The organism is Epilithonimonas sp. KH_059 (genome assembly GCF_057838485.1).
Genome location: NZ_CM174468.1, coordinates 519,042 through 576,712, shown reverse-complemented (window position 1 = coordinate 576,712; position 57,671 = coordinate 519,042). Strand labels below are relative to the sequence as shown.

Sequence of the window (57,671 nt, the reverse complement as noted above, 5' to 3'; positions counted from 1 at the left end):
GAATTCTGCAACAATTCCAGATTTCGATTTGAGTGTTTTTTTAAGGGAGATTTTCTCGCGTGAGAAAAAGGGAGAATCCTTCAGCTGAGAGAGAGAAACTCTTTTTTTTGCCTCCGCAATTTCTGTTTTTTTTCGTTCGACAATTTGTTCAAGTAGGGTCATGGTACTCTGATTTAATTTAAAAGATTCTTGAAACTCTGAAGCGCTTTGCCTCCTTCTAAACTATCCTTTGCTAAGCTGAGACAGGTTTCATAATCCCCATATTTGTGCGTGTTTTTTAAGGCCATTGCAGCATTGGCAAGCACCACGGCATTTTGCTCATAACTGCCACTGCCTTCTAGAATGTTTTTGAAAAGTTCAGCGGCCTCTTTCTTGGTGTGGCCTCCAAAAAGGGTCTCGGGTTTTAGGGTTGTAAAAGAAAACTCCTCAGCGCTTAAAATAGACTCCCCAGATCTGTCAAACAGTTTGGTGTCGGAGGTGAGAGAAATCTCATCGTACCCATCGAGAGCATGAACCAAAAGAAAATTCAGCTTTTTTTTCTGCAATAGATATTGATAGAGCCTTGCAATTTCTAGACTGTATACGCCAATGAGGGTATGTTTTGGCTGCGCAGGATTGACCAGGGGACCTAACACATTGAAAAAGGTTCTTAGTCCAAGTCCTTTCCGTAAGGGAGCCACTTTTTTGAGTGTAGGATGAAAGAGTGGAGCATGAATAAAGCAAATGTTTGCTCTGTTTAAATCTGCGTTTAGCCCCTCAGAATCGCTTTTAAATTGGTAGCCCAGTTCTTCGAGAACATTGGAAGAACCCGAAACTGTAGAAACTCCGTAGTTCCCATGCTTGGCCACTTTTTGTCCCGTACCTGCCACGACAAAACTCGCAAGGGTAGAAATGTTGAACGTGTTTTTTCCATCACCGCCTGTTCCTACAATGTCGACCAAATCGTCGGATTCGAGCTCGATTGGTACAGAGAGTAGGAGCAGCGCTTCACGGAAACCTTCAAGTTCTTCAAGCGTGATCGATCGCATTAAAAAAATCGTAACAAAAGCCGTGACTTCGTTTTCATTGAACTTGTTGAGGGAGATTTCAAGGAGAATCGATTTTGCTTCCGCTTTGGAGAGCGTATTGTGATTGAGTAAGTATTGTAATATCTGTTTCATGGGTTGAGACTAAAAGTTAGGGTAAAGGATAAGCCTAGTTCGTAAGGAAATTCTCTAGAATCTTCCTTCCGTCAGGGGTTAATATGCTCTCAGGATGGTATTGAACGGCATGCAGATCGTACGTTTTGTGTTTTAAGCTCATTGGGATTCCGCTGCTGTCCACACTTGTGATTTCAAGTTCTTCCGGGAGATTCTTGGGATCGACAGCCCAAGAATGGTAGCGTCCTACGGAAATCGATTTGGGAAGTCCGCTAAGTAGCCGATGCTCTTTGATCTGAATAACTTCCGTAGAAACGCCATGAAATATCTCAGTGAGATTAACTAAGTGACCGCCGAAGGCCTCAGCAATTGCCTGCTGCCCTAAACATACTCCGAGAATGGATTTTGAAGGAGCATAGGTTTTTATCACATCAATCAAATTCCCTGCTTCCTTCGGTACGCCCGGTCCAGGAGAAAGAATGATTTTATCGTATTTCTCAAGGTCTTCTAAGGGAATTTGGTCGTTTCTAAAAACCTCCACTTTCTTACGCGAGATTTGTTCAAGCATTTGAACCAAATTATAGGTAAAACTGTCGTAATTGTCTATCACTACTATTCTCATGTCTTTTTCTTTTAAACTAGTTTTTCTGCCTTTGTAAGAGCCTTTTTCAAGGCTCCTAGTTTGCTATTTACTTCCTGTAGTTCATCCTGGGCGCTTGATTTCGCCACGATTCCTGCTCCTGCCTGATAAATAAGGGTGTTGTTCTGACTCAAAAAACTTCGAATCATAATGGCCTGATTGCAGCTGCCATCAAATCCGATGAACCCAATGCATCCACCATAGAAACTTCGGGCTGTTTTTTCGTAGCGATCAATCAGTTGCATGGCTCGGTATTTTGGAGCTCCACTTAGGGTGCCCTGTGGAAATGTGGTGGCCACCATTTCGTAGGGATTTTGATCTTTTGAGAGTTCTGCGGTGACTTCAGAAACCATGTGAATCACATGCGAAAAAAATTGGATTTCTTTCAGTTTTGTGACCGTGGTGTTTTTTCCAAGAATGCTTAAATCGTTTCGAGCTAAATCCACTAACATGGTGTGTTCTGCATTTTCTTTGGTGTCTTTTAGAAGTCGCTCTGCAGCTTCTAGATCCTCTTTCATTGTTCCTGTTCGTTTGAAGGTGCCAGCAATCGGGTGAATGGTTGCCTTGTGGTCCTTGATAATGAGTTGGCTCTCTGGACTCGAGCCCATGAGTTTATAATCCCCATAATCAAAGTAAAATAAATAAGGAGAGGGGTTTATGCTGCGCAAAGCGCGGTACACATTGAATTCATCTCCCTGAAATTTTTGTGTAAATCGTCTGCTTAATACCAATTGAAACACGTCGCCTTTGTAACAATGGTCTTTAGCCGTTTCCACTAAAGAGAGGTACTCCTTATCGGTTAGACTGGACTGCTCCTCACCGCTTTTCTCAAAAGGGAAAACCGGTGCGTTTTTTTGCTGGATTAAATTTTCGAGTAAGGACAATTCTGACTTTAATCCTTCCATTTTATTCTCAATTAAAAACATTTCGTCCGTGTGATGGTTAATTGCAATCACGTATTGGTACAAACGGTAGCGAAGAAGTGGAATGCTATTCTGAGCTTCTCTCGGTTTAAACGAAATCGATTCAAAGAAAGGGATGGCATCGTACGAGGTGTAGCCAAAGAAACCCTGTGCTGATTTGCCAATGTCTAGATTGGGCTCTTCGTACTGAAAGACTTTTGAAAAGGCTTGGAGAATATCGGTTAGAGGCTCAGACTCTATGGAAAGGACCTGAGGACTTTGAAGGGGGAGTTTTACATGGGCCTCTTGACTGTTTTTAATTTCAATTCCTGCAATGGCATTTACAGCGAGAAAGGAAAAATTATTTTCTGCATTTTGGTTTCCTGCACTTTCCAAAAGGACCGTGTCTCGAAATTGGTCGCGAAGACGTAGATAAATTCCAATGGGGGTGTAAAGATCGCCTAGTTGGGATTTTACATGGGTTTGAAGGTTTGTTTTCTGAGTGAATTTCATTGGGTTTTGGGGGATTAGGCATAAAAAAAAAGACTTTCACATTACGTCAAAGTCTTCTTAGTATTTTGGATTAACTGTAGTTTTTACACAAAAGAATAAGGCTCAAGACTTTGAAAGTTTTGAGGCCACCACCAGTTTGTATTTTTGTTGCTATTCATTGGAGCAAATATAGAGAGGAATTTTGAATCTCCAAGAAAAAGTGAAAAAAAAATTCAAATGACGTAGGATTTTGCAAGAAGAAGAGAAATATTCAGGTGGATTATTTTTATGTAACTTATTGAAAATGGGTAGAGTAGAGTTTGTTCACAGATTTAGTGAGGAATTTAATTTTTTCATTGGATGGAGAGGCACATAGAGCTCGTTTAAGCAGAGTTTTGAAACGATGTCGAATTTTATGCAGCCTGCCCGCAAGGAAAATGAGCAGGGTATGCGATTGTCAAAATCAAAATACCTACTGCTTTAAATTGTATTAAAATTTTCCCGTAACCTATAAGAGATAGGTACTGGAATCTGTAGACCTTCGTAGTAATTCAAATTTCATGTTATGGAACCAACCAACAAACACACACAAAAAAGCAAAAACTCTCCGCCCTCCGGTTACTTAATTGCCCTTGCCATTATTGTGGGACTCATTCTGTTCTACTTCGTCCTCAGTGCCATATTTCCAGAACTGTTTGAAGATTTAAGCCAAGGAAAAGACGTGGCACTTCTTTCGAGTCAAGTCTTCTTTTCTTCGATTTAGCCCATCGGTAGTTTATTAACCGTTTACAATTTCCCCTCCGTTTGGATGAAGCACTTGACCCGTCATGTAGGAGGAGGCCTCAGAGGCTAAGAATAAGAAACAATTGGCCACTTCGCTTGGTTGACCTGCCCTTTGCATAGGCGTGTCACTTCCAAATTCAGAGATTTCCTTTTTAGAAAAGGTAGAGGCAATTAGGGGAGTCCAAATAGGACCCGGAGCTACTGCATTGACTCGAATGCCTTTACTTACTAAATTAGCAGAAAGACTGCGGGTAAACGATAAAACGGCACCTTTGGTCGCAGCATAATCCATTAAATGATCGCTTCCCCGATAGGCTGTGACCGAGGTAGTGTTGATAATGCAACTTCCTTTTTTCAGGGCAGGAAGCGCATATTTTGTGATCCAAAACACAGAGAAAACATTGGAGTGAAAAGTCTTAAGAAGCTGCTCACTAGAAATGTCTTCTAGACTATTTGCTTCCCAATGATTGCCTGCATTGTTAATTAGAATGTCTATTTTACCAAAAGTGTCTAAAGTTTTTGAAATCACCTTTTTACAATGCGCCTCACGTCCTAGATCTCCTTTGATTAGGATGCATTTTTGATTTAATTTTTTAATTTCTTTTTGCGTTTCTTTCGCATCGCTCGTTTCGGAGAGATAAGCAATTGCAATGTCGGCACCTTGCTGAGCAAACAGAAGGGCAGTGGCTTTGCCAATGCCGCTATCTGCCCCAGTGATGAGAGCGACTTTGCCTTTTAGACTTTTCGCCGTGTTCTCTAGGGGTTTTGATTTTGCTTTGGGTTGTAATTTACTTTCTTTTCCAGGCTTTGCCTGTTTTTGTAGGGGGCGTATTTTACGGCTTTCTTTCTTTTGCATACTCTTAAAGCTTTGAATTAAACAGATTTTAGTAGGTGTTAAACCAAAAAAAGTAGGCTAAACCTACTTTTTGTTTTATTTGTTTCTTCCACGAGTAAAGAGCCAGAATAATAGAGCGATGACTCCCACTACCACAAGGATTCCCCACCACAAGCCCGCTTTGAAAACGGTTTCCACGGCAGCGCAGCTGCTTAAGGAAAGAAGAAGTACAGAAAAGAAACTAAAGAGTTTTAAATTTTTCATAGTGCGTTAAATTGGTTATACTACAAATTTAAAATTTCCCTGTAGAATTTTCTTACAGTCTGAGAATGGAAAGGTTACAAAATTACAAGTACAATAAGGAGCAAGAGTTTTGCACGATCGAGGAGGTCCGTTTGGAAAGCAAAATATCAGCTTACTCTGGTCGAGCGGAGTCAAGAAGGGATACTTTAATGCAGAGGGTGGTGATAGTGTTTTGTGGCAATTTTGCCAAAAAAAAGAAAAATGAAGCTATGAAAATCGTACTAAGAATTCAATTCTTAGAAAGAATTGAAGAGTACATTTTCCCATTCCAAGAGTGTAGGATAGGATAAAGCGTGTCTTTTCTCAAAAGCGGATTTAAAAAGAAACTATGCTTTTGACTTCGCCATTTTCCTAAAAATTTGTGAATATTTAAGCGTGAATGCCGATGGACTGTAAGTTTTTATCCTACGAATAGTGCGTTGGTCAGAAATTATTTTATATTTGCAAGTCTAATTAACCTTTAAATTAAACCCATTATGAAAGAACTGATTGCAAAAATCAACGAAGAATTTGAGGCTTTTACAAAAGAGGCTGAACAACAAGCTGAGAAAGGAAACAAAGCAGCGGGAACTAGAGCTAGAAAATCCGCTTTAGAACTAAGCAAATTATTCAAAGATTTTAGAAAAGTTTCTGTAGAAGAATCTAAGAAATAAATCTAGATTTGGATATATTAATTTACAGACTTCTGAGGATTTTCAGAAGTCTTTTTGTTTTGAAAAACTCGCAGATTCTACCACGAGGGTGTTTTTTCGAAAAAAAAGCGAGGTTATTCGGATTTCGATAGTTCAAAAAGAGTGATCTCTGGATTGATTCCTACTCTTCCAGGATAGCCAATTACACCAAACCCTCGGTTCACATACAAGTACTTACTTCCTACTTGGTAAAGGTCTGCCCATTTTTTATAACGGAACTGGACAGGAGACCATTTGAGGTTCTTTAAGTCCAGACCAAATTGCATTCCGTGGGTATGACCCGAAAGGGTTAATTGTACATTGGAGGGGTGGGACTGCACCACATGATCAAAGTGTGTGGGATCGTGACTCATAAGTATTTTAAAGCTTTCAAAAGGCACTCCTTTTGCAGCTAAATCTAAATCTCCTAATTGAGGAAAAGGCTTTTCACCCCAGTTTTCGACACCCAGTAAATAGAGGGAAGAGTCTCCTCTTTTAATTTCTCGATTTTCATTGCGCAAAAGAACAAGTCCTGCTTCCTGCTGGTCTTGGATCAGACGCTCAAGATTTTCTTTTTCCTCCTGTTTTGAGTTCCACTGATGGTATTGTCCATAGTCGTGATTTCCTAAAACAGAATAGAGTCCATCCGTCGCACGAAGCGATTGGAATAGGACTTTGAAGGGTTCAAATTCACTTGCTAAATTGTTAACCGCGTCTCCGGTGAAGAGAATAAGATCGGGCTTTTGAGCATTGATGAGTTCAAAAGCGGGTCTTAATTTATCAGGATTTAAAAAACTTCCAGAATGCAAATCGGAGATTTGCACAATGCGATACCCCTGAAATTCTTTCGGTAGATTTTTAAATTTCAATTTCACTTTTCTCACGCGGTGTCGGTACTTTCCATTGATTACTCCATCGAGGAAGAGCAAGCTAAGGGCAGCCGCACTGGCGATTCCTATATAACTAAGGAGCTTTCGTCTTTCGGGATAAAAGAGCTCAGCGGAAGGGTGAAGTGAGCGATAGGAAAATTCTCCGAGTCTCAGTACATCGTCAATAAGTAGATAGACTGCAATTAAGAGTTTAGGCAGCAGCATGGCTAGAAAGAGCGTGACTATTATTTGAAGCTGAAGCGTACTTAGGCTCTTTTGAGAAAAAAGGAAATATTGATAAAATAAATATAGGTATACACTGAGGGACACTCCAATGTAGAGGCCACGGACAAGCGAACTATTAGTTACCGTTCTGACCGCTTGGTAGAGATAGATCTCTAGAACAAAGAAGAGTATTGTAAAAAGTAATAAAAATCGTTGCATGGGCTTTAAGTATATAAAATCGAAAAACACAGACTAGGAATGAAAGTCTGTGTTTGTATGTGGTAAGTCTTCAATAGAATGACCCTATGGCAATTTGTAGACAATTGCATTGATGTTCATTCCCGCTCCTACGGAAGCGAAAAGTAGATAAGAATTTTCTTTTAGTTCGTGCCCCTTGAAGTTTCCTTTTCGAATTAAATCGAGCATAGTAGGAACTGTCGCGACGGAAGAATTTCCGAATTCTTGAATGGTCATGGGAGCGACACTTTCTTCGTATTTCGAATGCCCATAAAGCTTAAACAAGCGAGCAATAATGGCATGGTCCATTTTGGCATTGGCCTGATGAAGAAGAATTTTGTCAATGTCTTCGATGCTTAATCCGGCCTCGTCAATGGTGTTTTTCATCGCAGCAGGCACTTGGGTAAGTGCAAACTCGTAGATTTTACGACCGCGCATGCGGATGTATTTTTTGTTTTGATCGGCCTCTGGGTTAAGACTGTGAGAGTTCTCTAAATACTCAATTTCTTCTCCGTTAAAACAAAGTGTATTGGAATTGATGATTCCAACGGTTTCGTCCTCGGTAGCAGTCACGACTACGGCGCCGGCGCCATCCGCGAAAATCATTTTGTTGCGATCGTAAGGATCGGTCACGCGGCTAAGCGTTTCAGATCCGACCACAAGAATGTTTTTGGCTTTTCCAGATTTAATTAGAATGTCTGCTAAATTTAAAGCCTCAATCCATCCTGGACATCCGAAAATCATATCGTAATTGATGCATTTCGGATTTTGGATTCCTAATTTGTTCTTTATAATGGCGGAAAGCGAGGGCATAAAGCTTTGTTGGCCATGAAGATCCACGTCTCCAAAGTTCGTCGCACTTATGACGTAATCAAGGGTTTCCTTGTCAATTTTAGAATCGTCAATGGCAATCTGGGCTGCCCTAGCGGCTATGTCTGAATTAACCTCGTTATCTTCTATATAGCGCCTTCTTTCAATTTCAGTAATCTCAACGAATTTAGAAATAATCTCCTCGTTGGGTTTGGTAATGGGCTCGTAATTATCGTCGTAAAAGGCAGAGTCTTTAAAGTGACTGCCGTCAATCACACGACTAGGAAGGTAACTTCCTGTACCTACAATTAAGGTGTTTGGCATAAGGCTATACGGTTAGTTAATTCTCAATGGTGCAAAGTTAAGAATTAATACGCAATCCGAGTGCGAATCAAAATTATTATTAAATTTGCAGTGCGCTAAGCTTCGATATGAAAAAAAAACCTGCTCTTTACGGACTCATTTTTGCCCTAGCCTCCTTTGCGGTGGCTTTTGGAATTTATTTTTTCTTTTTGGCAAAAACCAATACCTATCTGGTCGACAATCCTACGCCCGACACCTTTTATTTTAAAATTAATGGGTCGGAGGAAAAGATTCTTACCTCCGGACAGTTTTTGAATGTTGAGCTTAAAAAGGGTACCAACCGAATTGAGGTGAAAAATCATGAAAAGAAGCTCATGTATGATTCCACTTTTACGGTGAATAAAGTGCGCGGACTGGTGAATATTACGCATAGCGATTATTACATCCATCGTCAGTACTATGGCTACAACTTAAATAAAGATTCTCTCATTGCGGCTCTTCCTCAAACGCAAATTGATGGAAAACTGTTTTACGGAGGCGCTAAAAAATTTAGTTCCCTGTACAGCGAAGATTTTTATTACAACATTGATGAGGAGTATGACGATGTGATTAAAAATATAGACAAAGTGGAAAGCCGCGTAAAAATCTTCCGAAAACAAGACTTCTTAAATTACTATAAGAACTATTACAATTTTTAAATTTTGAAAAACGTTACCCCCTACCACTCTCAAGAGAGTAAGAAAAACCAAGTGGAGGACATGTTTGATAACATTGCTCCCAAATACGACCTTTTGAACCATGTTTTGTCAATGAAAATTGATGTTTTATGGCGTGAAAAGTTAGTCAAGTGGATGCGTCAGGACCAGCCGAAAGAGGTGCTTGATGTGGCCACTGGAACTGGGGATTTAGCCATTGCGGTCCACAAAGGCACGAAAGCACAAATCGTAGGCATGGACCTCTCTCAACAAATGCTTAATGTAGGGATTGAAAAAATCAAAAAAGTAGGATTGGATTCGCAGATCTCCATGCAGAAAGGGGATGCAGAAGACCTCGCATTTGAGGACAATCGTTTTGATGCGCTTAGTGTGGCTTTTGGTGTTCGTAACTTTGAGAATTTACCAAAGGGGCTCTCCGAAATGCGACGTGTCATTAAGCCGGGAAGCAGTGCTTACATACTTGAATTCTCGAAAGTAGAAGGAATTTTAGGTCCTATCTACATGTTTTATTTCAAAAACATTCTTCCGCTAATTGGCCGCCTTGTCTCTAAGGACAACCGCGCCTATACGTACCTTCCCGATTCCGTGAATGCATTTCCCTACGGAGAGAATATGAAAACGGTTCTTCTTGAAGCGGGGTATTCTAAAGTGGAATATAAGACTCTCTCGCTAGGAATTGCAACGATTTACAAAGCGACAAAATAGCCCTAAAGAGTGCGATTTAAGGAGGCGAATTTTTAATTCGTAAGGCCTTGATTTGATATAGCTTATAGGAGGAAATCTCAAGGTTTCCTCCTAATTGTTTTAAATCCGATTAAAATAGCCTGCTCATTATGACTAATTCCTATTAATTTTTTATATTTTTGCAATAGTTAGAATTGATACCTGAAAATGCTCAAAGATTTAGAAAGCAATTTTTCGCTGTTGGAAAAAAAGATTCTGATGCTCAAAAAAGACTATCAGACCCTAAGTGAACACCATGTGACACTTTCTAAAGAGTACGAGGATTTGAAGCTACGTTTCGAGTCGGAACGAAAAGTAAATCAGGAATTAGCAGAAGAATATAAAAAGATAAAACTTCATTCCGCAATCTCAGGCAACCCCGAACACAATCGTTTGATGAAAAATCACATCAATCGCCTTGTGAAAGAAGTGGACCAGTGTATTGCACAACTTCAAAATAGCGGTTTATAATGGAAGTAAGACGAATTACGATCAATATTGCCGGGAGAACTTACCCCCTAAATGTGCCTTCTTCTGAGGAGGAAACACTAAGACGGGTAGGTAAACAGATTGAGACGATGATTAAAGATTTTGAAGCCAGTTTTGATGTGCGTGATAAGCAAGATGCTCTTGCCATGTGCGCACTAAAGATGGGAACCAACGCCGAAGTTTTTCAACAGAGTAACGAAAGAAATATAGCAAGTTCGACACAGAAAGTAAAAGAGATGTGCGATTTGCTTGACGAAAAGGAAATGTAGATTTTTCATTTCCAAATAGACTGCCTACAATAGTTCTAACACATTTAAGGTAAACTCAACGCTAAATAAATACCGGGCGAATGTTTACGGAATGGCGCGCCGCCCCCTGGGCGGATTACAGACCGTAAAAAACAGTCCAAATCGTGTTGATTAGGAGTTTACTCTCAATCCGTGGACTATTGTAGGTTTTTTTGGTTTTAAGAACATTATAATTTTAAAAATACTATGGATATACTAACATTGGGAATTGGCCTAGTTTGTCTGGTGATGGGAGCGGTTGTGGGAATTTTATTCTCAAAAAGCGCCTTGAACTCGAAAGCTAAGTTCATTATAGAGGATGCAAGGAAAAATGCAGAGAATCTTCTCGAGAAGGCAAAGGTGCAGGCGGAGTCCGTGAAGAAAGAAAAGCAACTTCAAGCCAAAGAAAAATTTCTAGAACTTAAGTCTCAACACGACCAAGACATTCAGGGGCGTGAAAAAAAGATGCAAGAGATTGAAAAGAGAATCAAAGACAAAGAAGGAAAGCTAAACGATGATTTACACAAAACAGGTAAATTAGAAAAAGACTTAGACCGTCAAATCAATGACTACTCGAAAAAAACCGAAGTACTTGATCGCAAGCAACAGGAGCTAGACGCCATCACTGCGCAAAAAGTGGAGATCTTAGAGAGAATCTCTGGCTTTAGTGCAGAAGATGCAAAAACAGAACTTGTAGAGGCCTTGAAAGCAGAAGCGAAGACCAAAGCGCGCGCACACGTGCAAGGAATTATGGAGGAGGCGCAGTTAAATGCGAAAAACGAAGCGAGAAAGATCGTGATTCAAACCATTCAAAGAATTGGTACGGAGCAGGCTATTGAAAACTCGGTGTCTGTATTCAACATTGAATCGGATGAAATTAAAGGACGTATCATCGGTAGAGAAGGGCGTAACATTAGAGCTTTAGAAGCAGCCACAGGAGTGGAGATTATTGTAGACGATACCCCAGAGGCTATTCTACTTTCATGTTTCGATCCTGTAAGAAGAGAAGTTGCGAAATTGTCCTTACATAGGCTTGTGACGGACGGAAGAATCCACCCGGCCAGAATTGAGGAGGTCGTAGAGAAAACCAAAAAACAAATCGAGGAAGAAATCATTGAGATTGGTAAGCGTACCATTATGGAGCTTGGAATCCATGGTCTTCATCCTGAACTTGTGAAAATAATTGGACGTATGAAGTATCGTTCTTCTTACGGTCAGAACCTTCTTCAGCACTCGCGTGAAGTAGCCAATATTGCAGCTACCATGGCGGCGGAACTAGGATTAAATGTGAAACTAGCGAAACGTGCCGGTTTGCTGCATGACATCGGGAAAGTTCCAGAACAAGAATCCGAACTTCCTCACGCACTATTAGGAATGCAATGGGCAGAGAAATACGGAGAGAATGCAGAGGTTGTAAACGCAATTGGAGCTCACCACGATGAAATCGAGATGGTCTCTCTACTTTCCCCAATCATTCAGGTAGCTGACGCGATCTCAGGAGCAAGACCAGGAGCAAGACGTCAGGTTCTAGAATCTTATATCCAACGATTAAAAGATCTAGAAGCGGCTGCACTTAGTTTTGATGGTGTATCGAGCGCCTATGCGATTCAAGCGGGTCGTGAACTTAGAGTGATGGTAGAAAGTGGAAAGGTAAACGACGAGGTGGCTTCTCAGCTTTCTTACGATATCTCAGAGAAAATCCAAAACGAACTGACCTATCCAGGCCAGGTGCGGGTTACTGTGATTCGGGAAACCCGAGCTGTAAACATCGCAAGATAAAGTTTAAAGAAAAACATTACAGAAGGCCACTTGATCTTATGATCAAGTGGCTTTTTTGTAGGTTCTCCAAAGGAAAAGAAAGGAGCCTTCTTTTTGCAAAACGTTATCGTATCTTTGAGCTATGAAGACCGTCTATTATTTAAAAACGTGCAGTACAAACAAGCGCATTATGTCAGCGCTCGATTTAAAGGATTGGAAGCTTAGGGAAATTAAGTCCGAGCCGATCACCAAACAAGAACTAGAAGAACTTAAAAAGAAAGTAGGATCTTACGAGGCTTTGTTTAGTAGGAAATCCACTCAAATTAAAGCTCGAGGGCTCGACCTTAGTACTTTAAAAGAAAAGGACTTTAAAGAGCTTCTATTGGATCACTATAGTTTTTTAAAGCGTCCCGTGTTTGATTCGGACTCACAGGTATTTGTAGGGACGGACAAAGCTAATTTAGAAGCTTTAAATACTTATTTTGAAAAAGAGTAAGGTAAGTTTAATCCTAAATAGGTCAAAATGACTGATTTAAAATCGATGATGTTTAAGTTTTGAGTCAAAATGGCATTAAATTAGCGTAAAAACGGCGATTTTGCCTCCAAATACGAAAGGGCCTTTTATTTGTGTGTATTCGGAAAGAAATAACCCATAAAACAAAATAAAATGTCAAACATTACTAAACCTCATTTTTTATTCGACGATTTTTTCACCAAAGATTGGTTTGAGAGCGAACGTAGCGTGAAGAGAGCGTCCTCTATGCCGAAAGTAAATATTTTGGAAAGCGATACTCAGTACACCATTCAATTGGCTGCACCCGGTCTTAAGAAAGAAGATTTTAAACTTGATTTTAAGCAGGGACAGTTGTCCATTGAAAGAGAAGTGGAAGAAACTGAAAATTTAAGCAAAGAGCGTTACACACTCCAAGAGTTTACTTACGCATCCTTTAAACGGAGTTTCACACTTCCTAAATCCACCACGAAAGAGGATATTCAGGCTTCTTATGAAAATGGGATACTATCTATTGCCATTGAAAAGAAACAGCCTGCAAAAATTGAGGCTTCTCAAATCGAAATTAAATAAAGCCAAATCATTTTTCATATTAAATTAAATCAATAATTGAAAAGCTCGGATCTCTGTAAAGGGATCCGAGCTTTGTTTCGTATGTGTAGAGCTTTTAAACGAATGGAGTTTTAACCACTTTCGCGCTTACCGATTTGTTTCGAATTTGAATAAAGATTTCAGAATCGACTTTGGAATGGGCAATCTCTACATAAGCCAGTCCAATTCCTACTTTTTTCATAGGAGACATCGTACCTGAGGTTACTTTACCAATGGTATTCCCATCCTTGTCAACCACAGGGTAGTCATGTCTTGGGATCGCTTTTTCTTGCATTTCAAAACCAACGAGTTTGCGAGTAACTCCACTAGCTTTAAGTTCTGCAATTTTGTCTTTTGCCACGAAATCTCCTTTGCCTAGTTTTGTAATCCAACCTAGACCGGCTTCTAATGGGGAAGTGGTATCGTCAATGTCGTTTCCGTAAAGGCAAAACCCTTTTTCTAGTCTTAGGGTATCTCTAGCACCTAGACCGCAAGGTAGGATTCCAAATTCGCTTCCTGCTTCGCTTAAAGCGGTCCATAGAGCAACTGCGTCTTCGTTTTGGAAATAAAGTTCATACCCACCGCTTCCGGTGTAGCCTGTATTCGAAATAATGACGTCTTTTATGCCCGCTACTTCTCCCTCAGTAAAACTATAGTAAGGTAGCGCAGAGAGATCTACGGCCGTTACTTTCTGTAACGTCTCTTTTGCTTTAGGTCCTTGGATGGCGATGAGTGCCATCTGGTCTGAAGCATTGGTAAGAGTCGCTTCAAACTGATTGTGCGATTGAATGTGCTGAAAGTCTTTTTCAATATTGGAAGCGTTCACCACCACAAAGTACTTTTCGTCGTTCATTTTATAGACAATCAAATCGTCTATAATTCCACCTTCTGCATTCGGAAGACAGGTGTACTGCGCTTTTCCGTTTTCAATAAGGTCTAGATTGTTCGTGGTTACTTTTTGAAGTAGGTCTTTCGCCTCTTTTCCTTCCACGAAAAATTGACCCATGTGAGAAACATCAAACAGTCCCACACTTTCTCTTACAGCAAAGTGTTCTTGGGTAAGACCCGAATATTGCACAGGCATTTCAAATCCAGCAAAGGGAACCATTTTCGCACCAATCGAAACATGGGTGTCAAATAGGGGAGTTCTTTTCATTTTTAGTATTTGATTTTAGATATTTTCTTTAGAAAGCTGCTTTTTTTAAGCAAGATGTTCCTTGTATTCGTTTAGAATGATTTTAAACCAAGGCGTAAAATGATCGGGATGATCCTGAAGCTCCTGGTCTAACTCTTCCATACTTATATAGCGAACAGAGTCTACTTCTTCTTTATTTAACTTAAATTCACCCTCGTATGTGCCTGAGAAAACATGGTCCAGTTCATGCTCAGTGAGATCTCCACCTACATTCTCCTTGTATAAGAAGTGAAACTTGGGCTCAATAGGAACTTCAATTCCTAGTTCTTCCACGAGTCTTCTTTTTGCCGCCTCTTCATAGGTTTCTCCTACGCGAGGGTGCGAGCAGCACGCATTGGTCCATTGACCAGGCGAATGGTATTTGGTAAGTGCTCTTTTTTGAAGCAGCATCCGGTTTTGATCGTCAAATAAAAACACAGAAAAAGCACGATGCAAAATGCCCTGCTCATGGGCTTTTAATTTTTCCATCTGGCCAATAACCTCATCCTCGGGCGTGACGAGTACAACGAATTCTTCCATACCGTACAAATTTACACAAATTTTTCTGCTTGCCCTAGTTTGAAAGTGGGCAAAGAACCATAAGTGAGAGACAAATAAAGGAAACAGTGCCCTTCAGAATCGAGATTTATTGAGCTCCTTAGAGGGGTAGGGAAAACTTATTGGAATTGAGGGGCATTCGATTTTCTCGCCCCGTGTGATTTTTGTAATTTTGCCCCCTTAAAGCCTGGTTGTTATGAATCTCAATTTTAAAGCAGATATAAGCCCAAGTCTAGTGGAGGGAGTAAAAAATTACTTAATCGATATTGACGGGACCATTACCGAGGATATCCCAAACGAGCAACCCGAACGAATGACCACGTGTGAGCCCTTTCCCGATGCACTTGAGCAGATTAACCGTTGGTACGAAGAGGGGCATCAAATATGTTTTTTTACCTCTCGAGCTGAGGACCAAAAAGAAATAACAAAAGAGTGGCTCGATCGCCATGGGTTTAAGTACCATTCGATCCTTTGTGGGAAACCTCGAGGTGGCAATTACCATTGGGTAGACAACCATATTGTTCGCGCGACACGCTACGAAGGCAAATTCACAGATTTTGTTGAAAAGGAAGTGAAAATTCAAGTATTTAAAGACTAGAAATTAATGAAGATATTAGCAAACGACGGACTTGATCCGTCTGGGGTTCAGGCCCTAGAGGCCAAAGGATTTACAGTCCTAACCCAAAAAGTAGAACAAGAAAAGCTGATCGAATATATCAACGAAAACGAAATTAAAGTTCTTCTGGTTCGAAGTGCCACCAAAGTAAGACAACCGCTAATCGATCAGTGCGAGGGCTTAGAAATCATTGGACGAGGGGGAGTTGGAATGGACAATATCGATGTGGATTATGCGCGTTCTAAGAACATTCATGTGATCAATACGCCCGCGGCCTCTTCTGCTTCCGTAGCAGAACTCGTTTTTGCCCATTTATTTTCCGGTGCACGTTTCCTAGAAGACAGCAACCGTCAAATGCCTGTGTACGGAGATACCAAATTTGCAGAGCTAAAGAAAGCGTACGCGAAAGGGATTGAACTAAGAGGAAAAACCATTGGAATTATCGGCATGGGCCGAATTGGACAAGAAGTTGCAAAGATTGCACTAGGAATGGGTATGCGCGTGGTCGCAGCCGACAACAATGTAGGCCGCGCTTCAATCAAAGTGAAGTTCTACAACAACCAATACATTAATGTGGACATTGAAACCGAACCTTTAGAATCGGTTCTTGAACATTCGGATTTCATTACCTTCCATGTACCTTCTCAGAAAGAAGGCTATATGATTGGAGCGAATGAATTTGCCAAAATGAAGACTGGAGTGGCCATTGTCAATTGTTCCAGAGGGGGTATTATTGATGAGAACGCCTTAATCGAAGCTTTGAATACAGGAAAAGTCCTGTTTGCAGGTTTGGACGTATTTGAAAACGAACCTACACCCTCTAAAGAAATCCTATCGCACCCGAAGATTTCTTTAACGCCCCATACAGGAGCCTCTACCTTAGAAGCTCAAGATCGAATCGGCCTTTCTTTGGCAGAGCAAATCTGGAGCATCTTACAAACGGAAGGATAGACTGCGCTCGGCGTTTTTGCATTCCAAGAGTCTGATGCATCAAGCTCGGATTCATTTGCAAAATGTAGAGTACTAGAAATACAGCTTCTATTAAAATATCGAAACCGCCTAAATTTAGGCGGTTTTGCTATTTTTAATTTAGATTCTAGATTAAGCTTTTTGTCTTAATAGATCTCTAATCTCGGTAAGAAGTTCCTCTTGCGTAGGACCTGCAGGAGCAGGCGCTTCTTCTGGTTTTTGCAGTTTGTTTGCCCCTTTGATGAGCCAGAAAAGAACCATCGCGATACATAAGAAGCTGATGATAGCCGATAGGAAGTTCCCATAGGTTACGCCATTCCAGGTAAGCTTCGCAATGTCTTCAGCTCCTGCCGCTTTAAGCGCGGGATTAAGGAGTAGTGGAGTGATTACGTCCTCTACAAGAGAAGAAACGATCTTTCCAAATGCCGCTCCAATGATGACCCCAACGGCCAAGTCAATTACATTTCCTTTGAATGCAAAAGCTTTAAATTCTTGTACAAATCCCATAGTTTATTTCTTTTTTAATTGTGTTACATCTACAAAAGTAAAAAAATAATTGACTTATTTCTCTTTTGTTTTCATTTCTTATGAAAAGTTCATAACCCCTAGAGTCTGATTTAAGGATTCCATAGGAGGAAATTGAGCACCTGATCTCGTTGGCGAGGAGAAGAATCAATCAAATCGTCAAACGTTTGGTAGGGGTATGGGAAGGTGAGATGGAACTGATCTTTTTTCAGGGTGTCTGTAATCTTGGCCACAGGACTAAACACGGAATTTGGCATTTGCTTCCAAACGTTAACCACCAGCTCTGAATAGGTCTTAACCTGCGATTCGGTTAGGGTGGATTTGTTTAGAAGAACCTGGGCAATATGCGGATACATTCGAAGGGCCTTTTGTTTGGCAAGATCGGGTGTTTTTTGCCGATCTAGCTCTTTAAGATACGCCGTTTTTAGACCTTGGAGCTCTTTTTGGAGTTCGATAGAAAGAGAAATGCTTTTGCGAAGGGGCAAATACTCAGTCGCAAGTAGAGCTTCCCATCTTTGCAAATAAGAATTTCTAAGGTTTTCACTGTTAGTAGTTTGCGCCTCCATTGGGAAGGGCAGTAAAAAGCAAAGTCCGAATAAAAATAGAGTCAATGTTCGCATTGGATAAAAATAGAATTTTTTTTTGTATTTTTTCGCCGTTTTTTAATTTATGATATACACTCTACTTACCCCCACCTTTTTTGAAAAGGCAATTGTCTGGACCAACGATGTAATTTGGTCTTACGCTTTCATTCTATTATGCATTGGCACAGGACTTTATTTTAGCATTCGAACGGGTTTCGTTCAGGTTCGATTTCTGCGAGATATGATTGGTCAATTGTTTAAAGAAAATTCGAACGATAAAGGGGTCTCTCCTTTTCAAGCGTTTACCATCGCCATTGCAGGTCGAGTCGGAACCGGAAACATTGCAGGGGTCGCGACAGCGATTGCGATGGGAGGTCCAGGCGCCGTGTTTTGGATGTGGATGATTGCGTTTTTAGGAGGTGCAACCGCCTTTGTGGAAGCCGTTCTAGGACAAATCTATAAAGAAGAAAAAAATGGAAACTATCGAGGGGGACCGGCTTTCTATATTGAAAAGGGAATCGGTAAAAAATGGTATGCTGCGCTTTTTGCCATCAGTACCATTTTTGCGTGCGCATTTTTCCTTCCCGGGGTTCAATCCAATAGTATCGCAGAGAGTATGTCTAGCGCCTTTGGCATTGATAAATTTTGGGTTGGGCTAGCGGTTGTTTTTGGACTCGTTTTAATTGTGATTGGAGATGTGAAACGGATTGGAAAGTTTGCAGAAATCACAGTGCCTTTTATGGCAGGGGCTTATATCCTAATGGCAGTTGTCATAATTGGACTCAATTTTGAAAGAATTCCAGAGGTTTTTAACCTTATTTTAAGTTCTGCTTTTGGAACCGAGGCTACCTTTGGTGGGATTGTAGGATCTGCCGTGGTTTGGGGAGTAAAAAGAGGACTCTATTCCAATGAAGCAGGGCAAGGAACCGCGCCGCACGCGGCTGCGAGCGCTGCCACCTCCCATCCTGCCAAACAAGGAATCCTTCAAGCTTTTTCTGTTTACATCGATACATTATTCGTTTGCACGGCCACTGCTTTTATTATCCTCTTTTCAGGACTTTACAATGTAGGTGATGATGCAGGTGGTTTTTTAGTGAATAACCTTCCAGGCGTGGAAGAAGGACCGCTCTTTACGCAGGCTGCGATTGCTTCTTATTTTCCAAGTATAGGCCATGCATTTGTGGCGATTGCTCTTTTGTTTTTCGCATTCACCACGGTGCTTGCTTATTACTTTATTGCAGAATCCAACCTTTATTATCTTCGGAAAAAGAAAATGAGCAAACCGCTCTTATGGGCACTTCGGATTTTATTCTTCGGGAGTGTTTTCTATGGATCAGTCACAAGTGGAGGTACAGCTTGGGGGCTCGGCGATATTGGCGTGGGAATCATGGCTTGGTTAAATATTATAGCGATTCTTATTCTTCAGAAAAAAGCTTTTGTGACCCTTAAGGATTATGAAAAACAGAAAAAAGAAGGAAAAGATCCTGTCTTTGATCCAAGGAAACTTGGAATCAAAAATACCACAGAATGGTAAAAAATCTTTCCTTTTAAGCTTAAAAAACTCCAGCCTTGCTGGAGTTTTTTGTTGTGTATAGAATAATGAGTTTGATTAATTGATCTCAACTCCATTGTCTACTTCAATTTCTGGCTTTACAAAGGTAAGCTTGCCGTCTGGTTTTTGCGTAAGTAAAAGCATTCCTTGGCTTTCAATCCCGCGAATCTTACGAGGCGCAAGATTAAGTAGGATACTTACTTGTTTTCCGACGCATTCTTCGGGTGTAAAGCTTTCTGCAACCCCAGAAACCACAGTGCGGATATCCACTCCTGTATCAACCTTGAATTTTAATAGTTTGTCTGCTTTCTCCACTTTTTCTGCCTCCAAAATGGTAGCTGTACGAATGTCCATTTTGACAAAATCGTCGTAGGTGATTTCTTCTTTCATAGCATTTGCATTAGGGTTGGTTTTGTTATTGTTTGTTTTCGTGTTTTGAAGCTTCTGCATTTGCGCTTCAATCGCCTCGTCTTCTATTTTTGAGAAGAGTAATTGAGGCTCTCCAATTTCATGGCCTGTTTCTAGCAAAATAGAAGGAAGCTCTTGCCAAGGCATCTTCTCTAAATTAAACTGAGCAAGAAGGTTCTTCGAAGCGAAGGGAAGGAACGGCTCGCAAAGGTGGGCAAGCGCCGCTGCAATTTGGCTCGAAACAAATAGCGTTTGCGCTGTTTTCTTTTCGTCCGTTTTAATGGTTTTCCACGGTTCGTTCGTTTGAAGATACTGATTTCCGTAGCGAGCAAGATTCATAAGGGCGCTAAGCGCATTACGGAACTCGTAATTTTCTAAGAAATTCGAGATTTCAGCTTTTGCTTTTTCAATTTCTTGTAGTTCCTCACTCTTTGGTTCGTAGGCAGGGATTTTACCACCATAATATTTATGGTTGAGAACTGCAACGCGGTTTATGAAATTTCCAAAGATTCCCACAAGCTCAGAATTGTTTTTCGTTTGAAATTCTTTCCACGTGAAGTTGTTGTCCTTGGTTTCTGGAGCCGACGAAAGTAGGGCGTAACGTAGAGCATCCTGCTGATCTTTAAAATCTACAAGATATTCATGAGCCCAAACCGCCCAGTTTCTAGAAGTTGAAATTTTTTCGTTTTCCAGATTAAGGAATTCAAAAGCAGGAACATTGGTCGGAAGAATGTAATCTCCGTGCGCTTTAAGCATTGAAGGGAAAATGATGCAGTGGAAAACTATATTGTCTTTTCCAATAAAATGCACTAAATCACTCTTCTCACTTTGCCAGTAGTCTTTCCAGTTTTTACCGGTTTGCTCTGCCCATTCTTGAGTGAATGAAATATATCCAATCGGAGCATCAAACCATACATAAAGAACTTTCCCTTCCGCTCCTTCTAAAGGAACAGGGACTCCCCAATCTAAATCTCGGGTCATCGCTCTTGGCCTTAGCCCTTGGTCGAGCCAAGATTTTACTTGACCGTACACATTCGGTTTCCAATCGGACTTATGTCCTTTTAAAATCCACTCTTCTAAAAAGTCTTGGTATTCTTCTAGAGGAAGATACCAGTTTTTCGTTTCTCTTAAAATAGGGATTTCCCCAGAGAGCATTGATTTTGGATTTAGAAGTTCACGAGGAGAAAGGGTGGTACCGCATTTTTCACATTGATCTCCATAAGCACCTTCTTGGCCACAGTTGGGACATGTGCCTACGATATAGCGATCGGCTAGAAATTCTCCCGCCTGAACATCGTAGTACTGCTCGGAGGTTTCTTCCTCAAACTTATCCTTATTATATAGTGTCGTGAAAAAATCTTGACTTACTTCGATGTGTTTCTTAGACGTCGTTCTAGAGTAGTAATCAAATGAAATTCCTATTTGCTCCAAAGAGTTTTTCAAAATCTCATGGTATTTGTCCACGACGTCTTGAGGCGTGATGCCTTCTTTTTTTGCGCGAATTGTAATCGGGATTCCGTGCTCGTCACTTCCTCCGATAAAAGCCACGTCTCTTCCTTGGTTTCTTTGGAATCTAGCGTAGACATCAGCGGGTATATAAACACCTGCCAAATGTCCAATATGCAGAGGTCCATTGGCATAGGGGAGCGCAGCAGTAATAAGTTTTCTTTGCGACATGAGATTTTCGTATTTAAGGCAAAGATACGGTATCTTAAGACGTTTTTAAAATTTACAAATAGAAGAGTCTTAAATTTTTTTTAACACAATGTTCTAAAATTTCCTACGTCACGTTAATTTTTGGTTAAATATTTGTTTAATAATTTAGGTGCTATGAAATCTTTTGCTAAAAATAGTATATTTTGTAAAATGTTAATTATCAGACTAATAATTTAAATTTTTAGCAAAAAACAAATATTTTTTTTTTATTTTCTATCTTAATGTTTTGTTAATGTTATTTTGATTAAATTAGACCACTGTTTCCTATGTATTCAGTTTTCGTACCCTTACTTAATTGTGCATTGCGAAATGAAAAAACAAAAGAATATTAATCCTTAAACTTTATATTTGTGAGAAACTATAGTACAGTTTTGAAAATTGCGCCTGCATTTTTGCTTGCGGGTGCAATGCTACAAGGACAAACAACAGACACTTTACAGTCCGACCGTGAGACTGCCATCGAGGAGGTTGTTTTGATTGGTTACGGACAAAGAAAAAAATCAGATCTAACTGGATCGATTGTGTCTGTATCTGAGAAAGATTTCAATGGAGGAGCTACTTCACCAGAACAATTAATTCAAGGAAAAGCACCCGGTGTGGCTATTACTGGAAACAGTGGAGCCCCAGGAGCTGGTTCTACCATTCGAATTCGAGGAGGAGCTTCTTTGAACGCTAACAGTTCACCTCTTATTGTAATTGACGGAGTCCCACAGGACTTTAATGGCGTATCCGGTGCCTCGGATCCCCTTTCTTTAATTAACCCGAATGATATCGAAACCTTCGATATCTTAAAAGATGCTTCTGCTGCTGCCATTTATGGAAACAGAGCCTCAAACGGGGTTATTTTAATTACTACTAAGAAAGGTAGAGGAGGAGCTTTACGTATCAATTTCTCCACCGTAGCCTCTGTGTCAACTAAAATGGGAAATGCAGATGTATTAAGCGCTGATGAATACCGCGGGTTTGTAAACCAAGTCGGATCGGATGCAGCGAAAGCACTTCTTGGAACGGCAAACACAAACTGGCAAGATTTAATTTACCAGTCTGCATGGGGAACCGACAATAACCTCGCCATCACGGGGGGTATTAAAGGTCTTCCTTACCGTTTGTCTATCGGGTACAATGAGCAGAACGGGATTGTAAAAACCAATGAATTTAGAAGAACATCCGTAGGGTTAAATTTAAACCCAAAATTCTTTGACAATCACTTAACCGTGAATGCAAGTATTAAAGGATCCTTCACTGACAACCGTTTTCCTAATGGAGGAGCGATTAACAACGCAATTAATTATGACCCAACGCAGTCTGTTTACATGGACGATCCTCGTTTTGGAGGCTATTTCGAATGGCTTAATGCAGATGGTGGACTTAACACCGTATCGAATAGTAACCCTGTGAGTTTATTGAACGCGACTACAAACAAAGGATCTGTGTATCGCTTTATGCCTAGTATTCAATTAGACTACAAATTCCACTTCCTTCCTGATTTGCGTTGGAATGTGAATTTAGCCTATGATTATTCGAAAGGATATGGAACCAACCGTACTATAGGATTAAGTGGCGCAGGTCGTGGATTCGACAGTGTTGGCCCTTACGAACAAGAAAAGAAAAACAAATTACTCGAAACGTATTTGAATTACGTTAAAACCATTTCTTCTATCGATACCAACATCGATATTATGGCGGGTTATTCCTACCAAGATTTCTACAAAGAAAATCCTGCAGGTGTTTCCGTAAGAACCAATGTGCAGACGGGAGTAGCGGAACTCACTCCATTTAGAGAGTATGCAGACCAATTAACTTTACTTTCCTTCTTTGGTCGTGCGATCTTTACGATCTCTGATAAGTATATCTTAACCGGATCCATTCGTCGTGATGCCTCTTCTCGTTTCTACAACGGAACGACTGACAATTTATGGGGGAATTTCCCAGCGGCTGCATTTGCTTGGAAAATTAACGAAGAGAATTTCCTTAATCAGTCGAACGTCGTTTCTAATTTGAAATTAAGATTAGGATACGGGGTGACAGGTCAGCAGGAAGTAGGAGGTTCGTATCCAGCTTTCGCTCGTTACAACTTAAGTAACGATACGGCTGAGTATTTGTTCGGAGATACCTTCTATCCAATGTACCGTCCACAACAATACAATCCGTATTTAACTTGGGAAAAAACTCTAACTAAGAACATTGGTCTTGATTTCGGATTCTTCAATAACCGTATTAGCGGTTCCGTTGATGTATTCCAGAAAGAAACAGAAGACTTAATTGCTTATGTTCCTGAGGCTGCTGGTGGACTTAGTAACTACAACACCAAAAACGTTGGGGATATGACCAACGAAGGGGTGGAAGTAATTTTAAACTTCACTCCAGTGAAAACAGAGAAAGTAACTTGGGATGTAAGTTTAAACGCAACACATTACACTTCTGAGATTACAAGTCTTTCTGACCAAGTGGCTGCGGATTTTAAAATCCAAGTGGGAGGACTTTCGGGAGGAGTTGGAAACAATATTCAGGCGCACAGTGTAGGTCGCGCTCCTTATTCTTTCTACGTGTTCAAACAACTTTACGACAACCAAGGAAAACCAGTTCCGGGAGCCTATGTGGATATCAACCAAGATGGAGTGATCAACGATAGTGATAAGTATTTTTACAAATCCACTACGCCAGATGCTCAGTTTGGATTCTCCACAAGACTTGCCGTTGGAAACTGGGATTTAAGCACTTCGCTTCGCGCCGTGATTGGAAATTACGTATATAACAACGCAGCCTCAAATAGTTCCATGGCTTCTCTTAGAACCAATGGCTATTTACAAAACGTTTATAGCTCTACTGTTGAATACCAATTCCCTCAAATAAACCTTTGGTCAGATACATTCGTAGAGGATGCTTCTTTCTTAAGAATGGACAACCTTACTTTAGGGTATAACTTTGGAGAGGTATTCGGAAGCCGTAGTAGCTTAAGAGTATACGGTATGGCGCAGAATGTCTTTGTGATTTCTGATTATACAGGAGTGGATCCTGAGATTTTCGGAAACATTGACAACGGATTCTACCAAAGACCAAAAGTGTATTCACTAGGACTTAATTTTCAATTTTAATTAATTTAAAGACAGATGAAACTTTTTAATATAAAAGCCAAACATATCGTCGTAGGAGCTCTAGGTCTATTTCTAGCCTTTTCTACAGTATCTTGTGTGAAAGATTTGGAAAGGGAACCGATCACAGATCCTTCTTCTACGAACTTATATACAGACTTTAGCAATTACCCAAGTCTACTTGCAAAACTTTATGGCGGTCTTGCCTTAGGGGGACAAGAAGGAGGCGATGGGAATTCAGACATTGGCGGGATCGACGGAGGATTCTCCAGTTATATGCGTCAAATGTTCTACCACCAAGTACTTCCTACGGACGAAGCGAAAATCGCTTGGCCAGATGGAACCCTGCCTCAGATGAATATGCAGACTTGGACAGCATCCAATGAATTCGTTGCTGCACTTTACTACCGTATCTATGGTGAGATTGCATTCACCAATGAATTTATTCGTAACACTACGGATGAAAAATTAGCTGCCAACGGAATTACCGGTACGGATTTAGACGAAGCAAAAACGATGCGTGCAGAGGCTCGTTTTTTAAGAGCTCAGTCTTATTATCACGCACTAGACCTTTATGGAAACGTTCCTTTTGTAGATGAAAACTACGTGTCAGGCGGCGCTGAAAAACCAGCAAGAATTGAAAGAGCCGCTTTATTTGACTGGGTAGAGAGTGAACTTCTAGCCGTTCAAGAGGAGCTTAAGGATCCAAGAACCAACGCATACGGACGCGTGGACAAAGCGGCAGCGTGGGCTGTTCTTGCAAGACTTTACTTAAATGCGGAAGTTTATAAAGGAACTAAGCGTTATGATGATGTGATTACCTATACCGACAAGATTATTAATGCGGGATATTCTTTAAAGAAAGACCTTTTAGGCGGTGTGGATTATGGATATCAAAATCTCTTTATGGCGGATAATCACCTAAACAACCCAGAAGTTATTTTTGCGATTAATTACGATGGAAACAAAACTAGATCTTTTGGTGGAACAACTTTCTTAGTGCATGCGGCGATTGGAGGATCGATGCCTGCTTCTGACTTCGGTGTGAACGGAGGTTGGGGTGGACTTCGCGTCACCAAACAATTTGTAGGATTATTCCCAGAGGATGGATCGGACAAAAGAGGCCGTTTCTACACAGATGGACAATCGCTTGACATTTCTGAGATTAGTGATTTTAAACAAGGTTACGCCTTTATCAAATACAAAAACATCAATTACTCTGATGGTTCTGCGGGGTCGGATACAGCAGGTGATTTTGTGGATACCGATCTACCTCTTTACCGTCTTGGAGATGTGTACTTAATGTACGCAGAAGCCACTGTAAGAGGAGGAAATGGAAACATGGCAACTGCCCTAGGATATGTAAACCAGCTTCGTAAAAGAGCAGGAGTGAACCCTGCGGTAAGTCTTAGCTTAGATTTCTTACTAGCAGAACGTGCACGTGAACTTTCTTGGGAAATGACGCGTAGAACAGACCTTATCCGTTTTGGTAAATTCACGGGATCTAGTATGCTTTGGCAATGGAAAGGAGGCTCAAAAGAAGGAGCTTCCGTAGCGGAATATAGAAATTTGTATCCGATTCCAACCAATGATGTGATTGCGAACTCGAACCTTATTCAAAATCCAGGTTATTAATTCCAGCCCAAATATAATTACAATGAAAAAACAATCAATTATACAAAGAGGGTTACTCGCATTTGTGATGCTGTTAGGCCTAATGGCTTGCCAGGATAGAGAGGAACTCATTATTAGCAATGAAACGCCTGCCATTATTATGGACCTTAGTTCTGAATCTTTATTTTTAGATCAGAACTTTCCAGACAATCCGTCGCTAAACGTTTCTTGGCAACAAGCGAAGTATACGCAGCCTACAGAAGTAAAATACAAAATTGAAGCTTCGACGAGGGAGAGTTTTGAAGAGCCTTATACACTTGGAACTGTGAGCGGTTCGATTAGAACCGTCACTTACACAGTGGCTGAGATGAACAAAGCGGCTCAAACCCTAGGGATTCCAGCAGGGGAAGAAGCTCCACTTTACTTACGAGTGTCTTCTTACATTGGCGATGAAGGGGAATACCTTTCTGTGCTTTCCAACGTGACGCATTTAAATATTACTCCGTATAGCCTAGTGTATCCAACCTTCTACTTAGTAGGGGATGTGTCTTACGTAGGATGGAATGCAGGAGATGCACAAGAGCTTTACAAATCGGAAAGCAAATCTGTGATCTATACTTATATGGAGAATGGTAAAACCTTCCGATTCCTAGGACAGAAAGACTGGGACCCTATCAATTACAGTATTGATATGGCAGGTACGAAGGATGGATTCCGTTACTTTAAACAAGTATCTGGTAATATTGCTCAAGACGGAGAAGAAAACATGAAATTTTCAGAGGAAACTGGAATCTACAAAGTAGAAATCGACGCTGCCTCTGGAGTTCAGTCTCTGACGATTGAAGCTTCCGCAGTGAAAGGATTCGATTTCCCAGAAATTTACGTAGTAGGTAGCTTAAATGGATGGACTGCAGAATCGGCACTTCCTATGGCAAAGGTTTCGGATGGAGTTTATTCGATTGATGTTACGCTTGCGGACAACGAAGAATTTAAGTTCCTCGGCCAACAATCTTGGGGTGACTTAGAGTGGGCAAACATCCTTCAGGACAATGCAGGAGACTCAGGATTCTTAGGACCTAAAGGAGACAATGGAAATATCCAATACTCTGGAGGTGGTGCAGAATACACAATCACTGTAAACCTGAAAGCAGGTACCTATAAAATTGTTGCTAAATAATAAATTGAGAAGAACAATATGAAAACGATACTTAAATTTTTAGTTCTCGCTTTGGTATTTCCAATCGTCTTTCAGGCGTGTCGGGATGATGAGTTCACCGTGGGGGAAAAAGAGCCTAGCTTTGAGCTTTACAATACAACCCTAGCGAGCAGTGTTTTGTACCCTACTATGGAGAATAATGCTTTCCGTTTGGTTTGGGACAACAATTTAGGCGGTGGAAATAACTACGTAGTAGAGGTTTCTAGTCTAGAGGATTTTTCTACAAAAGTAGAATTAGGAAGTTCGGATACAACCAGTTTAACTACCACAATCGGAGCGCTAAACGAAGCTGCGATTGCAGCGGGTTTACATCCTTACGATAGTCAGAAACTTTACTTTAGAGTGGTTTCTGGATCGAATGTATCCAATGTAATTTCTACGGATATAACGACGTATCCATCTTCGAAGCCCGTAATTACAAGTCCAAGTGCAGGTGCTGAATTTGTACTCAGTATGAGTGCTCCAGACGAAGCGGCTACAACCGTGACTTGGAGTGATTATACCTACGGTACCCAAGTGGACTACCTAGTAGAAGTCGCTGTTGCAGGTTCTACGGACTATGTAGCGGCTGGAACAGTATCTGATGCCACCAGCTTAGAGTTTACCAACAAGAGCTTCAATGATGCTGTAATGACGTTAGGACTTGCACCCGATGTAGCTGCAAAAGTTGATCTTCGTGTATCTGCAAGCACAAGCTCTGTAGGAGGAACTTTACTTGCGGTCTCTACTCCAATTGAGATTAGCGTGACGCCTTACGTAGCCTACAAAGATTTATTCTTCGTGGGAGAAGCTGTAGAGGCAGGATGGAGCACAAACAATAACAACCATCCACTTTACAGGGATTCAGAGAACGTAAATAAATTTTATTACACAGGTTATTTTAATGCAGGAGGATTTAAAGTTCTTGAGCAGTTAGGAGATAATACCTGGAATCCACAGTGGGGAGTTACCGATGGAGTTGTTCATGCGAGCAATCCAGACGGTTCCAATGAGCCAGGCACTTTCAATATTCCTTCGGCTGGATACTATACGTTTGAGCTTGATATTCTTGCGAAAACCTATAAAATTGCTCCTTATACTGGTGAGCAGAAAATCTATCCAATCATGGGAATTATTGGAAACAGTACTCCGCTACTTTGGGACGCCCAAACCGACATGGTTCATTCTACCTTTGATGTTCACCAGTGGAGCCTTACCGATGTAAGTCTAACCGCAGGTGAAATCAAATTTAGAGCAAACGATGCGTGGGATGATAGTTGGGGAAGTACGAGCCCAATATCAGGCAAAGGACTTTATGGAGGACCAAACATTCCAGTGAGTGAAGCCGGTATCTATGACATCTTTTTCAATGATTTAGATGGCCGCTATATCCTTATCAAAAAATAGAAGAGAAATCTTTCTGTTAAAAAAGAAAAACTGTTGCTTTTGGCAGCAGTTTTTTTTATCTTTCATGTTCATTAAAAAAATCTATAATGCATAAATTAAATCTGAGCATCGTGGCTTTGCTTCTTGGAGGTATATCCCTTAATGCTCAAACACTTAAATCACCAAATGGAGAGTTTGAAATGAATTTCAAGCTTAAGGAAGGTGTGCCTTATTACCATTTAAAATACAAAGGGGAGACGGTCGTTGAAGATTCAAAATTAGGACTCAGACTTTTCGATGACAAAGGAATTGAATTTGCAAGTGCAATTGATAAGAATTCTTCTAGTCCCACGGACCTTCTAAGTGGCTTTGAGAAGACGGCAGAAAAAACGGATTCGAAGAACGAAGTATGGAAGCCTATTCTTGGAGAGAAAAAGGAGTATGTGAACCATTACAATGAACTTGCCGTTACGCTAGATCAGCCTGCAAACAAACGCCACATCGTGGTAAAGTTTAGACTTTTTAACGACGGACTCGGTTTCCGTTATGAGTTTCCAGAACAGGAAAATCTAAATTATTTCCGTTTAAAAGAGGAGGACAGTGAATTCGACCTGCCTTGGGACACCAAAACGTGGTGGATTACGGGAGATTACGATTCTCAAGAATACAAATACATGACCACCAAACTCTCAGAGATTCCAGCTCGTTGGGCGACTTCTTTTGATAGCAATGCGTCACAAAAATCGGTGGAAAACTCGGTTCAGTCTCCGGTCATGTTGAAAAAAGAAGGAAAAAATCCACTTTATTTAAACATTGCAGAAGCTGCGGTGATTAACTATGCCGCTTCCCATTTAGAAGTAGACGCAAATGAATTTAAATTCAAAACTCATTTAACTCCAGATGCGCAAGGCGTGAAAGGGTATTTACAGACCCCAGCTGTTTCCCCGTGGAGAACGGTGATTGTCTCGGATAAAGCAGAAGAGGTTTTAGAATCGAAAATGCTTTTCAATTTAAACGAACCTACCTCTTATACCGATACCTCTTATATCAAACCTACGAAGTACATGGGTGTATGGTGGGAAATGATTATTGGAAAGTCCAACTGGGCGTATTCCACGGCTAAAAATGTTCATTTAGGCAAAACCGATTTCTCTAAATTGACGCCGAATGGCAACCATGCAGCTAACACCACGAAAGTGAAAGAGTACATTGATTTTGCGTCTAAGCATGGATTTGATGCTCTTTTGATTGAAGGTTGGAACGAAGGATGGGAAGATTGGTTTGGAAATTCCAAAGAATATGTTTTTGATTTCATTACTCCTTATCCTGATTTTGACATTGATGAGCTCAATTCGTATGCCCATAAAAAAGGCATGAAGCTTATGATGCACCATGAAACCTCAGGTTCCGCTACGAATTATGAACGTTGGGCAGACAAGGCCTTCGCCCTTATGAACAAATACGATTATCCTTCTGTGAAAACAGGGTACGTGGGAGATATTATTCCACGTGGAGAGCATCATTATTCTCAATGGACCAACAACCATTACATTCGAATTGCTGAGAAGGCAAACGAATATAAAATCATGGTGAATTCACACGAAAGTGTACGCCCTTCGGGACAAAGCCGTACCTATCCGAACTGGGTGGCTGCTGAGGCCGCTCGAGGAACTGAGTATGAGGCTTTCGGTGGAAACGATCCTGAGCATCAAACCATTTTGCCGTTCACTCGTTTCATGGGAGGGCCGATGGATTACACGCCTGGAATCTTCCAAACACAACTTAATTACTATTTTCCAAACGATACTCGTTTTGTAAAAACCACGTTGGCTAAGCAATTAGCACTTTATGTGGTGATGTATTCTCCCCTACAAATGGCAGCGGATTTACCGGAAAATTATGAAAGACACCTCGATGCATTCCAGTTTATAAAAGATGTAGCTGCGGATTGGGACGATACGAAAATTCTATCGGCCGAGCCGGGAGATTATATCCATACAGCTAGAAAAACCAAAGGAAAAGACCAGTGGTTTGTTGGAGGGGTAACCGACGAAAACGCAAGAACCTTCACAGTGGATTTCTCTTTTCTTCCTAAGAACAAGAAATACGAAGCGGTTATCTACAAGGACGGAAAAGACGCGGATTACATTACGAATCCCCAAAGCTATGAGATTGTGAAAAAAACAGTCACTAGCAAGACCAAACTTCCTATTCATTTGGTAAGAAGTGGCGGATATGCCATTTCTGTGAATCCAATTAAATAAATTCCATTTTGCAATGAAAGGCGCCCTAAGTAGCGTCTTTCATTTTTTAATTCCAATTTAGATTATGAAAAAATTATCCTTACTTTTTCTTTTGCTTTCCTTCAGCCTCACCCTGGCTCAACTCAAAAAAGTGGAACCCGCTTTTTGGTGGAAAGGCATGGAAAACACAGACCTGCAGATTTTACTTTATGGCCCTTCCATAGCAAATCAAACCCTTGAACTTTCAGGCGGTTTAAAACCAAAAGCGGTTGAGAAAGTCGAAAACCCTAACTACCTATTTGTCACAATTGATACAAAAGAGGTTAAAGGAGAGGACTTTAAGATTACCTTGAAAGAAAACGGGAAAGTAAAAAGTACGTACAATTACGAACTGAAGACCCGAAAAGAAGGCTCAAAAATGCGCAAATCCTATACCTCTGCAGATGTGATGTATTTGATTATGCCGGATCGATTCGCAAATGGCGATCCTTCCAACGATTCGCAAAAGGATTTGATTGAAAAAAGCAATCGCAATTCTCCTGGCGGACGTCACGGTGGGGATTTAAAAGGCATTCTAAACCAACTTGATTATTTAGAAAACCTAGGCGTGACAGCCCTTTGGCTCACGCCTGTGAATCAGGACAATGAGAAAGGGTATTCTTACCATGGATACGCTCAAACGGATCTTTATAAGATTGACGCTCGCTACGGGAGTAACGAGGAGTACAAAAAACTCTCTCAGGAACTTAACAAACGCGGGATGATGCTCATTCAGGATTACGTGACCAACCACTGGGGAATTTCTCATTGGATGATTCAAGACCTACCGGAACAAACTTGGATTCATCAGTTTAAAGACGGAGGAGGACGCTATGGATTTAAGCGTTCCAACTACCGAATTACCTCTCAAATGGATGGGAACGCATCGGAAGTGGACCGCAATGGGGCTCTCAACGGGTGGTTTGATACCACAATGCCCGATTTAAATCAAGCAAACCCCCGATTGCTAACTTATTTGACGCAGAATGCCATTTGGTGGATCGAATATGCAGAACTAGGAGGACTTCGAGTGGATACCTATCCCTACAATAACAAAGAAGCGATGGCGAACTGGGCAAAAGCTCTCACGGACGAATATCCAAACCTTAACATTGTAGGAGAGGCCTGGATGCAATCGCCAGCGCACATTGCGTATTGGCAGAAGGATTCCAAAGTAGGGGAAATTGACCAGTACAATTCCTATTTACCCTCCGTAATGGATTTCTCTCTTTATACGGAACTGCCTTCTGCACTAAAAGGACCGGAGTCTTGGGACAAAGGAATGATGCAGATTTACAATTCTTTAAGCAATGATTTTCTTTATCCAGATGTAAATAACCTTTTGGTCTTTTTTGAAAACCACGATACGGAAAGGCTTAATGAAATGTTCGGTGGAGATCCCGCGTATTATAAACTTGCCTTAAGTCTCATTTCAACCATTCGAGGAATTCCTCAAATTTACTACGGTTCTGAAATAGGGATGCGCGGAGAAAAATCGAAAGGAGATGCGGACATTCGTCGTGATTTCCCTGGTGGATGGGCGAGCGATAAGCAAAATGCCTTTACTGAATCAACACAGACGCCCGAGCAAAAGGAATACTACGCATTTACCAAAAAGCTTCTCAATTGGCGTAAATCCGCCGAGGTGATTCATTCGGGAAAAACCACGCACTATATGCCTACCGACCAAGTGTATGTCTATTTCCGTTATACGGATAACAAGAAAGTAATGGTGGTATTAAATAACAACGAAAAACCTGTTGATTTATCCTTAGTACGCTTCAAGGAAAGTCTTGAGGGGATTTCTAGTGGAAAGGATGTCATGTCTGAAAAAACCTTCTCCATTTCTCCTGATCAAAACCTTACGGCACCTGCTAAAAACGCGCTTATCTTAGAACTAAACTAGACCCTATGAAATCCTTTTGTTTTATACTAAGCCTTTTTCTAAGTCCTTTACTAAGCTCAACGCTTAGCGCTCAGTCTTCTTTAAGTAAGGAAACTCAAAATGAAAATGAAGTGGGAGTCCGTATGGACCGCTTTCATAAAATGGCGGCAGAGGCTAATTTCGAGGAGTACTTTAAACTCTTTGCTAAGGACTCAGAGTTTATCGGAACGGATGCCCTAGAAACCTGGAACAAAGAGGAATTTATGGCCTATGCGAAGCCTTATTTTGATAAGGGCAGAGGATGGAGCTATTTGCCCCTTAAACGAACGATACACCTAAGTGAAGATTCTAGGTGGGCTTGGTTTAGTGAACTGCTCGATAGTCAATACGGGCTCTGCCGAGGTTCAGGTGTCTTGGAATTGCAGGAGGGGGAGTGGAAACTTCGTCAGTACGTGCTTAGTTTGACTGTGCCCAATTCCGTCGCCGGCCAAGTGGTGCAAATAAAATCTTCAGAAGAAGCGCTTCAAAAGGAAAAACTTAAGTAAATTTGACTTCCTTAGTCAATGATAATAATTAGTCTTTTATGTCCAATTCTATAAAACCAAACTTATCCCTTGCTCAGATTATTAACATGAGTATGGGATTTTTAGGAATCCAAATGGCCTTCGGCCTTCAAAATGGAAATGCCAGTCGTATTCTTCAAAGCTTTGGTGCGGATGTGCACCATTTGTCTTGGTTCTGGCTAGTCGCTCCGATTACGGGATTAATTGTTCAACCCATCATTGGGCATATGGGCGACCATACGTGGAGCGATAAATGGGGCAGACGCAAGCCTTATTTCTTAATAGGTGCCATTTTGACTGCAGTAGGACTTGTCTTATTGCCTAATTCCGCTTCTGTAGGGGTGTTTTTAGCAGCAGGAGTCCTGCTTTTTGCAGTTCTCTTCCTCGCGCTAATGGATGCATCCATTAACGTGGCGATGGAACCCTTTAGAGCTTTGGTTGGAGATATGCTTCCCAAGCACCAAGGAACCATTGGCTTTTCGGTTCAAACCATTTTGATCGGAATTGGTGCGGTCATTGGGTCTAACATGCCCCTCTGGTTAACCAAACTAGGGGTTTCCAATGTCGCTGCAGAAGGATTTGTTCCCAATTCTGTAATCTATTCTTTTTATGTAGGAGCGGTCATTCTGATTCTTACTATTCTGTATACCATTTTTACCACAAAAGAATACTCCCCGAAGGAGTTGGCTTCGTTTTCAAAAGAAGTTGAGGTATCGCAGGAAAAACCTAAATTTTCTGACATAGCGAAGGATTTCACAAAGATTCCTCCTCTGATGAGAAAACTTGGACTCGTTCAGTTCTTTTCCTGGTTTGCACTCTTTACTATGTGGGTTTATACCACAAGCTCCATTGCCACTCATCATTTTGGACTTGCCCCTTCGGATGCCTCGTCAGCCGAGTTTAATGAGGCTGGGAATTTAGTAGGGGTACTCTTTGGGTATTACAATCTATTTGCCATTGGATTTGCTTTCCTTCTGACTCCACTAGCTAGAAAAATTGGGAAGAAGCAAACCCACGCCCTTGCCCTATTTTTTGGAGGACTAGGACTTATCTCCATGTATTTCATTAAAGATCCAGGGTATTTGTGGATTTCTATGATTGGGATTGGGTTTGCCTGGGCTAGTATTTTGGCTATGCCTTATTCGATGCTTATTCATGCCATTCCGCAGCATAAAATGGGTGTGTATATGGGAATCTTCAATTTTTTCATTGTCCTTCCTCAGATCGTAAATGGAATTATTGGCGGACCGATTGTGAGCTCCTTTTTCGGAAACCATGCCATGGGCTATCTAATCATGGGGGGGATTGCGATGCTCGTTGCTGCCGCATGTTCCTTAAGCTTAAAAGGAGTCGGAAAAGAAGGGGAAATCGAGAATCCGGTAGAGCTATCCTAAGAGAAAAACCTACTATTTTTTTTGAACTCATAAGATTTGTTAAAGTCGGTCATTCCTTTGTTTTTGAGGAGAAACCGTCGTAACTTTCGTAAGTTCCTTCGTGGGAAAAAGGCTTTTTTAAAGGGCTCCCAGAGGAATGCAGCAAAAGTTTAAAAAATAAAAGGAAAGGTATGAGTTTATTAAGTGGAAAAGTAGCGCTTGTGACGGGCGCAGCCTCTGGAATTGGAAAGGCAATTGCAGAAATTTACGCCAAAAACGGTGCGAAAGTAGTGGTCTCCGACATTGATCCCAAAAGTGGAGAGGCATTTGTCGAAGAATTAAAAGCCAAAGGGGCTGAGGCCCTATTTGTAAAGGCCAACACAGCGGACGCGGGTGAGGTTGAGCAGCTCGTTGAAAAGACAGTGGAGCATTTTGGTCGTCTTGACATTGCTTGCAACAATGCAGGTATCGGTGGCGAATTGAACCCTACAGGGGATTTGAGTTTAGAGGGTTGGAAAAAAGTCATTGACATTAATCTAAACGGTGTGTTCTACGGAACCAAATTCCAAATTAATCAGATGCTAAAAAACGGAGGAGGAGCCATTGTAAACATGGGATCCATCCATAGCATTACCGGTGTTTTGGGGTCGAGCGCCTATGCAGCAGCTAAGCACGGCGTCTTAGGTCTTACCCGAACCGCGGGTTCCGAGTATGCCTCCAAAAACATTCGAATTAATGCAGTCGGGCCAGGGTACATTGACACTCCGCTTTTGGATTCTTTAGATCCACAAACCAAAGCCTTGCTCGTAGAGAAGCATCCCCTAGGTCGATTAGGGAATGCGGAGGAAGTGGCTCAATTTGTACTGTTTTTAAGTTCAGATCTTGCCACGAACATCAATGCAGGGTATTATGCCATTGACGGCGGGTATACCGCTCTTTAAAGCTTAAATCACATTCTCCAAATAGGCTATTGCCTTCTGCGGAGAATGTGATTTTTCGATACTTCTATATCTATAAAGAAATTCACTGGTATTTTTCAATAAACTCCTTTAAGGTCGGGAGTTCACTTTTTTCAATCGGTTTTCTCGAAGTAAGTAGCGTGATTACATCGTGGGCTTTAAGTAGGTCTAGGAAGGGAAGAGAATTAGGATTCGCTTCTAGCTCCTCACGGTATAGCATCGAGAACTCTTCATAAGTAACTTCCTCCTTATGGTAGGACTGCCTTAAGGCTGTCGTAGGAGAAATTTCCTTCGCCCAATAATCGATTTGAGCATCGGATTTCTTGAGGCCTCGCGGCCACAATCGATCAGCCAGCACCCGAAACTCCTCCTGCGGTTCGATATCGTCATAGGTTCGTTTGGTTCTTATTTTCATTTTTTCTTACCCTTAGCGGTTTTCTTTACGAAAGTTACGATTTTGATTTTAAAAGGGGGGATTACGACCGTGCTTTCTTATCGTAGGTCAATGCACCGCAGGGATCTAATGCGCATCTTTGCAGTACCAAATTAACCTATATACATACATTATGAAATCAACAATTTTTAAAGCAGACTCTAGAGGAATGGCTGACCACGGATGGCTTAAGAGTTTTCATACGTTCAGTTTTGCGAATTACTACAACCCAGAGAGAATGAGTTTTGGCGCATTGCGCGTACTCAATGACGATACCGTAACTCCAGGGATGGGTTTTGGAACTCACCCGCACCGCGATATGGAAATTATTTCCATTCCTTTAGAAGGAGATCTTGAGCACAAAGACTCCATGGGAACTACAGCGGTCATCCGCAAAGGCGAAATCCAAGTGATGAGCGCCGGAACGGGAGTGATGCACAGTGAGTACAATAAGAATGCGAACGAACCTGTGAAATTCCTTCAAATTTGGATCGTACCTAATAAGATGGGGGTGACTCCTCGTTACGATCAAATCGACATTGAAAAGAATGCAACTCCAAATGAATTTCAACAAATTCTTTCTCCAAGTCCAGAGGATCCAGGGGTTTGGATTCACCAAGATGCTTGGTTTAATCTTGCAAAATTTTCAACCGGAACGTCTAGAAAGTACACCATAAACAAAGAAGGAAACGGTGTTTTTGTCTTTGTTCTAAAAGGAAGTGCGAAAATCGGAGATATTGAACTCTCAGAAAGAGATGCCGTAGGACTAGAATCTTTAAGTGATTTTGAATTGGAAGCGCTAGCGGATTCAGAAATCCTACTTATGGAAGTGCCTATGCAGTTCTAGAAGAGTTGAAACCTGTACAGAAGGGACCAATCACCAAAGTCGTCCCCTTTGAAGCCAAATCACAAATTAGTTAATAAAGAAGGAAAAGCCGTCTCGATTAAGTATCGAGACGGCTTTTTACCTTCTTCCAATTCAACCTTAAGCTTTCTTTTTAGGAAGAAGCTTTTTTCCTACTGCTAAAAGAATAACCATAAGAAGTCCTGCGATAATGCCTAATATAAGTTGTTTAATCATCCCTGGGATTTCTGGGAAGCTGTTGTGGATGAATTCCACATTGTGATCGAAAATCCCTCCCGAGACAAGCAGTAGGGCAATCGTTCCAATGATTCCAAGGGCTTTAATGACGATGGGCAAAGCTTTGACTAAAATTTCTCCAAGGGTTCTAAAGATTCCGTCGCCCTCTGATCTTTTAATAAGCTTGTAGCCCACATCGTCCATTCTTACAATCACAGCGACAATTCCATAGACGCCAAGGGTTGCTATGATGGCCACGACTGAGACCGTGATAATTTGAATCATTAAAGACTGATGCAAAACCGTTCCCAGTGCAATGATGACAATTTCAATGGAGAGGATAAAGTCTGTAGACACCGCAGATTTGATTTTTGCTTTCTCGTTCTCTGAATCGCTCGTGTTTTGTTCTTCTATGACCTCTTCTCCTTTTTTAGATCGGTGAAAAAGAAACTCTACAATTTTCTCCATTCCTTCGTAGGCGAGATAAAGTCCTCCAAAAATGAGGATGATGGTGATAGCAGGAGGGTAAAGCGCTTGAAGGACAAAAGCAATGGGAACAATTATGAGTTTGTTCACAAAGGATCCTTTCATAATGGAAAGCAGTACAGGTACCTCCCGTGAGGAGAGGAATCCCGTTGCTTTTTCTGCATTGACCGCTAAGTCATCGCCAAGGATTCCTGCAGTTTGTTTGGTTGCGACTTTAGATGCGACGGCAACGTCGTCCATTAACGCTGCGATGTCGTCAAGTATTGCGAAAAATCCAGATGCCATAAATTTTTAATATATGCAAAAATAACTTTTTCTTGGGAAATTAATTTACAAAACCTCGCAAAACACTTCTAAAATCCATGGTTCAAAATTCTAAGTGGATTAATTGCCGTAATTATTTTTTAATGAGCCTAAAAACCCTTATTTTCGCAGAAGTAAAATTTAAGAGTTTTGAATCAGTCTCCATGCCATTTTCAGTCGGTGAAATTCCATACGAATGAGTCATGCACATGTGCTGAGTAAAAGTTGACGCCGATGGTCTTAGGATAGTCGGCTTTTTTATTTAAGGTACCTGAGCGGAGAACAGGTTCAAGAATCCTGATTTTAGTTGAATTTAGTAACTTTAATGCGTCCTTTCAAAAAAGCAAAGGCGAGAAAATGAGCATTTAATATGAGCAATACGTACAAATCCGCAGGTGTAGATAAAGAGGAAGGGTATAAAACAGTAGATAAGATTAAGTCTGCCGTTGCAAGTACCCACAATAAAAATGTCCTCAACAATTTAGGAAGCTTTGGAGCGTTTTATGAAATTGGCGGGTATAAAAATCCAGTCTTAGTTTCGGGTACCGACGGAGTCGGAACCAAACTAAAAGTGGCCTTAGATACAAAACAGTACAGTTCCATTGGTATTGATTGTTTCGCGATGTGTGCAAACGATATTGTATGCCACGGAGCGAAACCTTTGTTTTTTCTCGATTACCTCGCTTGTGGGAAGCTCGACTCGGAGGTCGCAGCAGAAATTGTCATGGGAATGGTCAATGCTTGCAAAGACAATGAATGTTCCCTAATTGGTGGAGAAACCGCAGAAATGCCAGGTATGTACCAAGTAGGAGACTACGATGTGGCAGGATTCTGTGTAGGGATTGTGGAAAAAGATGAAATCATTGACGGCTCCGCTATTAAGCGTGGGGATAAAATTATTGCCTTGCCGAGTTCAGGATTTCATAGCAATGGATTTTCACTCGTTCGAAAAGTATTCCCAGACTTCCATGAAACCTTTGAAGGGAAGCCTTTGCATGAGACACTTCTAGTTCCAACCAAACTTTATTACCAATCCATCAAGACCCTTCGCTCTGAACTTGCTTTAAATGGAATCGCTCACATTACCGGTGGGGGACTTATTGAAAACGTACCTCGCATTATTCCAGAAGGATTGTGCGCTCGCATTGAGGAGAATTTGATCCAAGTGCCAAGCGTAATGCTAGAGTTAGAAAAGCGAGGCGGAATTGAGCGCCTAGAAATGCACGGTACCTTTAATATGGGAGTGGGCATGGTAGTGGTAGTGGATCCTAGTTTAGAATCAAAGGTACTTGAACTTCTTCCAGATTCTTACACAATTGGAGACATTACAGAAGGTGCAGAAAAAATTGATTTGGTTTTTGGAAACCAAAAGGCATAATGAAAAATATAATTGTTTTGGTCTCTGGAGGAGGAACCAATTTAGAGCAAATTCTTAAATGCATTGAAGAGGGTGGAATCACGGGCGCAAGAGTGAGTCGTGTGATTGCGGACCGGGACTGCTACGCCTTAAAAAGAGCGGAAAAATGGGGGATTGAATCCTTTATCGTACCGCGAGGAAAAGAATTGAGCGACCAAGTGAGCGAACTCATTCCTGTAAAGACAGATCTTATTGTACTGGCAGGGTTCTTGTCCATACTGAACAAGGAATTTTGCGAGCGTTTTGAAGGTCGAATCATCAATCTTCATCCCTCTCTTTTGCCTAGGCATGGAGGCGCAGGTATGTGGGGGCCAAAAGTACATCAGTCCGTTATAGAATCTGGCGACAAAGAAAGCGGGGCCTCGGTTCATTACGTGAGTCCAGAAGTCGATCTTGGAGAAGTCATTCTACAAGAAGCCTTTTCTCTGGAAGAGGGTGAGACTCCCGAATCTTTGGCTGAGAAAGTACATGCAGTTGAATACCGGATCTTTCCTTTGGCCATTCAAAAGGTTTTAAACCAAGAACGAAAGTAAAAAAGAGAAACTATCTTATTAAAAGTAAATATTGAATCGAATGAAAAAACGCGCGTTATTAAGCGTCTCAGACAAAGGGGGACTCGTAGAGCTTGCTCAATTTCTAGAGGCGAACCAGTACGAACTTATTTCCACGGGAGGAACTTTTAAATTTTTAAGTGAGGCAGGACTTCATCCGATCGGCATTGAAGAGGTGACCGATTTCCCTGAAATGCTAGACGGAAGAGTTAAAACTCTGCATCCTAAAGTTCACGGAGGCCTACTCGCGGTTCGTGGCAACAAAGAACATATGCAAACGGTGATCGACCATGAAATTGGTCTGATCGACCTCGTGGTTGTGAATTTGTATCCGTTTTTTCAAAATGTAAACAAAGATATTTCTCTTGCAGAGAAAGTAGAATTTATTGATATTGGAGGTCCCTCTATGCTTCGTTCAGCTGCGAAAAACTTCGACAGTGTGACGGTTTTGACGGACACTGCAGATTACAAAAAGGTAATGGAGCAAATTGCTTCCGAAGGAAATACCACGCAAGAGACGAGAAAAGAATTGGCAGGGAAGGTATTTAATTTAACCTCTGCGTACGATGCGGCCATCGCAAGTATGCTGCTAGACGACCCGTCCCCAGCGTATTTAAATGCATCCTATCAAAAAGTAGCCGATCTTCGCTACGGAGAAAACCCTCATCAAGCGGCGGCCTATTATGTGTCGACTTTTGAAAATGGGGCGATGAAAGATTTTAAGCAGTTGGGAGGAAAAGAACTTTCGTTTAACAATCTGCGCGACATGGATCTTTGTTGGAAAGTCGTACAGGAATTCAAGGACGAGAAAGCGTGCTGCGCAGTAAAACACTCCACTCCTTGCGGCGTGGCTGTAGGAGAAACGGCGGTAGATACGTATAAGAAAGCCTTTGAATGCGATCCCGTTTCCATTTTTGGAGGGATTGTCGCTATGAATTACAAAGTGGATAAAGCCACAGCAGAAGAACTGAATAAGACCTTTTTAGAAATCGTGATGGCACCTGAGTTTGACTCAGATGCACTGGAGGTCTTAAATCAAAAGAAAAACTTAAGAGTCATTCAAATTACCAATCCTCTTGTGGATCAAAAAACATGGGTGAAGATTGACGGGGGAATGTTAATTCAAGACACCGATTCAAGCTTCTCTCAGGATTTAGAAGTTGTGACTGTATTTAAACCCTCAGAAGAGCAGAAGAAAGCGCTTCTTTTTGCTCAAAGAGTGGTTAAGTATGTGAAGTCCAATGCGATTGTGGTTTCGAACGGAACCCAGGCCTTAGGCATCGGCGGAGGGCAAGTGAATCGAATCTGGGCCACAGAGCAGGCAATCACGAGAGCGAAAGAAAAATTCGACGGAGAACTGGTTTTGGCTTCGGACGCCTTTTTCCCTTTTAGAGATGTGGTAGATTACTGCGCTAAGATGGATATTAAAGCGATGATTCAGCCGGGTGGAAGTTTAAGAGATGAAGAAAGCATCGAGGCTGCCAATGAACATAGCATTCCAATGGTGTTTACAAAAATGCGCCACTTTTTGCATTAAGCTTTCCAGATAAAACAACAAAAACCGTAAGTTTGTCTTACGCAAATATGAATACAATAACACTATGAGAGTACTAATAGTAGGAGAAGGCGGTAGAGAATCTGCCCTCGCAATAAAATTGAAAGCCGATCCAAGAGTAACCAAAATGTTCTTCGCGAAAGGCAACGCAACGACCGATGCTTTAGGAAAAAACGTTCCTGAATCCAGTGTCGTGGAATTAAGAAACTTAGCCATAAAAGAACAAATTGATCTTACAATTGTAGGACCTGAGGCTCCCTTGGTGGCAGGGATTGTGGATGAATTTAGAGCGCACGGATTGCCGATTTTCGGAGCCAAACAACGAGCTGCTCATTTGGAAGGAAGCAAGGCTTTCTCTAAGAAATTCATGCAAACCTATGGAATTAAAACAGCCTCGGCTCAAATAGTGGATTCTTATGAAGCTGCGAAAACGGCGATTGAGAAGCATGAGTATCCCCTCGTGATCAAAGCCAGTGGCCTTGCCGGAGGGAAAGGAGTTGTAATTTGCGATACGTTGGAAGAAGCGCAGGCAACGATTCATGACTTTATGATCCGTAGAATTTACGGAGATGCAGGAATTCAGCTGGTCATTGAGGAATACCTAGAAGGATTCGAAGCCTCTATTATTGGTTTTTCTAACGGAAGTAAGATTTTTACTTGCATCCCTGTAAAAGATTACAAGAAAGTGGCGGACGGAGATCGCGGCGCAAACACCGGAGGAATGGGAAGCGTAGCTCCAAGTCCTCAGTTTACAGCCCAGCATCAGAAAGACTTTGAAGAGTTAATTCTAGCCCCTACAATGGAGGGATTAAAAGCAGAGCTTTTGGATTTTAAAGGATTTATCTTCTTTGGTCTTATGATCACGAAAAAAGGATGTTATCTTCTAGAATACAATATGCGTATGGGAGATCCAGAAACGCAAGTGATTTTACCCCTTATGGAAAACAAATTACTTGATGTGATCCAGGACTGTCTTGCAGGAAAAGAAGTGGAACTTAAATTCTCTGATAAAAAAGCCGTATGCCTTGTGATGTGTTCAGGGGGCTATCCTCGAAACATTGAAACCGGTTTTGAAATTCACGGGTTAGACCATGTGAAAGACAGCCAAGTTCTTTTTGCAGGGGCAGCGCGTCATGCGGACCGAGTGGTTACCACGGGAGGTAGGGTTTTAAACCTTGTTGCCACAGGAGACACCTATGAGGAGGCAAGAAACAAAGTATATAAAGATGCCTTGCCTGTAAACTTTGATTACGGTTTTTACCGTGAGGACATCGCTAAATTTTAATTTTAAGGATTCTTTGGAGTTCCAATCTCGGGACTCCTAAGGATTCTTCTTTATAAATCACCAACTTTTACCTATGAAAAATGGTATTCTTATTCTGGATTTTGGAAGCCAGTACAATCAGTTAATTGGACGTCGAATCCGGGAGATGGAAGTCTATTCGGAAATTATCCCTTACCATACGCCACTCGAAACCATTCTTGAGAAAAACCCAGTGGGAATTATTCTTTCGGGAGGACCTAGTTCTGTGAATTCAGAACAGGCGCATTTAATCGACAAAGCTCTTTTCGATGCAGGAATTCCAATTCTTGGAATTTGCTACGGAATGCAGCTTACTACGCACCTTCTAGGAGGGAAAGTAACCAAGGGAGAGAAAGCAGAATATGGGAAAAGCGAATTCGAAATCATTCGAAGCAGCCCCCTTTTCACAGGTGTTTCGAGAAGATCCACGGTGTGGATGAGTCACTTTGATGAAGTGGAAGAGGTTCCCGAAGGATTTGAAATCTCAGGCCGAAGCGGAGTGATTGCCGCGATGGCAAACGAAAAGAAAAACATTTTTGCCATTCAATTTCATCCGGAAGTAACCCATACTCAGGAAGGCGCAAGAATGCTTGAGAACTTTGTTTTTCAAATATGCAAAGCCAAACAGAATTGGAAACTTACGGGCTACATTGAACGCACCATTCAAGACATTAAGCAAAAGGTAGGAGATCAAAAAGTGATTTTAGGCCTTTCGGGAGGAGTAGATTCCTCCGTAGCTGCGGTCCTTATTCACAAAGCCATTGGCGATCAACTTCAATGTATTTTTGTCGATACCGGACTCCTGCGACTAGACGAAGGGAAAAAGGTAATGGAAAACTACGGTACCCATTTTCAGATGAAGATTGATATGGTGGACGCCTCTCAGCGCTTTTTATCCAAGTTGGAAGGAGTGTCGGATCCAGAAGCGAAACGTAAGGTGATTGGAAATGAATTTGTAGCCGTATTCGATGAAGAGGCGAAGAAATTTGAAGGAGCTAGCTTCTTGGCGCAAGGAACCATCTATCCCGATGTCATAGAGAGTCAGTCGGTCAATGGACCTTCCTCAGTCATTAAATCTCACCACAACGTGGGAGGACTGCCAGAAGAAATGAAATTACAGCTTTTAGAGCCCCTTCGTGAGCTCTTTAAGGACGAAGTAAGGAAAGTAGGTGAGGAGCTTGGTATTCCGCACCATTTGGTGTACCGTCACCCGTTTCCAGGACCGGGATTAGGAATCCGGATTCTTGGGGCTGTCGATCCAGAGAAGGTTTCTATCTTGCAAAAAGCAGATGATATATTTATTGAAGAACTCTACAAAGCAGATCTTTATGAGAAAGTATCTCAGGCCTTTGTGGTGCTTCTTCCGGTGAAATCGGTTGGAGTAATGGGAGACGAAAGAACGTATGAATATACAGCGGTAGTTCGCTCTGCAAACACGATTGATTTTATGACGGCAACCTTTAGTAAACTCCCATGGGACTTTTTAGAGAACGTTTCCAACCGAATCATCAACGAAGTAAAAGGAATCAATCGGATTGCTTACGATATCTCAAGCAAACCGCCTGCAACCATTGAATGGGAGTAATTCTGAAACAATAATTTAAATTAAATAGATCCTTTGAAGTTTTTCAAAGGATTTGTTTTTTGTCCTCGTAAAGGTGTTTTAGGGTGCTACTGGAATTAGGAAAAATGGTTTTGTTTATAGACAAAGATTTTTAGGAAGTCACTTAATTGCTCGAAATAATTCAGGCAATTCTTTTACTAATGTGATTTTTCAAATTCCTCCCACGTTCACCATTAGGTATTGTAATCCTGGTATAAAGTTCTAAATTTATGTGATTGCATGCAACAAACTAGTATCTTTACAATAGTATTACTCAATTCTATGTGTTTATGAAAAAGTCAATGAAGCAAATTGAAAGGCTTAAGCTTGAGAATTTTAAGAAAGTATTTAGACAAAAAGTCTTTGGAGGAGGAACTTGTCAGCCATTGACCCTGAAAGAGGTTATTAATAGGGTTCCAAGACCAGGTTTAATGGAACAAGTAGGTGGAGGCGGTAGGAAGAGATTGAATACGCAACGAAGCGGCGTACTAAATTATGCCCTTTTTATTTTAGTGCTTTCTTTTATGGCTTCGTGTGCCACTTTTAGTAAAAATGCGAAGTATAATGCGATTTCAAGTGGTAGCCAATATATAGAAATAGCCAATTCACAAGCTAAATTTAAATCCCTTTCGTATGGCGATTTTGTGTATGCTAGTGACAAGAAAAATTACAAAAATAATTATAAGGATTTCGGAAGTACCCACATTACTCCTAAAAAATTAGTATTATTTGCGAACACAGCAGACCCTAAATATTATTACTATATAATCGAAAATGCGCCTGAATCCGCAGAGAACCCATCGGATAAAGTAAAGACAATTCATTGTCAAGGAAAATCTTTAAGCATGGTTGTGCAAGGAATTGCTCCCAAAAGTGATATCGCTTTTTTATTAGCTAATTTTAAATGTGCAGAATGATCTTGCTTTCTTACAAGTGGAATCGGACCTTTCATAGAGCTTACTGTACAGGGAATAGGAGTAATTCTGAAACAATAATTTAAAATTAAATAAATCCTTTGAAGTTTTTCAAAGGATTTGTTTTTTTGTCCTTGTAAAGGCGTTTTGAGCTGGGTTTGGTATCAAAATTGAAACCATGATTCGAAACGGAAATAGATGGATCATAGGAAAAAACTTTTCGCAATCGGAGCCCTTATTTTAGGACTCAGTGTCACGGTGATCGGTTGCAAAAAGAAAACACAAGAGCTCCCGAAAACGGAGCCTAAAAAAGAGGTGCCCGCACCGAAAAAGAAAGAAAAGGAATTAATGAACTATACGAGTTTCGTTTTTCCCAAGTCAAAGCATGCAAAGGATTCTGCGATGGCCGTTTTCACCAAAACTTACGACAAATCTCAGCAGCATACCATCTTAGCGTTAAATCGTCTGGATTTAAAAAACAAATGGAGAGCAGACTCCCTTATTATTCCCAAAAGCATTGAGAGTGATTATCTGAAGTACACTCCATTTCCACTAGAAGTAGGTCTATTGCAAAAAGTGGATAAAATCGCTCTGTTTTCTTATCCACTCATGGCCTATGCCCTCTATGAGCATGGCAAACTAGTCAAATGGGGTCCCTCGAGTATGGGAACCAAACGGGCACCGACCAAAAAGGGGCTTATGTTCACGAATTGGAAGAAAGAAGTGGCCATTAGTACAGTGGACTCAAGCTGGAAACTGCGTTGGAATTTCAATATCCACAATACCCTTGGTATCGGATGGCACCAATATGACTTACCGGGTTTCCATGCCTCGCACTCGTGCCTTCGTTTGTTAGAAGAAGATGCGAAATGGATGTACTCATGGGCGGATATGTGGGTGCTTACTCCTGACGGATCCGAGGTGGTTGCAAACGGTACGCCCGTGATTGTGTATGGAGATACAGATTTTAAGATGCGACCTTGGCTAAACCTTGTGCAAGACCCTAGCTCGAACGAAGTATCAGAAAAGCAGTTGGCAGACGAAATCTCCCCTTTTATGGAGGACATTCTTTCCTCCCAAGAAAATCGACTCAAAGTTCGTGAGGAAAGAGAAGCTAAGAAATAGAAAGTACAGAATTTAAATAGGACTCCATCACTCTCTATAGGGGATGGGGTCTTCCAAATAGAAGAAGATCGTTTGCACCTGGTAGTCTCGCTCAATCTCAAAGGTGATTTTGCGACCCGCTTCGGATTTTAGAACTTCAAAGATTTGTTTAAGGGAATAGCTACTTGCTTTTTTCCCGTTGATAGAAAGGATTTTATCCCCTTTTCGAAGGCCTGCTATGTAGGCAGGTGAATCGGGGCGAGATCCTGAAATCGAGTACTCAGGTTTTAAAACAAACCGATACTGAAAAGCGGAGGGAGCCGTATAGACACGATCCCCACTCGAACTGGAAGTGGGCTTTTGCTGGCTTTCCACTTGAACCAAATCCTCACCCCAAAACATTCCGTCGTGCTTAATGTCGAGTCCACTCATGTTAAAATGAAAAGGATCTGAGAAGAACTTGTTTCTCTTGAGAGAAATCGTTTTTTCAGGGTAATTGAGTATCACAGTGAATCTTCTTAGGGTTTCACTTCCGATGGATCCTTTGCGGTCGGCTACTAATTTTAAGTGTTGAATGGAGAACTCATCGGGCATGGCTGTGAGAGGGTAGAGCAGTTCATGGTCTGCTAAAACCAAACGGTGAATGCGACTTCGTTTTCCATAAATGTCTCCACTAAACCCTCGTCCTAAAAAATCATCAATGTTCGGTCGGTTGTACTGAAAGTTAGGAATGACACTTGGGAATAGCCATAGGGCATCGCTGTTGCCTAAATCGATTAGCATTTTTGAATCGGTAAGTTCGCGGGTTTGCTCGATGCCTGCCTGCACATACGGCTTGTTTAGTTCAAGACTTAAATCGAGGCTCGAGTATCTTCGATTCAATTTTGGAGGATCGCTAGGGTCGTAAAGCGTTATTTTTCTTCGAACGTAATCAATTTTAACCACATGGTCCTTAAAGAAATGGTAGCCAATGATTCCATTGACAGGAATTCCCACATGCGAAGAGAAATTGAATTCTTCGTCTAGAATCAAATAGATCCTATGCCGAAGGTCGACTAAGTTTTCCCCAATTTGTACGCGGTTGTTTACCGCCAGTAAGCCTTCAATCTGGACATTGTCTCCAAGTCCTGAAAATCTCATTTTTTCCACCTGGTTAAAGTCCACTTCCTTATTTTCTAAACTAAACAAAAGCGTCTCGTTTACGCCCGAATCGAGAAGGAAGGTGAGCTCCACTCCGTTCACGGTCACGGGAATGAAAATAAGGTTGTTAATGAGTTGAAAGGGAATCTCAATTTTAGATTTTCCACCCAATAACTGAAAATGACTTTGTGAAAACAAAGTGCTTGCAAGGAGCAGAAAAAGCAAACGAATCCATTTCATTCTTTGAAATTACAAAATAATTCCAAAGAATGATAGAGTTTTCGTATTATTTAATAGGAACTAGAGTGTGGATTTGGAGCAGAGGTGGCTTCCACTTCGGTCCCTAGGCCGTTTTTGATTCTTACTAAAAAAAGCGATTTCAAAAAATGAAATCGCTTCGTTATATAAAAGTTACGTGAGTATCTTAGTAACGGTAGTATTCTGGTTTGAAGGGTCCCTCTACTTCTACACCAATGTAATCGGCCTGCTCTTTGCTTAAAGTCTCTAGTTCTACACCTAATTTATCAAGGTGGAGTGCAGCTACTTTTTCGTCCAGATGCTTAGGAAGCATGTAAACCTCGTTTCCATAACGATCGCTATGCAACCAAAGTTCAATTTGAGCTAGGGTTTGGTTCGTAAATGAATTGCTCATTACAAAACTTGGGTGGCCTGTGGCACATCCTAAATTCACCAAACGACCTTCTGCTAAAAGAATTAGCTCAGTTCCATCCACGTTATAAATGTCTACTTGAGGCTTTACGGTGGATTTTGTGTGTCCGTAGTTTTTGTTTAACCAAGCCATGTCTAATTCATTGTCAAAGTGACCAATGTTACAAACGATGGTTTTGTCTTTCATGGCTCTAAAGTGCTCTTCACGAACGATGTTGAAGTTTCCTGTGGTAGTGATCACGATGTCTGCAACTGGAGCTACAGTCTCAAGTCTTTTCACTTCGTATCCGTCCATCGCCGCTTGAAGGGCACAAATAGGATCGATCTCCGTTACCGTCACGATAGATCCCGCTCCACGGAAAGAAGCTGCGGTTCCTTTTCCTACGTCACCGTAGCCACAAACCACGACACGTTTTCCGGCAAGCATGACATCGGTCGCTCTACGAATGGCATCGACAGCCGATTCTCTACATCCGTATTTGTTATCAAATTTAGATTTAGTTACAGAATCGTTCACGTTAATGGCGGGCATGACAAGGGTTCCGTTTTTCATTCTCTCGTAAAGTCTATGAACTCCTGTAGTCGTTTCTTCAGAAAGACCTTTGACTCCTTTGGCAAGCTCAGGGTACTGATCAAAAACCATATTGGTTAAATCTCCTCCGTCGTCCAAAATAAGGTTTAGTGGTTTGCGGTCTTCTCCAAAGAACAAAGTCTGCTCAATACACCAGTTGAAATCTTCTTCGCTTAGGCCTTTCCAAGCATAAACAGGAATTCCAGCGGCAGCAATGGCCGCGGCAGCATGGTCTTGAGTAGAGAAGATATTACAAGAGGACCAAGTCACTTCCGCTCCTAAGGCCACTAGGGTCTCAATTAAAACCGCAGTTTGAATGGTCATATGTAGACATCCTGCGATGCGAGCTCCTTTTAAAGGCTGCTGCTCACCGTATTCTTTACGAAGAGCCATTAATCCGGGCATCTCTGCCTCTGCCAATTGAATTTCTTTGCGACCCCACTCTGCTAGGGAAATGTCCTTAACTTTGTAAGGGACGTATTTAGTTTCCGTACTCATTATCTCGAATATTTTTTGCAAATTTACGAACTAAATCTCGCGCAGCAAAATATGCCATTTTATCAGGATTTCACCACCGAGGATGCTCAAATACTTTTTTGGAAGTACGAACCTAACGATGCGTTCGATCTTCCTAGTCTTCTGGGTCGAGAAACTCAACAACAGGTAGAAAATTACCATCCGAAGAAACGATTGGAATACCTAATGGTGAGACAAATGCTAAAATTAAACCGTCCCGGACATCGCATTTTATACAAAAGCTTAGGACAGCCTTATCTCGATCCGAAAGATGCTTTTGTGTCCATCACCCATTCGTTTCCTTTTGCGGCCTTGGCGATATCGCAAAGGCGTGTAGGGATTGATATTGAACAGATTATGCCTAAAATCAAACGAATTGAGCATAAATTTTTGCACGATTCGGAGATTTCTTGGACTCGAGGCGAGTTTCAAGTGGAATTATTAACCGTGATTTGGGTGATTAAGGAAGCGCTTTACAAGCTTCATCCGTCCAAATATTGGTCATTAAAGAAATACTATCGAGTAGAACCATTTTCCCTTGAAGATTTATCGAGCGTGCGCTGTGAGGTCTTCGATACGCATTTTAAAGACTCGTACGTAGCAAGGGTGCAGAAAATAGAGGATTATTATTTTGCCATCATTGAAGAGCACCACCAACTAAATTTCCCTTTAAAACCCAATGCTCTGTTTTAATTGATTTTCGAGTACTTTTCAATCGTTTTTTTCTGTTCGTGCGAAACGTCGTAAATGAGTTCTAGAATTTCTTGAATGCTGCTTAACTGCGTTAAGTAGGTGATTTTTTGAGGGTCTCTCAGGTTGTAAAATTCTTTTTCTTGAATTTCAGATTGTCTTTTTTCCAGTAAGGGTTTTACAGGATCTCGAGGTTTGGGATCTAGAACGGGAGAGGGGGCAAGGGCTAAATTATCTCCCTTTAAAAGCCATTCCGTCATTTCGAATTCATACACAATTCGTTTGTGCCAGTTCTCAAAATCAATTTCAGGAAACTGAGGCTCCTGCTCCGCGTATTGGGCTAAGGAAGCCGTGTAGGCCGTCAGCAGATGTGAGGTGGTTACAAATTGATGCACTTTTTGAAGTTTGCGCTGCTCTTTTTTTGGATCGGAAAGCATTCGTTGAAAATTATCCGAGAGATTTGCGAGGTCAATCATAGCCTCCTTTCGTCTCAATTTGTAGAGGTGAACATTGGTTTGTCCTTTTTTCAATACTTCGACTACGTTCGAGAAATAGGCTTTGTTGGAGCGACTTAGTTTTTGCATCAAATCCAAATTCTGCGTATGCTCCCAAAGAGGCAAAACAAAATAAGAAACCACAAAAACGATTAGAGCCCCAATGGCGGTATCCAAAATACGGTCCTTGAAGATTCCATTTACATTGCCTGGACTTAAAAAGTTAAAGGCAATAAAAATGTACACCGTCATAAAGAAGACGGCCCAGGAATATTTTCCTTTTAAAAGCGCAAAGCATAAAATCATGCACCCTAGCATCAAGGTAAGCAAAACTCCAGGAGACACCACAAACTGAAGAAGAACATAAGCGGCGATGGCTCCGAGGATCGTGCCGTACAATCTGCGAAGGTTTCGATGTTTGGTAGCACTATAGGCTGGACGCATAATGGCAAGAATCGTAATTAAGATCCAATAGGCGTGTCCGATGCCGAGAAAGGAAAATTGAGAGACCAAATACCCGATGACCAGTGCGACCGTAAGACGAATAGCGTGGCGGAAGTGGGCCGATTTTAAAGAGAGGTTGTCCCTTAGTATACTTAGTTTTAAGGGAGCTTCCTTTGGAACAAATTTTTCTAAATCCAGACCTGAGGACAAACTCTTGGCAATTTTGGTGTCTTGCTCAAGAGCTCTATAAATCGTTTTAATCTGGTCTTTTAATTCTGTAAGTCGTTTTAGAATGAGACGAAGCGCCATGAATTGAGGCAGATTCTGTGCGGTCAATTTCTGGTTTCGTAATTCGAAATATGCGTTATACACGAGGTCGTGCTCGTGTTCAATGTTGCGGATAGGATGAGTCTTGATTCCACTTTGAAGAGCAAGTCCAATGTTGGTGATCTCCTCGGAAAGCCCTAGTAAATAAAGGCGAATGTAGGGAAGGATGTTCTGATCGTGGAACTGCTTTTGAATCTTCTCGTAGTTTTGGTCCGTGGTGAAAAGCTTTTCGTAGAGATCGATCGAATTTAAGAAAAGAAGCATAAGCACACGGCTTGTGGTCGTGGATTCGTTCACCATCGTTCGGGTCTTAAAAACAAGTTCTCGGGTTTCTTCCTGCAAATTTTTGATTTCGATCTGTTTGGTAATCACCTCGCTATAGAGCGACTCATAGTTGGGAAGAGGAAGGTAGAATTTGGCTCTAATTTGCAAGTATTCAGCAAGCTGCAAATAGTTTTCTCCAATCATTTGCCCCGCGAGTTTATAGGGTTGAAGTTTGCTCATCACAAGAAAGACGAGCACAAACCACAGACTGCCTAGGGTGTAGATTACGATGCTTTTTAGTAGGTTCTCCCCAATGAGATGCCCATCGAGGAAGATGGAGAAGACCACGAGGGACAAACTCCCAATGGCCATGAGTCGCTGTCCGTAGATTCCTACAAGGGAGAAAGCAAGACCTAGAATGATAATGCCTACGAGCGCAAGAGATGGATGGCTTTTAAATATGGCGGCAAAAAGGGCGGCCACACTAAAGGCCACGACGGCTAAAATGAGAGAGTTTCGGCGACGAATAAAAGGACCTGGTTGGTCTGCAAACCCGATAAAACTCGTGGCAAGTGGAAATAAAAAATAGTCTTTCAAGAGGCCAAAGTAGGCTAGAATGAGACTGGGAATTACGATGGCAAGCGCCATTCTTGTCCCTGCGTAGAGATATTGAGAGAATAAAAATTTTTGTAATTCCGCTTTGTAGTTCACCAAGGCAAATTAAGGATAATTTATCCTTTAAAAAAATCTCTTGAGGGCTTTTTTTTAAAGGAATTTAAGGCTCGAAAAAAGCTGCGGAACTTCCAATCCAAGAGTCCTCTTTTTTGGCAAAGCTCATGCTGGCCATCGGGCTTTTGGTCATGCGTACAAGGGTATCCCACAAAACGGGTTTTTCCCCTTGAGAAGGGCAAAGGTAGAGGAGCCTGATTTCCGCTTTTGAAAAGCCCCCGTCTAAATCTTTAAAAAGATCCGCGTAGGTTACTTTTTTCTGTAGAATGTAATTTTCAGGATCCCGAATCTCCAAAAGGTCTACTGGGCTGGGCGTTAAATTTACCCCTGCACCTGCAAAAGAGTAAAGGGGTTTTAAAACGAAATCAGAAAGAGATTCGTGCGAGGGAAAATCACTTGCAAAATAGCTCTTAGGAATGTAGCGGTCTTTGAGCCTTGGAAGTAAACTTTTAGAAATCATGAAAAACCAGTTTGGGTGGGTTACCCATTCTACGTCTAGTTCTTCTTGGAATTGAAACTCCAGATTTAAATCCGGATAATGAGCAAGTTCATCAAAAATCACTCGGTTGTAAATGCGTCGTATTGGAATTTTCTCGCCCTTGCGTTCATAGAATAATTTTTTTCCTTCTTTCTTTACTTTCGTGATGCAAACTGTGGGAATACCAAAATGCTTCTGGGTCAGAGCAAAATCAATTTTCGTTTTCTGATTTTCAGGATACAGTTCTAGAAGGATAACCTCCTTAGGATCGTGGGAACCTAAAAGGACCGATTTTAAAAGAGCAAGAGGATCTTTTACATCGGTGGATTTTTCTAAACTTTTCAAAAAAGGGTAGGTGCGTTCATAGGCCCTTGTTAACTCGTATTGAAATGAAAGTAAAGAAGGAAATCCTTGCAGCTCGATCAGCTGCGGCTCTAGTTCTCCCTTTTTGTTTTGACTGATTGCAAAGTCAATGGCTAGAAAATGAGAGAAGGAATGGCAATTCGGAACTTTGTACTCCTCGGGTATCGCCTGTTCGAGGGATTCCTTAGAGAAATGCTTGATCTGATCTAGGATCGATTCACAGGTGGACCTTAATTGGTTCTTAAATGACAGAGGTAGGAATATGGGAGTTTCCGAAATTCGAAAAGAAGCCGACTGCTTTGCACTTTGCTCAAGTTCCTCTAGTACGCGCGCCTCAGATTCTTTGCTGTAGGCGGAATTGAATCTATTTCGTAAGTGCTCTATCATTTTTCGGCAAGTTTAGGAATCGAGATGGCTTTCCGATTCTTGGGTTAAGTCCTTTATACAAGTGCTTAAAAACTGGGGCAAAAGAGTGCTCTGGGTGAGTTTGATTTTATCGGGATCCTGAGCCTGTTCAAGAGTCAGATCTAATTTTTCCTGTCCAAAATTTTCAATCATGGCCTTTCTATTCTCTTTGTCCTCCAAAACCTCGAGCATCGCTTTATCTTCGGCCTCTGGATGAAACTGCGTTCCTACAATTTGAGGTGAGAATCGAGCCGCCATCACAGCGCGTTCGAAATCGACGTGAGGACGAATCTTTTCTAGGGCAAGGATTTCCACTCCCCGCGCTTCTAGAAGAGGGTAGTTCGGTTCAATAAATTGATAGCCTCTGGAATCCACCGCGTAGAAGGGATCCGGTAAGTAGGCGAAAAGGGGCTCTTTGTCGCCCTTTTCTGTTTTGTGTATAGGCATGATTCCAAAGCCATAAGAATGCCTTTTGCTTATCGTTCCTAATTCCCAATGTAAAATTGCTAATTGGAAGGAGTAGCAAATTAAAAAGAGGAACTTTTTGGTTTTTTGTTTTTGGTTGTGATTCCAAATCTCATCTAAAAACTGAAAATAGGGAGCCTCCCATGCTTCTCCACTGGGATGCGGACTTCCAGGTCCACCGGAAGAGAGGAAGATGTCAAAATCCTCTACGCTAGGTAGCTGTTTTTGGACTCGTACTTCAAAAGTTTCTAATTCAATCTCCCGAGGGCAGGACAACTCAAATTTTTGAATGAGGTCTACTACGTTTTTGATCCCTTGGTTTGGAATCTGGTTGTTTAAATCAAGCAGGGCTATTCTTATCGGTTTCATCTGTACGGGATTGCAAGGTTTTACTCAGTACTTGAAATAGGGATGTCTAGGGGCGTGGGAATGCCAATCTGGGTTTCTTCAATCATGTAATCCACCACTTTTTTTAAATCGTTTGTCTCCTTATACACCTGCAAGATTCGATCCGCTCCTGTTCCCTGCCTTAGAATTTCTCGAGCGTACTCCACCTCCTCTCTAGAACCGAGTTCATCTACGACATCGTCGATGAATTCTAAAAGTTCCTCAAGAAGCAGTTCGTAAGGAACGGCGGATTCCTTCCCAAAGTCTATGAGTTCGCTGTGAATTCCTTTTTTCGCAGCGCGCCATTTGTTTTCGCTTATGAGCAGACGGCGGTAGGTTCGAAAGGTAATGTTCTGCTGATGCAGTTTGTATAGCTTTACGGTGAGGGCCTGCATGATCGCGGCCAAACAAACCGTTTCTTCCACACGAAGGGGCATATCGCAAATCCGAAATTCAATCGTAGGATAAACGGGATGAACTCTTAAATCCCACCAGATTTTTTTTGCATTATCGATCGCTCCGGTTTTGACCATCAGTTCAATGTACTCATCGAGTTCTGCAATGGATTGGAAATAACTGGGAATCCCAGTTCTTGGAAATTTTGCGAAGACTTCTTGTCGGTAGGATTTAAAGCCTGTATTTCTGCCAATCCAAAACGGAGAGCTTGTGGAGAGGGCATAAATGTGCGGCAAAAAGTACCGCATTGCATTTTGAATTTTGAGTCCTTCGCTTCGGGAAGGAATACCGATGTGCACATGCAGCCCGAAAATCAGGTTGCTTCGCGCCACATCGCCCATGTCTTCCACAATCTTATCGTAACGATCCTGACTTGTAATGGTGCTAGCTCGCCATTGTGAAAAGGGATGGGTTCCTCCTCCGCAAACTCGTAAATCTTGTTCGTAAGCGGTTTTAATAAGCTTGTAGCGTAAATCGTAGAGTTCGGCTTTGGCCTGTTTTATTCCTTCGCAAATGCCGGTTTCCATTTCTACGACGGATTCGTGCATCTCGTGTTTTAGGTGCTCTTGCAGAGTGGCTTTTCCTCCCTCAATGATTTTTGAGACATGAGAAATCAAATCCCGACTTTCTTTGTCAATGATCTGGTATTCTTCTTCTATGCCAATGGTAAAGGTATGCATGCTTTGGGCGATAAAGGTATTAAAAGTCTTTTAAAGAATCCTTCACAAATTCACCCCAAGGGATAAAGGGTTTTCCTTCCTTGTGCAAATTCGCTTTTTCAAGGGCAAACTTTGCGACGTGCTCCACAACCCACTCAAAGTTTTGATCTCCTACGCTTGCTAGGTCCGCATCCGGTGCGGGGTTGCAAAAGTCGATGGCGTAGGGAATCCCGTCTTTGATTGCAAATTCAACTGTATTAAAGTCATACCCTAAGGCTCTATTGATTCGTAAGGTTAAATCCACGAGTTTAGCATAAAGCGTAGGGTGGATTTCTTTTGAGAAGACTTGGTCTGTTAAATAGCGGGAAGAAGGCTCGTTCCGAGGTTCGTATGGCATGATGTGGACATAGGTTTGCCCTACACAATACACTCGAAAATAAGAATCATACTCAATTTCTTCTTGAAGCATCATCACAAGCTCGCTTGTTTGGCTATAAAGGGTCCAGAACTCTTCTCTTGACTCAAGGCGATAAACGTTTCTCCAACCCCCGCCATCATGGGGTTTTAAGTAGGAGGGAAAGCCAATGCGATTGAAAATGCTCTCCCAATCAAGGGGATAGGATAAATTCCGAAAGGAGGTTTCTGAGGTGTTTACCGGTCTTTTGTGGGAGGGGAGCAGCATGGTCTTAGGCACAGGAATCGAGAGCGTGGTCATAAGAGTATTGTTGAAAAATTTTTCATCTGCACTGCTCCAAAAAGGATTGTTGATGACGTAGGTGCCTAAGGCCGCTGCATTTTTTAAATAGGCTCTGTAGAAGGGCACATCGTGTGAAATGCGATCTACAATGACGCTATAGCCATAGTCCTTGCCTTGTTCTAACTGGTCTATTTTTACGGGTTCGGCAAGGACTTCCCCCTGGGAAAGGGTTTTGACTCGCTCGAGAAATGCCCAGGGGAAGGAATCTTCTATGCCGAACAATATTCCTATTTTCTTCATTCTTTGTGCTCTAGTGGGACTCGAGTGGAGCCCCATAGGTTCGTGTAAAGCTAAGGTATTGCTTTTCTCTTGTATGGCAAAGTCGAATTCGGGGAATTCGGTGCTTCAACGATTTTCTTCCTGAATTCCGGGGTAACGATTGAGAAAAGACCTTCTTTTGGGTCCCAAAAATCTTTTTTTCTTTTTTATCTCGATAAGTGCGATATATTCGTAAATTAGAGTCTTATTATTAATGCGATTTGAGCGATATGGGACCAGTCAAAGTTTATTCTTTATTTTCAGACGAGGATGTTTATCTTTTTCGCCAAGGAAAGCATTACCGCCTTTATGAAAAGTTCGGGGCACATACCCTCGAGCACGAGGGCAAAAAAGGAACTTATTTTGCCGTTTGGGCGCCCCATGCAAAAAAAGTTTCTGTCATTGGAAATTTTAATTCTTGGCATTCAGAGTCCCATGCACTTTTCCCACGTTGGGATGGATCGGGGATTTGGGAAGGATTTATTGAGGGCCTCTCTTGGGGTACACTCTATAAGTATGCAATTCGGACTTCGAAAGAAGAACTCCTAGAGAAAAGCGATCCTTTTGCCCTTAGTTGGGAGCAAAATCTGCAGGCCTCTTCCTTAATTTCAAGTACCTGGTACGAGTGGAAGGATAAAGCTTGGATGGACAGGCGCGAGGCAAAAAACAGTCTAAACGCACCACTCTCTGTTTATGAACTGCATTTAGGATCTTGGAAACGGGATCCGAGTAACCCTTCTCGTTTTTTAAGCTATAAAGAGATTGAAGACTCTCTAGTACCCTATATTCTCGAAATGGGCTTTACCCATGTCGAATTTATGCCTGTGATGGAGCATCCTTACGAACCGAGTTGGGGCTATCAAATCACGGGTTTTTTTGCGGCCAACTCTCGCTTTGGGTCGCCTCAAGATTTAATGCATTTAATTGAAACGCTCCATCAAAATGGAATCGGAGTCCTTCTGGATTGGGTACCTTCCCATTTTCCAGGGGATGCCAATGGACTTCATTACTTTGACGGTACGTACCTTTACGAACATGAGGATCCTCGCAAAGGATTTCATCCCCAGTGGAATTCTCATTTGTTTAATTACGGAAGACCGGAGGTTAAGTCCTT

53 protein-coding genes (2 of these 53 cut by a window edge) are annotated in these 57,671 nt (G+C 41.5%); 31 read left to right on the top strand and 22 right to left on the bottom strand.

Annotated elements, in window-relative coordinates; all coding sequences use genetic code 11:
• The 4 genes in view from trpC to AC3IRX_RS02590 are tightly spaced (at most 34 nt apart) and all read right to left on the bottom strand, a layout consistent with a single transcriptional unit that may run on beyond the window.
• A protein-coding gene (gene trpC / locus AC3IRX_RS02605; RefSeq protein ID WP_489210930.1) for an indole-3-glycerol phosphate synthase TrpC crosses the window boundary here: on the bottom strand, nucleotides 1-162 show its start. Its footprint begins 612 nt before the window's first position; only the first 162 of its 774 coding nucleotides appear in the window; the start codon lies at nucleotides 160-162; the stop codon falls past the left edge of the window.
• An 11-nt stretch (nucleotides 163-173) separates the two neighbouring features.
• Complete coding sequence (trpD, locus tag AC3IRX_RS02600; protein ID WP_489210929.1) at nucleotides 174-1,160, bottom strand: anthranilate phosphoribosyltransferase; 987 nt, start codon at nucleotides 1,158-1,160, stop codon at nucleotides 174-176.
• Between the two features lie 34 nt (nucleotides 1,161-1,194).
• Complete coding sequence (locus AC3IRX_RS02595; protein ID WP_489210928.1) at nucleotides 1,195-1,761, bottom strand: anthranilate synthase component II; 567 nt, start codon at nucleotides 1,759-1,761, stop codon at nucleotides 1,195-1,197.
• A gap of 11 nt (nucleotides 1,762-1,772) precedes the next feature.
• Nucleotides 1,773-3,194 (bottom strand): anthranilate synthase component I family protein, encoded by a 1,422-nt coding sequence (locus AC3IRX_RS02590; protein WP_489210927.1) that lies wholly within the window; start codon nucleotides 3,192-3,194, stop codon nucleotides 1,773-1,775.
• 544 nt (nucleotides 3,195-3,738) lie between these two features.
• On the opposite strand from AC3IRX_RS02590, the gene AC3IRX_RS02585 reads away from it, so the two are divergent.
• Entirely contained in the window at nucleotides 3,739-3,936 is a 198-nt protein-coding gene (locus AC3IRX_RS02585) for a hypothetical protein (RefSeq protein WP_489210926.1), read from the top strand.
• Between the two features lie 15 nt (nucleotides 3,937-3,951).
• Here AC3IRX_RS02585 and AC3IRX_RS02580 read toward each other — a convergent pair whose 3' ends face one another.
• Both AC3IRX_RS02580 and AC3IRX_RS02575 read right to left on the bottom strand, forming a co-directional pair.
• Nucleotides 3,952-4,812, bottom strand: a complete 861-nt coding sequence (locus AC3IRX_RS02580; protein ID WP_489210925.1) for an SDR family oxidoreductase — start codon at nucleotides 4,810-4,812, stop codon at nucleotides 3,952-3,954.
• A 75-nt stretch (nucleotides 4,813-4,887) separates the two neighbouring features.
• Nucleotides 4,888-5,055, bottom strand: coding sequence for a phosphatidate cytidylyltransferase (locus AC3IRX_RS02575; protein ID WP_489210924.1), 168 nt, complete (start codon nucleotides 5,053-5,055; stop codon nucleotides 4,888-4,890).
• 515 nt (nucleotides 5,056-5,570) lie between these two features.
• On the opposite strand from AC3IRX_RS02575, the gene AC3IRX_RS02570 reads away from it, so the two are divergent.
• On the top strand, nucleotides 5,571-5,747 hold the full coding sequence (locus AC3IRX_RS02570; RefSeq protein WP_489210923.1) for a histone H1: 177 nt from the start codon (nucleotides 5,571-5,573) through the stop codon (nucleotides 5,745-5,747).
• Nucleotides 5,748-5,860: 113 nt separating this feature from the next.
• On the opposite strand, the gene AC3IRX_RS02565 is transcribed toward AC3IRX_RS02570, so the two are convergent.
• The gene (locus AC3IRX_RS02565; protein WP_489210922.1) at nucleotides 5,861-7,078 is read right to left on the bottom strand and encodes a metallophosphoesterase; all 1,218 of its coding nucleotides are present in this window, start codon (nucleotides 7,076-7,078) and stop codon (nucleotides 5,861-5,863) included.
• 84 nt (nucleotides 7,079-7,162) lie between these two features.
• On the bottom strand, nucleotides 7,163-8,230 hold the full coding sequence (locus tag AC3IRX_RS02560; RefSeq protein WP_489210921.1) for a 3-oxoacyl-ACP synthase III family protein: 1,068 nt from the start codon (nucleotides 8,228-8,230) through the stop codon (nucleotides 7,163-7,165).
• Between the two features lie 107 nt (nucleotides 8,231-8,337).
• Here AC3IRX_RS02560 and AC3IRX_RS02555 point away from each other — a divergent pair, with 107 nt between their 5' ends.
• The 7 genes from AC3IRX_RS02555 to AC3IRX_RS02525 all read left to right on the top strand — a co-directional run bounded on the left by AC3IRX_RS02555 (nucleotide 8,338) and on the right by AC3IRX_RS02525 (nucleotide 13,266).
• On the top strand, nucleotides 8,338-8,907 hold the full coding sequence (locus AC3IRX_RS02555; protein ID WP_489210920.1) for a hypothetical protein: 570 nt from the start codon (nucleotides 8,338-8,340) through the stop codon (nucleotides 8,905-8,907).
• Between the two features lie 3 nt (nucleotides 8,908-8,910).
• Nucleotides 8,911-9,630: a bifunctional demethylmenaquinone methyltransferase/2-methoxy-6-polyprenyl-1,4-benzoquinol methylase UbiE gene (gene ubiE, locus AC3IRX_RS02550; RefSeq protein ID WP_489210919.1), complete on the top strand. Its 720-nt coding sequence runs from the start codon at nucleotides 8,911-8,913 to the stop codon at nucleotides 9,628-9,630.
• A 186-nt stretch (nucleotides 9,631-9,816) separates the two neighbouring features.
• Nucleotides 9,817-10,119: a hypothetical protein gene (locus AC3IRX_RS02545; protein ID WP_459083806.1), complete on the top strand. Its 303-nt coding sequence runs from the start codon at nucleotides 9,817-9,819 to the stop codon at nucleotides 10,117-10,119.
• A complete protein-coding gene (locus tag AC3IRX_RS02540) occupies nucleotides 10,119-10,406 on the top strand; it encodes a cell division protein ZapA (RefSeq protein ID WP_489210918.1) in 288 nt (95 codons plus the stop codon). Before AC3IRX_RS02545 ends, AC3IRX_RS02540 begins: the two co-directional genes overlap by 1 nt.
• A 225-nt stretch (nucleotides 10,407-10,631) precedes the next feature.
• Nucleotides 10,632-12,203, top strand: a complete 1,572-nt coding sequence (gene rny, locus AC3IRX_RS02535) for a ribonuclease Y (RefSeq protein WP_489210917.1) — start codon at nucleotides 10,632-10,634, stop codon at nucleotides 12,201-12,203.
• 121 nt (nucleotides 12,204-12,324) lie between these two features.
• Nucleotides 12,325-12,678, top strand: coding sequence for an arsenate reductase family protein (locus AC3IRX_RS02530; protein ID WP_489210916.1), 354 nt, complete (start codon nucleotides 12,325-12,327; stop codon nucleotides 12,676-12,678).
• Nucleotides 12,679-12,849: 171 nt separating this feature from the next.
• Nucleotides 12,850-13,266: an Hsp20/alpha crystallin family protein gene (locus AC3IRX_RS02525; protein ID WP_489210915.1), complete on the top strand. Its 417-nt coding sequence runs from the start codon at nucleotides 12,850-12,852 to the stop codon at nucleotides 13,264-13,266.
• A 94-nt stretch (nucleotides 13,267-13,360) separates the two neighbouring features.
• Here the strand turns inward: AC3IRX_RS02525 and gcvT are convergent, their stop codons facing one another.
• Nucleotides 13,361-14,440 (bottom strand): glycine cleavage system aminomethyltransferase GcvT, encoded by a 1,080-nt coding sequence (gene gcvT / locus AC3IRX_RS02520; protein WP_489210914.1) that lies wholly within the window; start codon nucleotides 14,438-14,440, stop codon nucleotides 13,361-13,363.
• A gap of 45 nt (nucleotides 14,441-14,485) precedes the next feature.
• The gene (gene idi / locus AC3IRX_RS02515) at nucleotides 14,486-14,998 is read right to left on the bottom strand and encodes an isopentenyl-diphosphate Delta-isomerase (RefSeq protein ID WP_489210913.1); all 513 of its coding nucleotides are present in this window, start codon (nucleotides 14,996-14,998) and stop codon (nucleotides 14,486-14,488) included.
• A gap of 214 nt (nucleotides 14,999-15,212) precedes the next feature.
• Between idi and AC3IRX_RS02510 the strand changes: the two genes are divergently transcribed.
• Nucleotides 15,213-15,614 carry an LNS2 domain-containing protein gene (locus AC3IRX_RS02510; protein ID WP_489210912.1) on the top strand — a complete coding sequence of 134 codons (402 nt, stop codon included), beginning with the start codon at nucleotides 15,213-15,215 and terminating at the stop codon, nucleotides 15,612-15,614.
• Nucleotides 15,615-15,620: 6 nt separating this feature from the next.
• Nucleotides 15,621-16,583, top strand: a complete 963-nt coding sequence (locus AC3IRX_RS02505) for a D-2-hydroxyacid dehydrogenase (protein WP_489210911.1) — start codon at nucleotides 15,621-15,623, stop codon at nucleotides 16,581-16,583.
• Nucleotides 16,584-16,733: 150 nt separating this feature from the next.
• On the opposite strand, the gene mscL is transcribed toward AC3IRX_RS02505, so the two are convergent.
• Nucleotides 16,734-17,108 (bottom strand): large conductance mechanosensitive channel protein MscL, encoded by a 375-nt coding sequence (mscL, locus tag AC3IRX_RS02500; protein ID WP_489210910.1) that lies wholly within the window; start codon nucleotides 17,106-17,108, stop codon nucleotides 16,734-16,736.
• A gap of 110 nt (nucleotides 17,109-17,218) precedes the next feature.
• The gene (locus tag AC3IRX_RS02495) at nucleotides 17,219-17,746 is read right to left on the bottom strand and encodes a hypothetical protein (RefSeq protein ID WP_489210909.1); all 528 of its coding nucleotides are present in this window, start codon (nucleotides 17,744-17,746) and stop codon (nucleotides 17,219-17,221) included.
• 49 nt (nucleotides 17,747-17,795) lie between these two features.
• Between AC3IRX_RS02495 and AC3IRX_RS02490 the strand changes: the two genes are divergently transcribed.
• Nucleotides 17,796-19,244 (top strand): alanine/glycine:cation symporter family protein, encoded by a 1,449-nt coding sequence (locus tag AC3IRX_RS02490; RefSeq protein WP_489210908.1) that lies wholly within the window; start codon nucleotides 17,796-17,798, stop codon nucleotides 19,242-19,244.
• Nucleotides 19,245-19,319: 75 nt separating this feature from the next.
• Here the strand turns inward: AC3IRX_RS02490 and metG are convergent, their stop codons facing one another.
• Nucleotides 19,320-21,347 carry a methionine--tRNA ligase gene (gene metG, locus AC3IRX_RS02485; protein ID WP_489210907.1) on the bottom strand — a complete coding sequence of 676 codons (2,028 nt, stop codon included), beginning with the start codon at nucleotides 21,345-21,347 and terminating at the stop codon, nucleotides 19,320-19,322.
• A 389-nt stretch (nucleotides 21,348-21,736) separates the two neighbouring features.
• Here metG and AC3IRX_RS02480 point away from each other — a divergent pair, with 389 nt between their 5' ends.
• From AC3IRX_RS02480 to AC3IRX_RS02440, 9 genes are all read left to right on the top strand, one after another.
• Nucleotides 21,737-24,481 carry a SusC/RagA family TonB-linked outer membrane protein gene (locus AC3IRX_RS02480; RefSeq protein WP_489210906.1) on the top strand — a complete coding sequence of 915 codons (2,745 nt, stop codon included), beginning with the start codon at nucleotides 21,737-21,739 and terminating at the stop codon, nucleotides 24,479-24,481.
• 15 nt (nucleotides 24,482-24,496) lie between these two features.
• Nucleotides 24,497-26,113 (top strand): RagB/SusD family nutrient uptake outer membrane protein, encoded by a 1,617-nt coding sequence (locus AC3IRX_RS02475; protein ID WP_489210905.1) that lies wholly within the window; start codon nucleotides 24,497-24,499, stop codon nucleotides 26,111-26,113.
• A 22-nt stretch (nucleotides 26,114-26,135) separates the two neighbouring features.
• Nucleotides 26,136-27,269, top strand: a complete 1,134-nt coding sequence (locus AC3IRX_RS02470; protein WP_489210904.1) for a SusE domain-containing protein — start codon at nucleotides 26,136-26,138, stop codon at nucleotides 27,267-27,269.
• Nucleotides 27,270-27,287: 18 nt separating this feature from the next.
• A complete protein-coding gene (locus tag AC3IRX_RS02465) occupies nucleotides 27,288-28,694 on the top strand; it encodes a SusE domain-containing protein (RefSeq protein WP_489210903.1) in 1,407 nt (468 codons plus the stop codon).
• Between the two features lie 86 nt (nucleotides 28,695-28,780).
• A complete protein-coding gene (locus AC3IRX_RS02460) occupies nucleotides 28,781-30,937 on the top strand; it encodes a glycoside hydrolase family 97 protein (RefSeq protein ID WP_489210902.1) in 2,157 nt (718 codons plus the stop codon).
• 64 nt (nucleotides 30,938-31,001) lie between these two features.
• Nucleotides 31,002-32,861, top strand: a complete 1,860-nt coding sequence (locus tag AC3IRX_RS02455; RefSeq protein ID WP_489210901.1) for a glycoside hydrolase family 13 protein — start codon at nucleotides 31,002-31,004, stop codon at nucleotides 32,859-32,861.
• A gap of 5 nt (nucleotides 32,862-32,866) precedes the next feature.
• On the top strand, nucleotides 32,867-33,385 hold the full coding sequence (locus tag AC3IRX_RS02450) for a nuclear transport factor 2 family protein (protein ID WP_489210900.1): 519 nt from the start codon (nucleotides 32,867-32,869) through the stop codon (nucleotides 33,383-33,385).
• A gap of 38 nt (nucleotides 33,386-33,423) precedes the next feature.
• Entirely contained in the window at nucleotides 33,424-34,797 is a 1,374-nt protein-coding gene (locus AC3IRX_RS02445; RefSeq protein WP_489210899.1) for an MFS transporter, read from the top strand.
• Nucleotides 34,798-34,967: 170 nt separating this feature from the next.
• Nucleotides 34,968-35,717 carry an SDR family NAD(P)-dependent oxidoreductase gene (locus AC3IRX_RS02440; RefSeq protein WP_489210898.1) on the top strand — a complete coding sequence of 250 codons (750 nt, stop codon included), beginning with the start codon at nucleotides 34,968-34,970 and terminating at the stop codon, nucleotides 35,715-35,717.
• Nucleotides 35,718-35,799: 82 nt separating this feature from the next.
• Here the strand turns inward: AC3IRX_RS02440 and AC3IRX_RS02435 are convergent, their stop codons facing one another.
• A complete protein-coding gene (locus AC3IRX_RS02435; protein ID WP_489210897.1) occupies nucleotides 35,800-36,150 on the bottom strand; it encodes a DUF488 domain-containing protein in 351 nt (116 codons plus the stop codon).
• A gap of 151 nt (nucleotides 36,151-36,301) precedes the next feature.
• Between AC3IRX_RS02435 and AC3IRX_RS02430 the strand changes: the two genes are divergently transcribed.
• Complete coding sequence (locus tag AC3IRX_RS02430; RefSeq protein ID WP_489210896.1) at nucleotides 36,302-37,015, top strand: pirin family protein; 714 nt, start codon at nucleotides 36,302-36,304, stop codon at nucleotides 37,013-37,015.
• 138 nt (nucleotides 37,016-37,153) lie between these two features.
• Here AC3IRX_RS02430 and AC3IRX_RS02425 read toward each other — a convergent pair whose 3' ends face one another.
• Complete coding sequence (locus AC3IRX_RS02425) at nucleotides 37,154-38,020, bottom strand: DUF808 domain-containing protein (protein ID WP_489210895.1); 867 nt, start codon at nucleotides 38,018-38,020, stop codon at nucleotides 37,154-37,156.
• A 388-nt stretch (nucleotides 38,021-38,408) separates the two neighbouring features.
• Here AC3IRX_RS02425 and purM point away from each other — a divergent pair, with 388 nt between their 5' ends.
• The 7 genes from purM to AC3IRX_RS02390 all read left to right on the top strand — a co-directional run bounded on the left by purM (nucleotide 38,409) and on the right by AC3IRX_RS02390 (nucleotide 46,506).
• The gene (purM, locus tag AC3IRX_RS02420) at nucleotides 38,409-39,416 is read left to right on the top strand and encodes a phosphoribosylformylglycinamidine cyclo-ligase (RefSeq protein ID WP_489210894.1); all 1,008 of its coding nucleotides are present in this window, start codon (nucleotides 38,409-38,411) and stop codon (nucleotides 39,414-39,416) included.
• A complete protein-coding gene (gene purN / locus AC3IRX_RS02415) occupies nucleotides 39,416-39,988 on the top strand; it encodes a phosphoribosylglycinamide formyltransferase (protein WP_489210893.1) in 573 nt (190 codons plus the stop codon). The genes purM and purN overlap by 1 nt, the downstream gene beginning before the upstream one ends.
• Nucleotides 39,989-40,028: 40 nt before the next feature.
• On the top strand, nucleotides 40,029-41,543 hold the full coding sequence (gene purH, locus AC3IRX_RS02410) for a bifunctional phosphoribosylaminoimidazolecarboxamide formyltransferase/IMP cyclohydrolase (protein WP_489210892.1): 1,515 nt from the start codon (nucleotides 40,029-40,031) through the stop codon (nucleotides 41,541-41,543).
• Nucleotides 41,544-41,607: 64 nt separating this feature from the next.
• Nucleotides 41,608-42,846, top strand: a complete 1,239-nt coding sequence (gene purD, locus AC3IRX_RS02405; protein WP_489210891.1) for a phosphoribosylamine--glycine ligase — start codon at nucleotides 41,608-41,610, stop codon at nucleotides 42,844-42,846.
• A gap of 73 nt (nucleotides 42,847-42,919) precedes the next feature.
• Nucleotides 42,920-44,449 (top strand): glutamine-hydrolyzing GMP synthase, encoded by a 1,530-nt coding sequence (gene guaA, locus AC3IRX_RS02400; protein ID WP_489210890.1) that lies wholly within the window; start codon nucleotides 42,920-42,922, stop codon nucleotides 44,447-44,449.
• A 308-nt stretch (nucleotides 44,450-44,757) separates the two neighbouring features.
• Nucleotides 44,758-45,384 carry a hypothetical protein gene (locus AC3IRX_RS02395; protein ID WP_489210889.1) on the top strand — a complete coding sequence of 209 codons (627 nt, stop codon included), beginning with the start codon at nucleotides 44,758-44,760 and terminating at the stop codon, nucleotides 45,382-45,384.
• A 195-nt stretch (nucleotides 45,385-45,579) separates the two neighbouring features.
• Complete coding sequence (locus AC3IRX_RS02390) at nucleotides 45,580-46,506, top strand: L,D-transpeptidase (protein ID WP_489210888.1); 927 nt, start codon at nucleotides 45,580-45,582, stop codon at nucleotides 46,504-46,506.
• A 27-nt stretch (nucleotides 46,507-46,533) separates the two neighbouring features.
• Here AC3IRX_RS02390 and AC3IRX_RS02385 read toward each other — a convergent pair whose 3' ends face one another.
• Nucleotides 46,534-47,865, bottom strand: coding sequence for a PDZ domain-containing protein (locus AC3IRX_RS02385; protein ID WP_489210887.1), 1,332 nt, complete (start codon nucleotides 47,863-47,865; stop codon nucleotides 46,534-46,536).
• A 184-nt stretch (nucleotides 47,866-48,049) separates the two neighbouring features.
• Nucleotides 48,050-49,363: an adenosylhomocysteinase gene (gene ahcY, locus AC3IRX_RS02380; RefSeq protein WP_459083838.1), complete on the bottom strand. Its 1,314-nt coding sequence runs from the start codon at nucleotides 49,361-49,363 to the stop codon at nucleotides 48,050-48,052.
• 51 nt (nucleotides 49,364-49,414) lie between these two features.
• On the opposite strand from ahcY, the gene AC3IRX_RS02375 reads away from it, so the two are divergent.
• Nucleotides 49,415-50,074 carry a 4'-phosphopantetheinyl transferase family protein gene (locus AC3IRX_RS02375; protein ID WP_489210886.1) on the top strand — a complete coding sequence of 220 codons (660 nt, stop codon included), beginning with the start codon at nucleotides 49,415-49,417 and terminating at the stop codon, nucleotides 50,072-50,074.
• Here AC3IRX_RS02375 and AC3IRX_RS02370 read toward each other — a convergent pair.
• From AC3IRX_RS02370 to AC3IRX_RS02350, 5 genes are all read right to left on the bottom strand, one after another.
• Nucleotides 50,071-52,311 carry an FUSC family protein gene (locus tag AC3IRX_RS02370; protein ID WP_489210885.1) on the bottom strand — a complete coding sequence of 747 codons (2,241 nt, stop codon included), beginning with the start codon at nucleotides 52,309-52,311 and terminating at the stop codon, nucleotides 50,071-50,073. The genes AC3IRX_RS02375 and AC3IRX_RS02370 overlap by 4 nt on opposite strands.
• Before the next feature lie 64 nt (nucleotides 52,312-52,375).
• A complete protein-coding gene (locus tag AC3IRX_RS02365; protein WP_489210884.1) occupies nucleotides 52,376-53,557 on the bottom strand; it encodes a hypothetical protein in 1,182 nt (393 codons plus the stop codon).
• 12 nt (nucleotides 53,558-53,569) lie between these two features.
• Entirely contained in the window at nucleotides 53,570-54,409 is an 840-nt protein-coding gene (locus tag AC3IRX_RS02360) for a type 1 glutamine amidotransferase (RefSeq protein ID WP_489210883.1), read from the bottom strand.
• 20 nt (nucleotides 54,410-54,429) lie between these two features.
• Nucleotides 54,430-55,563, bottom strand: coding sequence for a carboxylate-amine ligase (locus tag AC3IRX_RS02355; RefSeq protein ID WP_489210882.1), 1,134 nt, complete (start codon nucleotides 55,561-55,563; stop codon nucleotides 54,430-54,432).
• A gap of 19 nt (nucleotides 55,564-55,582) precedes the next feature.
• Entirely contained in the window at nucleotides 55,583-56,539 is a 957-nt protein-coding gene (locus AC3IRX_RS02350; protein WP_489210881.1) for an ATP-grasp domain-containing protein, read from the bottom strand.
• 248 nt (nucleotides 56,540-56,787) lie between these two features.
• Here AC3IRX_RS02350 and glgB point away from each other — a divergent pair, with 248 nt between their 5' ends.
• Nucleotides 56,788-57,671: the start of a 1,4-alpha-glucan branching protein GlgB gene (gene glgB, locus AC3IRX_RS02345; protein WP_489210880.1), read on the top strand. It continues 1,048 nt past the right edge of the window; 884 of the gene's 1,932 nt are visible here — the first part of the coding sequence; it begins with the start codon at nucleotides 56,788-56,790; its stop codon lies off the right edge, out of view.

Coding starts and splice junctions, on each gene's coding strand:
- trpD (WP_489210929.1), bottom strand. CDS start 1,160: ATGAAACAGATATTACAATACTTACTCAATCACAATACGCTCTCCAAA.
- AC3IRX_RS02595 (WP_489210928.1), bottom strand. CDS start 1,761: ATGAGAATAGTAGTGATAGACAATTACGACAGTTTTACCTATAATTTG.
- AC3IRX_RS02590 (WP_489210927.1), bottom strand. CDS start 3,194: ATGAAATTCACTCAGAAAACAAACCTTCAAACCCATGTAAAATCCCAA.
- AC3IRX_RS02585 (WP_489210926.1), top strand. CDS start 3,739: ATGGAACCAACCAACAAACACACACAAAAAAGCAAAAACTCTCCGCCC.
- AC3IRX_RS02580 (WP_489210925.1), bottom strand. CDS start 4,812: ATGCAAAAGAAAGAAAGCCGTAAAATACGCCCCCTACAAAAACAGGCA.
- AC3IRX_RS02575 (WP_489210924.1), bottom strand. CDS start 5,055: ATGAAAAATTTAAAACTCTTTAGTTTCTTTTCTGTACTTCTTCTTTCC.
- AC3IRX_RS02570 (WP_489210923.1), top strand. CDS start 5,571: ATGAAAGAACTGATTGCAAAAATCAACGAAGAATTTGAGGCTTTTACA.
- AC3IRX_RS02565 (WP_489210922.1), bottom strand. CDS start 7,078: ATGCAACGATTTTTATTACTTTTTACAATACTCTTCTTTGTTCTAGAG.
- AC3IRX_RS02560 (WP_489210921.1), bottom strand. CDS start 8,230: ATGCCAAACACCTTAATTGTAGGTACAGGAAGTTACCTTCCTAGTCGT.
- AC3IRX_RS02555 (WP_489210920.1), top strand. CDS start 8,338: ATGAAAAAAAAACCTGCTCTTTACGGACTCATTTTTGCCCTAGCCTCC.
- AC3IRX_RS02545 (WP_459083806.1), top strand. CDS start 9,817: ATGCTCAAAGATTTAGAAAGCAATTTTTCGCTGTTGGAAAAAAAGATT.
- AC3IRX_RS02540 (WP_489210918.1), top strand. CDS start 10,119: ATGGAAGTAAGACGAATTACGATCAATATTGCCGGGAGAACTTACCCC.
- rny (WP_489210917.1), top strand. CDS start 10,632: ATGGATATACTAACATTGGGAATTGGCCTAGTTTGTCTGGTGATGGGA.
- AC3IRX_RS02530 (WP_489210916.1), top strand. CDS start 12,325: ATGAAGACCGTCTATTATTTAAAAACGTGCAGTACAAACAAGCGCATT.
- AC3IRX_RS02525 (WP_489210915.1), top strand. CDS start 12,850: ATGTCAAACATTACTAAACCTCATTTTTTATTCGACGATTTTTTCACC.
- gcvT (WP_489210914.1), bottom strand. CDS start 14,440: ATGAAAAGAACTCCCCTATTTGACACCCATGTTTCGATTGGTGCGAAA.
- idi (WP_489210913.1), bottom strand. CDS start 14,998: ATGGAAGAATTCGTTGTACTCGTCACGCCCGAGGATGAGGTTATTGGC.
- AC3IRX_RS02510 (WP_489210912.1), top strand. CDS start 15,213: ATGAATCTCAATTTTAAAGCAGATATAAGCCCAAGTCTAGTGGAGGGA.
- AC3IRX_RS02505 (WP_489210911.1), top strand. CDS start 15,621: ATGAAGATATTAGCAAACGACGGACTTGATCCGTCTGGGGTTCAGGCC.
- mscL (WP_489210910.1), bottom strand. CDS start 17,108: ATGGGATTTGTACAAGAATTTAAAGCTTTTGCATTCAAAGGAAATGTA.
- AC3IRX_RS02495 (WP_489210909.1), bottom strand. CDS start 17,746: ATGCGAACATTGACTCTATTTTTATTCGGACTTTGCTTTTTACTGCCC.
- AC3IRX_RS02490 (WP_489210908.1), top strand. CDS start 17,796: ATGATATACACTCTACTTACCCCCACCTTTTTTGAAAAGGCAATTGTC.
- metG (WP_489210907.1), bottom strand. CDS start 21,347: ATGTCGCAAAGAAAACTTATTACTGCTGCGCTCCCCTATGCCAATGGA.
- AC3IRX_RS02475 (WP_489210905.1), top strand. CDS start 24,497: ATGAAACTTTTTAATATAAAAGCCAAACATATCGTCGTAGGAGCTCTA.
- AC3IRX_RS02470 (WP_489210904.1), top strand. CDS start 26,136: ATGAAAAAACAATCAATTATACAAAGAGGGTTACTCGCATTTGTGATG.
- AC3IRX_RS02465 (WP_489210903.1), top strand. CDS start 27,288: ATGAAAACGATACTTAAATTTTTAGTTCTCGCTTTGGTATTTCCAATC.
- AC3IRX_RS02460 (WP_489210902.1), top strand. CDS start 28,781: ATGCATAAATTAAATCTGAGCATCGTGGCTTTGCTTCTTGGAGGTATA.
- AC3IRX_RS02455 (WP_489210901.1), top strand. CDS start 31,002: ATGAAAAAATTATCCTTACTTTTTCTTTTGCTTTCCTTCAGCCTCACC.
- AC3IRX_RS02450 (WP_489210900.1), top strand. CDS start 32,867: ATGAAATCCTTTTGTTTTATACTAAGCCTTTTTCTAAGTCCTTTACTA.
- AC3IRX_RS02445 (WP_489210899.1), top strand. CDS start 33,424: ATGTCCAATTCTATAAAACCAAACTTATCCCTTGCTCAGATTATTAAC.
- AC3IRX_RS02440 (WP_489210898.1), top strand. CDS start 34,968: ATGAGTTTATTAAGTGGAAAAGTAGCGCTTGTGACGGGCGCAGCCTCT.
- AC3IRX_RS02435 (WP_489210897.1), bottom strand. CDS start 36,150: ATGAAAATAAGAACCAAACGAACCTATGACGATATCGAACCGCAGGAG.
- AC3IRX_RS02430 (WP_489210896.1), top strand. CDS start 36,302: ATGAAATCAACAATTTTTAAAGCAGACTCTAGAGGAATGGCTGACCAC.
- AC3IRX_RS02425 (WP_489210895.1), bottom strand. CDS start 38,020: ATGGCATCTGGATTTTTCGCAATACTTGACGACATCGCAGCGTTAATG.
- purM (WP_489210894.1), top strand. CDS start 38,409: ATGAGCAATACGTACAAATCCGCAGGTGTAGATAAAGAGGAAGGGTAT.
- purN (WP_489210893.1), top strand. CDS start 39,416: ATGAAAAATATAATTGTTTTGGTCTCTGGAGGAGGAACCAATTTAGAG.
- purH (WP_489210892.1), top strand. CDS start 40,029: ATGAAAAAACGCGCGTTATTAAGCGTCTCAGACAAAGGGGGACTCGTA.
- purD (WP_489210891.1), top strand. CDS start 41,608: ATGAGAGTACTAATAGTAGGAGAAGGCGGTAGAGAATCTGCCCTCGCA.
- guaA (WP_489210890.1), top strand. CDS start 42,920: ATGAAAAATGGTATTCTTATTCTGGATTTTGGAAGCCAGTACAATCAG.
- AC3IRX_RS02395 (WP_489210889.1), top strand. CDS start 44,758: ATGAAAAAGTCAATGAAGCAAATTGAAAGGCTTAAGCTTGAGAATTTT.
- AC3IRX_RS02390 (WP_489210888.1), top strand. CDS start 45,580: ATGGATCATAGGAAAAAACTTTTCGCAATCGGAGCCCTTATTTTAGGA.
- AC3IRX_RS02385 (WP_489210887.1), bottom strand. CDS start 47,865: ATGAAATGGATTCGTTTGCTTTTTCTGCTCCTTGCAAGCACTTTGTTT.
- ahcY (WP_459083838.1), bottom strand. CDS start 49,363: ATGAGTACGGAAACTAAATACGTCCCTTACAAAGTTAAGGACATTTCC.
- AC3IRX_RS02375 (WP_489210886.1), top strand. CDS start 49,415: ATGCCATTTTATCAGGATTTCACCACCGAGGATGCTCAAATACTTTTT.
- AC3IRX_RS02365 (WP_489210884.1), bottom strand. CDS start 53,557: ATGATAGAGCACTTACGAAATAGATTCAATTCCGCCTACAGCAAAGAA.
- AC3IRX_RS02360 (WP_489210883.1), bottom strand. CDS start 54,409: ATGAAACCGATAAGAATAGCCCTGCTTGATTTAAACAACCAGATTCCA.
- AC3IRX_RS02355 (WP_489210882.1), bottom strand. CDS start 55,563: ATGCATACCTTTACCATTGGCATAGAAGAAGAATACCAGATCATTGAC.
- AC3IRX_RS02350 (WP_489210881.1), bottom strand. CDS start 56,539: ATGAAGAAAATAGGAATATTGTTCGGCATAGAAGATTCCTTCCCCTGG.